Source organism: Aporhodopirellula rubra (genome assembly GCF_014192335.1).
In the GTDB taxonomy this organism is placed as follows: Bacteria; Planctomycetota; Planctomycetia; order Pirellulales; family Pirellulaceae; genus Rhodopirellula; species Rhodopirellula rubra.
In genome coordinates, this window is record NZ_JACHXU010000005.1 from 1 (window position 1) to 57671 (window position 57671).

The window sequence follows — 57671 nt, forward strand, 5'->3', positions numbered from 1 at the left end:
AGCCCTGGCGAGACCCGAATCAGAAACCAGCTGAAAATGCTTTCCCACCTCCTGGAGCTCGCCTACGGCGAGCTCCAGGAGGTGGGGCTTGTTGCTCACTCAAACCCGATCACTTACGCTTTTACTAGAGAGACCATCACGAGTTTCAACAACAAATGGGACATCCCCGCCGAGCAGCTTGACCGCGTCACGGTGCAGTGGCCCGACGGAACTGAGGCGAGCTACGCCAATGTGACTGCCGATAAGAAATGGCTGATCACACAAAATGAAACCACTGCGTTTGCCATGTCCAACTAACCGACGGTGGGTCGCCATCTCAGATCCAGCAACCGCACGCCAACGAAAGCATCATCACACGACGGTACCAGCGCGCTAAAACTGGCTTTTACGGTACCTTCCGGGCGGCATGCCCTTGGCCCGCCGAAACGCAACGCTCATGTATTCCTCCGATTCAAAACCCGTTCTCTGAGCGATCTGCGCTAGCGATAGTTTCGAGCCATTGAGCAACTGACAGATCCGGTCAATCCGTCGACGCACAATTTCTTGATAAATCGTTCGCCCTACTGTCTTTCGAAAACGCACCTCGAGCGAACGACGAGAAACGGGGATCACCCCCATAACATCCTGAACGTTGATCTGCTCGCTGTGATGGTCACGGATGAACCGCAGAGCCGCAGCGACGTCCGGGTCTTCGATCGCCAAAATATCGGTCGACTGCCGCGTCGCAACACCGATCGGACCAATGAGCCTGCAGTGCTGCTCCAACTCCTCCCCCTTCATCAAACAATCGAGTGAATGAGCAGCAGCGAATCCGATCTTCTTCGCCGCTGGTATCACGCTCGACAGCGGTGGCGTGGCCAGGTCGCAGAGGACCTCATCGTTATCGACGCCGAGCAACGCTAGATCCTCAGGCACTTTGATATCAATTTCCCAACAGATATCGAGAATCTGCCTAGCCTTGAGGTCGTAGCACGCGAGCAACGCCGTCGGACGCGGCAGCGACTTCAACCATTTCGCGATCGCTTTGCCCTCTCGGTCGAGCGACACTCGACCGCGGATCGGTGCCGGCGGCTTAAACACATGACATGCAAACCCCTCTTGGGCGGCACGCTCGACAAAGGCCCCCTGCCGCAGTTCCGACCACTTGAACCTTGCTTCACCGCAAAACGCGAGGTTTTCGAACCCACGCTCACGCAAATGATTAAAGGCAGCCTCCGCAATTCCGGCCTCGTCAATCTCCACCCACGGGACCCTGGGAAGTCGCCGCGCCGCACTGACGTCAACCACGGGGACCTTCGTGTTGCGAAGCGCATCGGCGATCTGCTCATTCTCGATTCGCGCGATAATCCCGTCGCCCTTCCAATCTTTCAACCACGGCGGCGGTGGCGCATCACGTTCCTGCTCGGGAAGGCGAATCGACCACTGTTCATTCTCGTGCATATAGGCCGCAATTCCCTGCAACATGCCACGCGAATAAGAGTTCGACGACTCAATCAGAAGAGCGACTGATTTCGCTTTTTTTGCCATTTTGTGCCCGCTAGGATGCCGAGTGCGACTTGCGATAACTCACATATTTATTGCGCATTATAGCATTCAATTAAGGATAGCTGATTCTACAATCGGTCTTAAGTTAAACCAGCCGTGCAAAGACCACGCGGGACAAATTCAGCCAATCTTTTTTTCACAGAACCAACAGTAATCGCACAAATCTTGGCGTTGTCATTTCATTGACACAACGTCACAAGCGAACACCATGCTCCCCACGCAACGGAAGCCCTAGGAAGACGAAACGCGGAGATTCAGGACAGTTCCCTGTCCGACTTCCCCACGCATTGAGTTATCCTAGATGAACTTCGGTTCATACCCTCCGCTTCCCTTGATGCTCCCATGAAATTCACGTTCCGCACCCTCCTGTTGTTCGTCACGTTCGCGTTTGTCGCATGGACATCGGTGGCGTCCGCTGTTGATTCGGTCACCGCCAAGGCCAACGGAATTCGGGTCCTGTTTCTCGGTGACTCAGGACGCAGTCATCAACCCGAATCACGCTTCCGAGAACTGCAGGAAGCACTGCAAGGACGTGTAGAGATAACGTACACGGAAAACGTATCAGATCTGGAGCCGCGGTATCTCTCTAGTTTTGACGCCGTTCTGCTCTTCGCCGACATCGACGCAATCGATCCCGTCAATGGCAACGCGTTATTGAGCTATATCCGTAAGGGCGGTGGCTTTGTGCCAGTGCACTGCGCGAGCTATTGCTTTCGCAACATGCCAGAGTTTGTCGCTCTCGTGGGCGCTCAGTTTAAGGAACACGGATCCGGATTGTTTCGAACCGAAATCGCTCGCCCCGATCATCCGCTGATGAAACGATATGGCGGTTTCGAGAGTTGGGACGAGACCTACGTGCACCAATTTCACAACGAGGCAAACCGAACCGTACTGGAGTACCGGGTTACCGAAAGCGGTCGTGAACCATGGACGTGGATTCGTCGCGAGGGGAAAGGGCGCGTGTTCTATACCGCATGGGGTCACGACGCCGCGACATGGACGAACCCGGGATTCCAAAACCTCATCGAACGAGGCATTCGCTGGGCTGCCGGTGGCGATCCGCTCGCTGCCGGTGACTACATGAACGACCTCGAGTTTCCCGTCCCCGCAATCAAGCCGCTCCCCAAGAATCTCAAGCCATTTGAATTCGTCGACGTCGACGGCAAGATCCCGATGTATGTCGCCACGGAAGAATGGCGTGTTCAGGACAAGCCCAAGAGCTTGATGCAAAAACCGCTCCTCGCGGAAGAATCCTTGAAACACATCGTGGTCCCCGAGGGATTTCACGTCGAATTGTTCGCCTCGGATCCGGACATCGATGGCAAACCGATCTCTATGGCGTGGGATGCCCGAGGGCGTCTTTGGGTCGCGGAAACGCTGGACTACCCCAACGATCTTCACCCCGATGGATACGGCAACGATCGCATACGCATCTGCGAAGACACCGATGGAGATGGACGCGCGGACCGGTTCACCGTGTTTGCCGAAGAACTCAGTATCCCCTCAACGTTGGTGTTCTCCAATGGCGGCGTGATCGTACAAAACGGAACACAAACTATTTTCCTACGTGACACAAACGGGGACGACAAAGCAGACGAAAGACAGATCCTGTTGACGAATTGGGGCTTGGAGGACACGCACGGCGGCGTTAGCAATTTCAAGTACGGGCTGGACAACTGGATTTGGGGAATGCAGGGCTACAACCAGTCGGAACCGACCGCGAACGAGAAGGTGATGATGAGTTGTCGGATGGGCTTTTTCCGATTCCCACCGGACGTCTCGCAAATGGAGTTCATTCGCTCCACCAACAACAACACATGGGGACTCGGGTTCAGCGAAGAGGGGCTCGTCTTTGGATCGACGGCAAATAGCAACCCAAGCGTCTACATGCCGATGGCTAATCGGTACTACGAGCGAGTTCGTGGCTGGACGCCGTCGCTGACGCTGTCATCCATCGCGGACAACTACCTGTTTGATCCGATCACCGAAAATTGCCGGCAAGTCGATTCGCACGGCGGTTACACCTCGGCGACCGGACACGCGTTGTACACCGCCCGCGAATATCCACGTGAATACTGGAATTCGGTTGCGTTCGTGAACGGCCCGACTGGGCATCTCGTCGGTGCGTTTGCTTTGAAGAAAAAAGGCAGCGACTTCAGTTCGAAAAGCGACTTCAATTTTTTCGCGAGCGATGACGAATGGGCCTCGCCCACGATGAGCGAAGTCGGCCCGGACGGTACCGTTTGGGTGATCGACTGGTACAACTACATCCTTCAACACAACCCAACGCCCGATGGTTTCGAAACGGGCAGCGGAGGCGCCTACGAAACCACGTTGCGTGACAAACATCGCGGTCGCATCTACCGCATCGTCCCGGATGACTTTGATCGCCCATTGACGGTCAACCTGGAGGAAGCAACTGCGACACAACTCGTCAATGGTTTGACAGATCCGTCGATGGTTAATCGCTTGCACGCACAACGCCTGCTCGTCGAGCGTGGACAAGGCGATGTCATCGACGAATTGGTGGCATTGGCAAGAAATGAAACAATCGATGAGATCGGTTTGAATGTCGGTGCGATCCATGCCTTGTGGACGCTCCATGGCCTCGGCCTGCTCGACGGAAATCAACCGGTTGCATCCCGGGCGGCATACGATGCGTTAAGGCATCCATCGGCAGGGGTGCGACGAAACGCGGCACGCGTCTTGCCGCTTACTGACGAATCAGTGGCAGCGCTTCTCGATGCCGAATTACTCACTGATGCCGATCCGCATGTTCAACTTGCCGCGATTTTGGCGTTGTCAGACCTGGCTGTAGGACCGATCGAGGAAAGCACCCAAGAAGAAGTTGCCGGTGCTCTTCTGGCAACGATGAAGATGCGGCGTCTGATGTCCGATCGCTGGATCCCCGATGCCATCACCAGTGCGGCGGCACAGTACAGCCCATATTTCTTGCGAGCACTCCAACGCGGCAACGACCTTCCAACAACCGCATTTCCGATCGTGCAACGTGTCGCAGAACATTACGCGCGTAACGATTCGGTCGGCGACGAAGCTGTCATTTTGGCGCATATCGAATCCGCTCAAACCGAAGTCCTTGACTGCGTCATCGCAGGGTTCTCAGCAGGCGGAAGTGGCGAACAATCCAAACCGATCGATCGCAATACGGACAAAAGTCTGCAACTCATTCTTGAACGAGTTTCGCCGAGTTCCAAAGGTGCGCTCGTTCGGATGGCCGCGCAGTGGAACAGCAAAGGCCTCGCCCGCTATCGTCAAGGGCTCGTCGCAGATTTGCTAAAAACGGTTCGTGACGAGGACGCGGCCGAAGCGGATCGAATTTCCGCAGCTGCTCAGGCGATCGACTTTTTGCAGAGCGATCGCGACGTCGTGGTCGACGTATTCAATGAAATTACTCCCCGAACGACTCCCACGCTCGCCGTAGGGTTGATCCAAGCGATGCAGGGAAGTCGATGGAAAGGTCTCGGCGACGAATTGATCGGGCGGCTCAACGCGTTAACCCCATCGGCCCGCCGAGCCGCATTTTCGTTGTTGCTAAAACGATCGGATTCGACGCTCGCGATCTTGAACGCTGCAAAACAAGGTAACATCTCGCTCAGCGAACTCGCCCTCGACCAACAACAGGCACTGGTCTCGCATCCGGACGAAGCTATCCGGGCACTCGCCAAACACTTGCTCGCCCAAGGCGGCGCGTTACCCAATGCGAACCGCATGAAGGTCATGTCGCACTACCAGTTGGCGACCATCAAAAAGGGTGACGTCGAACGTGGCCGCCAAATCTACATCCAAAATTGCGCCTCGTGCCATGTCCACCGCGACCTAGGACAACACGTTGGCCCCGACCTGACTGGCATGGCCGTTCATCCCAAACAGGAATTGCTAACACACATTCTCGACCCGAATCGCAGCGTCGAAGGAAACTATCGAGCGTACACCGTGCTAACGGTCGATGGAGTCATCCAAACGGGAATGCTCGCATCCGAATCGAAGACGGCAATCGAGCTGGTCGATACGAAAGGCAAGACCACGAATGTCCTCCGCGATGACATCGAAGAGTTGGTTGCCTCTACCAATTCAATCATGCCTGAAGGATTCGAGAACGCGATCAGTCGAGAAGCGATGACGGATCTGCTCGAGTATCTGGTCAGTCGCAGTCGGTACGTCCCCATTTCTCTGGACCGCTATGCCACCGCGATCAGCACTAGTGGGATGTTCCACAACGACGGCCCCGACCACTTCACCTTCGTGGACTGGAAACCCAAGTACTTTAAGGGGATTCCATTTCACCTGACCGATCCCATCGGTCAATCACGTCCCAACGTGATCATGTTGCACTGCCTCCAAGCCGCCAATCCGTCACGGATGCCAGCTTCGGTGACGCTCCCGTGCAACATGCCAGCAGGCGCTATTCATTTCCTCAGCGGTGTTGCAGGCTGGGGATACCCATGTGAAACCGACCAAATGGTCACCATGACCGTGCGGCTGAAATACAGCGACGGCCAATCCGAAGATCATTCGTGGATCAATGGTGTGCATTTCGCAGATTACATCCAACGTACCGAAGTTCCGGGCAGTGAATTCGCATTCGGATTCGAACGCGGCCAACAACTCCGTTACTTACGAATCATTCCTCGCCGGACCGTCAGCATCGAATCTATCGAATTGGTAAAGGGCCCGAGCGAATCGGCGCCCGTTGTTGTTGCAGTCACCGTAGAACCCATTCGCCCGACTCAATAGGTCCGTACGTCTCTCCGAATAGATAGACGCATGCGGTCCGCAATATGAAACCGAATTCATGTTCATTCCATCTGACGACCGCGACGCGATCACTTCCTTGCGAAGGGTTCGATTCGTTGACGGCGTCCTCTCTTTTCGGGGGACGTCTTTTTGACATCACTCACGCTCCTGTCGTGCCTGTTTTTCACATCACTCGTGGGTGTGTTGACATGGTGGATCACACGCAACGACGATCACGAAACCAGCTCAGGTTACTTCCTCGGCGGTCGTACTTTGACGTTCCCACTGATTGCGGGTTCGTTGTTGCTGACAAATCTCTCAACCGAACAGATGGTCGGGCTCAACGGCGTTGCATTCACAGATGGCCTCTGCGTGATGGCCTGGGAAGTCGTCTGTGTCATATCACTCGTTTTCATGGCGTGGTTTTTCTTGCCTCGCTTTCTCCGCAGTGGCGTTGCCACGGTCCCCGAGTACCTGGCGATACGCTACGACCATCAAACCCAAGTCATCACCAACGCAATCTTTCTAGTCGCCTACGTTGGAATCCTTCTGCCGATCATTCTTTACACCGGTGCCACCGGGATGATCGGCATTCTCAATGTTCCCGCAATGCTGGGTTCGCTTCCCGCAACGGTGGGGATCGAACCTGGAACACTCGCGTTGTGGATGATCGTGTGGTCCGTCGGAATTATCGGTTCGATCTACGCCTTGTTCGGTGGCCTTCGCACCGTCGCGGTATCCGACACCCTCAATGGTATCGGTTTGTTCGTCGGCGGCTTTATGATTACCGGCTTCGCGCTGTCACAACTAGGTGATGGTGGCGGGATCATGGCGGGTGCAGATCGCCTCATCAGTGAACAGAGGACTCGTTTCAACTCAGTCGGCGGCCCCGACGCCTCGGTTCCATTTGGGACACTGTTCTCCGGCGTGTTTCTGCTGACCCTGTTCTACTGGACAACGAATCAGCAGATCATTCAACGAACGTTCGGCGCCAGCAGCCTCGCCGAAGGGCAAAAGGGCGTGCTGCTGACCGGAGCACTCAAACTACTCGGGCCGATCTTTCTCGTTCTTCCCGGAATGATTGCCTTCAGTCTTTTCGCTGGGCAAGAAATCAAACCGGACGAAGCGTACGGACGACTCGTCAACCGCGTTCTGCCTGCACCGTTAACCGGATTCTTCGCCGCCGCGATGCTTGGGGCAATCTTGTCGAGCTTCAACTCGGCATTGAATAGCTCCTGCACCCTTTTCAGCTTAGGCGTCTATAAAAACCTGATTCGAAAAGAAGCGAACGAAACAGATGTCGTTCGCAGCGGCAAGGTATTCGGATGGATTGTCGCAATCATCGCAATGTGTGTGGCCCCGTTGCTCGCGAACACGACCAGCATCTTTGGGTATCTGCAAAAGATGAACGGGATGTACTTCATCCCAATTCTTGTCGTCGTCTTGATCGGCATGTCGACAAAACGCGTCCCGCCGATCGCTGCCAAACTAGCGTTGGCGATCGGGTTCACAGTGATCGCCACGGGCTACTTCGTGCATCCTTTTGACGAAATGGTTGCAGCTCTTCATGAACTCCATTTCCTTGGTCTCGTGTTCCTGTTCTTGGTAACGCTGATGCTCGTCATCGGAAAAACAGCTCCTCGCGATACCGATTTTGAGCAAACAAACGTGGGTGCCGTCGACATGACTCCGTGGCGTTACACGCCCTTCGCCGGCATGGCACTGATAGCCATGGTGTTTGCGATCTACATCTATTTTGCGGACTTTTCCGCTCCCTCTTTTAATTCGTCTCTTTCGGAACTTCGATGAAAACGTTTATCTCCTTCGCGGCTGCTTTCACGTTCGTGGCAAGCATCCTTTCCTTCTCCCCTTCGCATTGCTCGGGCGAGGTGTCTGACTTTGATTCGATCAAACTCTACACACTAAAAAACGATTCTGGGATGACGGCCAAGGTGACCAACTACGGTGCGATCATCACCTCCCTCATGGTTCCTGACCGCAACGGCGAACATGCCGATGTTGTACTCGGATATGACCGGCTCGAAGACTACATCAACGCGGTCGATAAACCGTATTTCGGCGCGATCGTGGGACGATATGGAAACCGAATCGCAAAAGGTGAGTTCTCGATCGACGGTGAAACCTACTCACTCGCTGTTAACAACGGTGAAAACCATTTACACGGGGGCGTGATCGGGTTTGACAAGGTGGTTTGGGACGTGGATCTGTTTGATGATCATCAGATCGTTCTCTCCTATCATGCCAAAGACATGGAGGAAGGATACCCCGGAAACCTCGCTGTATCGGTCACCTACACGCTGACGGACGACAATCGGATTGTTATTGACTATCACGCGACCACAGACAAACGAACGCCCGTCAACCTTACCCAGCACAGCTATTTCAATCTGAAAGGCGAAGGAAACGGAACGATCCTTGATCATCGTTTAACCATCAATGCAGATCGTTTCACTCCCGTGGATGCGGGTCTCATTCCGACCGGTGAACTGCGATCCGTCGCTTCAACCCCTTTCGATTTCACAACGGCAAAACCGATCGGGCGTGACATCCATATCGAAAACGAACAACTGACCTTCGGTGGCGGATTCGATCACAACTGGGTACTCAATCGCAGCGAATCGGACGGAGAGCTGGTGCTCGCGGCCCATGTCAGCGAACCCGAAACAGGTCGAACGCTAACCGTATTGACGACCGAGCCCGGCATTCAATTCTACTGCGGCAACTTCCTTGACGGTCGCCTTCGAGGCAAATCGGGCCAAGCCTATTTGCACCGTGGCGGATTCTGCTTGGAAACCCAGCACTTCCCCGACAGCCCGAACCACCCTGAATTCCCCTCGACGTTGCTTGCCCCTGGCGAAACCTATCAAACGCAGACCGTCTTTGCGTTCTCTACCGACAACGTGAGTCGCTAGACACACTCCCAATCGCTTGTTCCCCCAAAAAGCCTTCCCAAAGTATTGTTATGAAAACGCCTCGATATCATCTGCACACCGTATTTGCGTCCACACGCATTTGCGTTTGGACACTTACCCTCGCGGTTTTGTCGTTAGGACAATTACACGCCGCGGATCCCTTAACCAACACATGGAAATTCACAACGGACCGCCCCGACGTCGGTTGGCAAAAGGCTGCATTTGACGACAGCAGTTGGCAGGAAGGCGAAGGTGGATTTGGAACGCATTCAACACCTGGTTCTCGTGTAGGCACGACCTGGAAGACCGGCGACATCTGGCTTCGAAAATCCTTCAAGCTCGATCAGGTACCGCAGTCACCCGCCCTACTCCTTCATCACGATGATGAGACCGAAGTATTCATCAACGGCTCTCCCGTTGCAGAACTCACGGGATGGCAGACGTCTTACACGACCGTTCCACTCGATAAAAACCAACGTGAGTCTTTGAAACAAGGTGAAAACGTTTTGGCGGTTCACTGTCATCAGGACGCGGGGGGACAATACATCGACGTGCACGTGATCGACGCCGAAAATCCGCCAACGTTACCTCCGCTGTCACCGTTCAAATCGAAACTCATCACGCAGTGGGGAAGCGAACTGACTCCCGAAAACGCATGGACAGAATACCCACGTCCGCAGCTCGTCCGCGAAAACTGGACCAACCTCAACGGGAAGTGGGACTACACAGTCACGCCCGAGAAACAATTCAAAACCCCCGACACCTGGGACGGCGAGATCCTTGTTCCCTTTTGTCTTGAGTCGCGACTCGGTGGTGTGCAACGCATGCTGGATCCAACGGAAGCACTCTGGTATCACCGTGAATTCGACATAGCTATCGAAAAAGGCAAACGTACCCTGCTCAATTTCGAAGCCGTTGACTACCGCTGCGAAGTATTCATCAACGAAACCTCTGTCGGTGCACACCAAGGCGGCAACACCCCGTTTGCCTTTGACATCACCGACGCGGTCAAGAACGGCGTCAATACGATGGTCGTTCGCGTCGAGGACGATACCGAGGCGGCCCAACTCCGCGGAAAACAGGTGATTTCGCCCGGCGGAATCATGTACACCCAGGTCTCTGGAATCTGGCAAACCGTATGGCTCGAACAGGTTTCCCCGACCTACCTCAGTGATCTGTCGATTTCAACCAACGCCGCTGACGGAACGATATCGATCGCCTGCGAAACCGCTGGCGATGCGACCAACACGAAACTCCGTGTGGTCGTCAAAGATGAAGGATCCAAGGTTGCTGAAATCGAGTCTGCATCCAACGAGGCGAGCGTCACGATTCCAAATGCGAAACTTTGGTCGCCCGATTCACCTCACCTCTATTCGCTCGAGGTCGAACTGCTCGACGCCTCCAACAACATTGTCGATCAAGCGGAATCGTACGCCGGAATCCGATCCGTCGGAAAGGCACAAGACGCCGATGGCAACTGGCGAATGACGCTCAATGGCAAGCCGATTTTCCACTGGGGACCACTCGATCAAGGATGGTGGCCCGATGGTTTGCTCACGCCTCCATCGGATGAAGGCATGCTGTTCGATATTGAGTGGCTCAAAGCAGCAGGGTTCAACATGATTCGAAAACACATCAAGGTCGAACCACGCCGGTACTACTATCACTGCGATCGTCTCGGCATGATGGTTTGGCAGGACCAAGTAAGCGGTGGAAAAACGCCTCCTTGGACACATCTCGAACCTAATCCGACGGACGCAGACTGGAGCGACGCGAACCACGATCAATTCATGCTCGAGTTCGAATGGATGATTGACACATTAGAGAATCACCCTTCAATCGTAGTTTGGGGTCCCTTCAACGAAGCTTGGGGACAACACCGAACGATGGAAACGGGACAGTGGACCGTTGAGCGTGACCCGAGTCGGTTGGTCAACATCGCCAGTGGAGGCAATTTCTGGCCCGTTGGAGACATTGCTGACCAACACGCATATCCAAATCCGTTTTTCCCAGTTGAAGACGGCCGTTTCGACAACTTCATTCAGGTCGTCGGTGAATTCGGTGGTCATGGATATCCCGTCGAAGGTCACCTGTGGGATGCAGAGCGGGACAACTGGGGCTATGGCGGCCTGCCCAAGACGATGGCCGAGTATCGCGACCGCTACCAAACATCACTCAACATCCTCAACGAACTGCGGCACAAAGGCGTAGCCGCGGGTGTCTACACACAAACGACGGATGTCGAAGGTGAAATCAATGGCCTTATGACCTACGACCGTAAGGTAGAGAAAATTCCGCCCTCGGAATTAAAACAGATGCATCGAAAACTCTTCACTCCGATTTCACGACCGATTGGAACCGACCAGTGAAAAGTCATTGATGCCCTAAGGCGGCACACCGCCTGCAACCCAGACACGTTGTCTGGCTACGTCGCGGACGCATCCTAATCGAGCGTCCCACCCCATTTTGAAACTAGGCGTTCGACGCTTTCGCTGGCGCGCGCGCCCGCACTAACGCCGTCCTTCACACTCTCCCCCAATGGACAACAACCATGAACTGCAAACTCCTCATTACCACTGTGTTGCTATGCATCACGCAACTCGCCTTTCTACCCGACGGGTACTGCGATGACGCAACGGAAACCACGAAGCCGAACGATTTTCGCCCGCCTGCCGTGCCCCTCGTCGCCTGTGACCCGTACTTCAGCGTTTGGTCTCAAGCCGACAACCTCTGGGAAACCAAAACGACTCACTGGACAGGCAAACCACACCGATTGGCGGCAATCATCCGTATCGACGGAACTCCGTATCGCTTGATGGGCGCCGAACCGCAAACCATCGTCGCGATGGAACAGAAATCCGTTGAGGTACGCCCCACGCAAACGATCTATCAGTTTGCGTGCGAGCAGGTCGCCGTCGAACTCACATTCACGACACCTTCACTGCCCGACGACATCCTCATCCTCAGTCGCCCGACGACATACGTGGACTGCAAGGTTACGTCGATCGATCAAAAACAACACGACGCTGAATTCTATTTCGATGCAGGCGGTGAACTCACGACGAACACGCTTGAGCAGACCGTTTCCGGATCAACTCCGACAATCGCGGGCGTCTCTGCCTTGAAAATCGGTACGGACTCGCAACACGTACTCGGACGGTCCGGAGACGACTTGAGAATCGATTGGGGATACCTCTATCTCGCTGCTGACTCCCGCTTCCAAGCTCGCACGACATTCGGCAACGCAAAATCGCTTCGGCACTGTTTCGGCCAATCCGGTGTCGAGGCGCTGAACAACGTCACGCAAACCTTCCCGGTCAAAGCTGGCGAAGTCGTTGCATCACTCGCCATGTCTCTCGGTTCCGTTGCCGACCAACCCGTCGCCTGTCATGCATTGATCGCCTATGACGATCTCTATTCGATTGAATTCATGAAGAAGCGTCTTCGTCCGTATTGGCGTAAAGACGGTTGGGAAGCTGACGATCTCATCACCGCAGCCGTAAACGAGCACGATGAACTCATCAAACGCTGCGTCGAGTTCGATCGTGAACTTCTTTCGGATTTAACGATCGCGGGTGGAAAGGAGTACGCAGACATTGCGTCGCTCGCGTACCGCCAATGTTTGGCCGCGGGGAAATTTGTTGCCGACGACAATGGACAACCGTTGCAGTTTTGCAAAGAAAACCACTCCAACGGATGCATCGCAACCTCCGACGTTTTCTATCCGATGATGCCGCAGTTTCTGCTGTTCGGGCCATCGATGACCAAATCCGTTCTCGTTCCGTTTATGGAATATGCCGCTTCGGATCGCTGGAAGTTCCCATACGCGCCCCACGATTTGGGCACGTACCCCAAAGCAAACGGACAGCGATATGGTGGGGGAGAGAACAGCGAAGACGGACAAATGCCTGTCGAAGAATCCGGCAATCTTCTCGCATTGTTCGGCGCACTGGCCAAAATGGAAGGCAACGCTGACTTTGCTGAGATCTATTGGCCACAACTGAGTTCGTGGGCAAACTACCTTAAAGAAAAAGGATTCGACCCCGACAACCAACTCTGCACCGATGACTTTGCCGGCCACATGGCCCACAACGTTAACTTGAGTGCAAAGGCGATCGTCGGTTTGGGCTCGTACGCCATGCTGTGTGAAATGCGGGGATTGCACGACGAAAGCAAAGAGTACGATACAATCGCGAAACAATACGCACGGCAATGGATCGCCACCGCCCGAGACGGTGATCACTTTGTCCTGGCTTTCGACCGCAAGGGCACCTGGAGCCAAAAGTACAACCTAGTTTGGGATCGCATTTTAGGCCTCGGTCTGTTCCCGGACGAAGTGCTTGAAACCGAAATGGCGTTCTATCGCAAAACGCAAAACGAATACGGTTTGCCTCTCGACAGCCGGTCCGACTACACCAAACTCGATTGGGTATTGTGGACCGCAACGTTGACGCAAAAGCGTGAAGACTTCGATGCGTTGATGATGCCTGTACACAAGTTTCTCAGCGCGACGCCGCAACGCACCCCGATGACCGATTGGTACTTCACATCGACGGCGGTCAAAGTCGGATTCGATGCACGGCCCGTCGTGGGCGGTGTTTTCCTGAAACTGCTCTACGATTCCGCAATTTGGAACAAGCATGCTCAACGCGATAAAACCAAAGCCGAAGGCTGGGCGCCGATGCCTGTTGCTCCGGAAACCATCACGTTGGTTCCCACTAGCGAAAAAACACAAACGCTCTATCACTACGTGACGACCGAACCCAGTGGTGAATGGTACGCTGACGACTACTCAACATCCGACTGGAAACAAGCCCGTGGCGGATTGGGAACGGAATCCCCGAGCACCACAAAATGGGCAACCCCTGAAATCTGGGTTCGACGAATTGTTGATATCAACACTCCGGTTCCGGAAAAGGTTGCCTTGCGAATTTGGCACGATGAGGACGCGAGTGTTTACATTAACGGTCAACATGTCATCACACTCGGTGGCTACACGACCGGGTACGAGGTTTACGAGATTCCATCTTCCTCACTCAAACAAGGCAAGAACACGGTCGCGATTTACGTACGGCAATCCACCGGCGGTCAATTTATCGACGTCGGATTTGACGCATTGGTCGCGTCCAACTAGCAATAGAAAAAGGGGCGCAAACTCAATTCGCGTTTGCGCCCTTGTGACAACGTTTAAACTTCTTAATCACTCCAATTGAAAAACAACCTACGATGAAACTCCCGATTCGCTCTCTCTTTGGCCTGACGCTTGTTGCCCTCGCCTTTACATGTGCAAACGCGGACGATCCAAATTGGACGTCACTGTTTAATGGCACCAATCTCGACGGTTGGAAGAAAGTCGGATCCGACAACAGTCAGTGGGAAGTCGCCGATGGAGTGATTCAAGGATCTGGCGGAACGTCGATGCTAGTCACGACAACCGGCCCCTATCAGAACTTCAAATACCGCGTCGAAATCAAGATTAACGACAGAGGCAACTCAGGAGTGTATTTCCGAACGTCCGCAAATCCTGGTTTTCTCGATGGCTACGAGGCTCAGGTCGACAGCACGCATAGCGATCCGATTCGAACCGGATCGTTGTACGGTTTTTGTCATGTATACAAGCAGCACGTCAAACCCGACACCTGGTTCACGTATGAATTGGAAGTGCGAGACGACGTTTGGCGTGGTCGCGAAATGACTCGAATCAAAATTTCCATCGACGGAAATGAATTGTACGAGTACTTAGATTTTGAAAAGACCTTCAAGGAAGGTCATTTCGCCTTCCAACAACACGATCCCGGTAGTCGTGTTAGCATCCGCAAGGTAGACGTCATTCCACTTCCGTAGTTAAGCGGATTCGACATACGTACAGAAAGACGACGATGAGCAGGGCTGCTATCATTGCGTTCGCAATGAGCTTGATTGTCTGCGGCACAGGAACTTCGCTGTGCGCAAATGATTCAGGCTCACCGAATGCCACTTCAACAGGTATTTCGGCTAGTCGGACACAAATGCGATGGCCGACGGACAGAGTGCTTCCGGTCTTCGCCAGCCCCGCGAGCCAACTCGACGCGATTGAGATTCAATCGCTAACTCGAGACGAGCGGATTGCGTTTTCGGCATTGCAAGGACGCATTAATTCGACGCAGCCTCGTCTACTGTTGCTCGATGCGCGTGCCGAAGAAGGACGTGATACGTGGGTCGAAACCTCAACCAACAACCTTGGCGAGCGAAACCTCTTCGTTCGTGAAGATCGCTTCAAACTCGTCGCGAAATATGCGGACGAAATATCCGGATTGGTTTTATACGCGACCGACGTTAGCCATCATTACCGAAATCTCGCCTGCACAGTGGCCGGACTTCACAACGCATTACCTGTCACCTACGAGATTCAACAAGAACTTCTCAAGCATGGAATTGAACTTGATGTACTCGTTGACCTGACCCAACTCAGGTTTGAGTCTCCATTAGAAATCTACCAGCACCTGCACACGACCTATTGGCCTCATTGTACCAAACGCCTCATCGTCAGTGCGAATCCCAGTAGCCGTGGCGGGGATCTCCACCACACACGTGATATTGCGGCCGCAACGGGAGCCGCGGTCGTCTGGCTCGACAACCGAAACCCGGACGAACGCAAGCTCATGCAGATGTTTTTCTCTGACATGGATACCGGCAACGCGATCGTACTGGGATGGTACACCACCGAACGATCTGGAATTACGACCGCATCCGAATTCGGAATCGGAACATTACCTGCCGATCACTTTTCCAACGGCAGTGTCTATGCGGGAACGAATTTGCCAATCCAAATCCCGCCGGTGCCACCAAAGCCTGCGCTGGAAAACAAGGCCTACATCGCCCTCTTCGTCAGTGACGGAGACAACATCCAGTACGCCCAACACGCGATGCGACGCATTTGGGATGCCTACGAGTCGACGCGTGGCAGGGTTCCAATCAATTGGACGATCGCCCCAGGGCTCGCAGACGTCGCACCGGGAATCATGAACTATTACTACACGACTGCATCGGACAAAGAGTGTTTCGTTTCAGGTCCGTCTGGAATGGGTTACGCGATTCCATTCAATACGCTGGAAGAACCTGGGGCACCGGTGGGTATCGCAATGGAGGGCGGCGATGCGATGTCCGGCTATACCCAACTAACGCAAGCTTATCTCGAGCGTTCGGGATTACGTGTGATCACTATTTGGGATGACGCCACACCTGAACAACGGGATGCTTACGAACGGTTCTGCCCAAACCTTTATGGGGCAACGGTACAAAATTTCCAAGACGTCCCTTCGGTTACATCGAGCGACGTCAACGGACGCGTCCACTTCGACAAATTGGCGATTCCCTATGCAGGTTCATTTTCGCACGCGTATCGCTCAGTAATCGAAAAAATTGAACATTGGGACGGGGCATCGCCTTTGTTTCTTTCCTACCAAGCCAATATTTGGCAGGAACTCAAACCAGACCGAATCGTCCGATTGCAACACGCGATTACGGATAAATATCCTGACAAAGTCAACTTCGTTCGAGCCGATCACTACTTCAACCTCTACAACGAAGCGAACGGTCTACCGTGGAATCTGTCGATGTCAACGAAGACCCAGGTCAACGCCAATTGCAACGAGAAGGATCTCTCGCACGTCACCGACGGTTCGACGAGCACCATTTGGAACGTGACACGAGTCCAGAATGCCGCGTTGCAGTTCGATTTCGGCGAGCAATACGCGGTGTCTCGCCTTCACATTCAAACTCCTCGCCCATCAATCGAGGGTAACGATTCCGCTCATGAAGAGTTCACGATGACCATCGAGTGCAGCGTCAACGGTAGCGACTGGATCCCGCTTGAGACGTTTGACAACACGATGAACTCAGTCGTAAAGATCTCACCAGCGAGGACACTTCAGTTCCTGCGGATGTCATTGACCGATCAAGATGCGACGATCTCCGAAATTGAAGTTTTCGGTTCGCGTCTACCTTGATCGCAGATCAATACGTAAAATACTGAATTGACGAAATCCCGGACGCCGGGCTCCGGACGGCTCATTCACATGTCGATTGAATCGACCGCAACTATCTGTCCGTTTTCTTGGCCCGACCTCATCACGGCATCCATGATCGCTTGCGTCTTCAATGAAGCGATTGGCCACGCCGGATCGAGTTGGCCGCAGTTGACGATCGACGCGAACCGTCGAAAAAGTTCCGTTTCCGGAGCATCGACACCACTATCGGAAACCTCCTGCACGACACGATCCTCGCGGTTCTCAAAGAGTTTAAACTCACACCCCAAATTTTGACTTGCAGGTGTCGAGAATTGATAGCGAGACTGCTCGCCATGATACGGGAGCACGAAATCGGATAGTGACAACTGGCCTTTCGTGCCACTGACACAAGCCCATTGCTGCAACCCGGTTACGAAACTGTTGTAAAACGACGCCGAAACGCCATTCGCAAATAGCAACTCGCCACTCATCTCCATCGGTATAGGATTGGGGCTGTCGCTTCGATGACGAGTCTGCAAGAAAGTCGCCTTCACGTGGGCCGGCATCTCGTAACTCATCGCCCACAAGGCGTGCCGTATCGAATACCAACCGAGATCCCCTAACGCACCGAACGGTTCTAAATCGCTGTTCAATCGGATGTCGCTGTCCTCAAAGTCCTGCCCACCGTTGAAACTGAATTGACTGGTGATTCGCCGAATGGATCCGATTGATTCGTTCGCATCAAGAACCGAACGCATCTCCCGGTAGCGAGCAGTGTGCTCGAACATCAGTCCATCCATGAACTGCACCCCATTGGTCTCGCAGGCGTCAATCATCTCACGGAGGTCCGCCGCGTTCGAGGAACAAGGCTTCTCACAAAGAACGTGCTTGCCTTTTTCCGCGGCGCGAATCACCCACTCCTTGCGTAACGCCGTCGGCAAAGGAATGTAGACCGCGTCGATATCCGACCGACTCAAGAGATCTTCGTATCCAGCCACGGCTGCTGGTGACTCTGAGAACGGCTGAGTGGACTGACACTCGTTGATAAATGCAAGCGCCTTCTCGGGTTGACGACTCGCGACGGCGACGACCTGACCGTTACCAGAATTCTTTACCGCGAGCCAGTTTTTGCGGGCAATATTGGCGGCACTGACAAATCCCCATCGGCATATTTGGGACATAATAAATGAATCGTTTGTTAATGATGTGCGTGATAAAAGAGGGGTTGGCTATTCGCGTAGAAATCGCTGCAGCATGAACTGTGAAAGAATGAACTTCCAGTACGTGTTGAAGTCATTCACTCCCGTGACGCCCCAATTCTTAGTAGCGACACAGCAACATTGCTGCAGCGGTTGAAACGCAAATGTTGCTCGAACCGGACGGTTCATCGTTGACGTTGTTACTGACGAACCAACTTAGACGAACCGAGATGCATGGCCACAGCCCGACGGTTCTAAGCGATGATCTCGTTGATTGGACGTGTATCTTCCACTCCGACGAGTCGTTGATCGAGCCCGCCATAGAAGTATGAGAGACGATTCGGGTCGAGTCCCATTTGATTCAGAATCGTTGCATGGACCCGCCGCACGTGCAGTCGGTCTTCAACAGCCTTTGCACCGATTTCATCGGTTTTCCCGTAGCTAACGCCACCTTTGATTCCGCCTCCGGCCATCCACATCGTGAAACCGTAGGCGTTGTGATCTCGTCCGGTTCCTTCGGCGTATTCTGCAGTCGGCTGCCGCCCAAATTCACCTCCCCAAACCACGAGAGTTTCGTCGAGCATTCCACTTTGCTTGAGATCTTTCAGCAAAGCAGCAACGGGTTGATCGGTTTGACCGGCATGAAGCGTATGGTTTTGAACCAAGTCACCGTGCGCATCCCAGTTGTCATCGTTGTGAGCGCCGCCGGAGTAGATTTGCACAAATCGCACGCCGCGTTCGACCAGCCGGCGAGCCATCAAGCACTGTTTGCCAAAGTAACTCGTCTGCTTTTTATCGATGCCATACATCTTTTGCGTGGCCGCGGTTTCTTGGGAGAGGTCAACCGCCTCCGGTGCGGTACTCTGCATTTTATAGGCAAGTTCATAACTCGCAATTCGGGCAGCGAGTTGTGAATTGCCCGGATGAACCCGTGCATGGTCCTCGTTGAACGTGCGGAGCGTGTCAAGTATCTTTCGCTGGGCACCGTCGGTCATGCTCGCTGGACGTTTCAGATCCAAGATCGCCGTTCCCTCGCTGCGGATGACAACGCCTTGGTAGGTCGCCGGCATGTATCCGCTCGACCAGTTCTTCGGACCACTGATCGGGCCGCCCGAACCATCGAGCATCACGACAAATCCAGGCAAGTTTTCGTTCTCACTGCCGAGGCCATAGTTAATCCATGAACCGAGACAGGGATTGCCGCTTTGGATTTTACCGGCGTTCATTTGCAACATTGCCGAACCATGAATCGGTGAATCCGCAGTCATGCTATGCAGAAACGCGATGTCGTCCACGCAGGTTCCGACGTTCGGAAAAAGGTCAGAAACCCATTTGCCGCATTCACCGTATTGTTTGAATTTCCATCTCGGCTCGACAATACGTCCTTTACTTTTATGCCCGCCGCGGCCGAACGTTTTCACGTCGATCGACTTGTTGTCCATGCCATACATGTTCGGCTTGTAATCGAACGTATCGATATGGCTCGGCCCGCCATACATGAAGAGGAAAATCACCGATTTCGCGGCGGGTGCAAAATGCGGAATTTTTGCAGCAAGTGGATTAGTCCACTCGGACTGGCCATCGGCCGTCCGATCCTGGGCGGACAGGAACGAATTCTCGAGCAGCCCCGAAAGGGCGAGTCCGGTGAAACCGCCACCGGCCTGCCACAAAAACTCACGTCGCGTTCGGTTACAGAAATTTGGATTCATATCAGGTCCTCATTCTCAATGAGAAAGAGCAAAGTGGGGAGATTAATCGACGTAGACAAATTCATTGAGATTGAGTGCGAGCAGACAAAACGCCTCGAACGATTCTTCGGCCGTCATGGCCTCCTCCGTCAAGAGGAGTTCACACATCGAAACGGCCCGGTCAATTTCGAACTCGGTCGCAGTGCGTTGAGTCACGCGTGCAATTACTTCCGCGACTCGGCCTCGCAATTCTGGATGCTCGGACGTCACTGAACGAGCTAACGCTCGAGCCTGTCCGTTCGTGAAATCGCTGTTCATCATCCCGAGAGCCTGCGTCGGCTGTGTGGTGATGAACCGGACGGGACACGTGTTGTCAGTGTCCGCTGAATCGTTGGTCGACAAAATGGGCACCGGTAACGAGCGTTTAACATGAATGTAGATACTCCGTCGCCGTCGCTCGCTCTCCGACGAATTGCCCCACCCCTGGCCGGGCACGCTTTGTCCGGCCAACACTTCTTTGGGCTGGATTGGGAAGATGCTCGGGCCAAACATCTGCTCGAGATTCAGACTTCCGTTTACAGCGAGAATCGAGTCGCGAATCTCTTCCGCTGTCAAACGTCGAACATCAAATCGCCAAAACAGATCGTTCTCAGGGTCAGCGTCGTACGCGTCCTGGTTAAACGCGGACGACATCTGATAGGCCTGCGACAACATGATGGCCCGGTGCATCGCCTTGATACTCCATCGATGCCCCACAAACTCCGACGCCAACCAGTCCAGCAATTCGGGATGCGTGGGCGCAGCCCCCTGGAATCCGAAATCGCTCGACGTGCGAACGATCCCGCGACCGAAGTGATACTGCCAAAGGCGATTCACCATGACACGCGCGGTCAACGGGTTCTCGTCGCTAGAGAGCCACCTCGCCAACGCCAACCGTCGCCCGGTCGACGACCTATCCTCGGGAATCGTGATCTGCGGCTCAGGCGGCGAAAGAACCGACAGAAAACTCGGAGTGACTTCATCGCCGGTCACGTTGGCATTGCCCCGAATCCGCATGTAGCTGATCGGCGGATCCGCTCCCTCTTCGGTCACAGAAAGTACAGGCATCGTCCCTGGCGGCATCTCCACCAGTCGCTGCAGTTCTCTCCGGGCCTGATGAAAAATGTCAAACTGATGCTGAGTCAGTACCGAACCGATTCGTTTGCGGAGCAATCGCTCTCGATTCATTTCGTACTGGTATTCCTCATGTTCAACAGGCTCGAAATCCGGTTTGGCGATCGCTTCGATCCGTTCAATCTTCTTCCTCAAACGACGAACCTTCGCCTCGTGTTGCTCACGTTCCTCCGGTGTCGCTTCTCCGGGAATCTTTCGAATCGACGCCGCTTCGACGGACTCGCCACTGCGATCGCCGTAACGTCGAATGTTTTCAAAGAATGAAACCATGCTGTAGTAATCCGACTGAGGGATCGGATCGATTTTATGATCGTGGCATCGAGCACAATCGACTGTCAAACCGAGAACGGTTTTTGAGGTCGTGCCAACGATGTCATCCAACTCGTCAAATTTTGCCTGCAGCCGATCCGCCGGCTCATCATCCCACGCGCCGAGTCGATAATATCCGGTCGCGATCAACGCGTCGGCAGTCGGTGTCGGGAGTTCATCGCCGGCGAGTTGTTCAGTCAAAAATTGATCGTACGGTTTGTCATCATTGAGCGCACGAATGACGTAGTCTCGGTAACGCCAAACAAACGGCTTGGCCGCATCTCGTTCAAAGCTATTTGTTTCCGCATAGCGAACGAGGTCGAGCCAATGGCGCCCCCATTTTTCGCCGTAGTGTGGAGAGGCAAGCAGTTCATCGATCAAGTTGGCATATGCTTGTGGTGAATCATCCGAAACGAAAGCGGCAACCTGCTCGGGTGTCGGCGGCAATCCGACCAAGTCGTAGTACGCGCGACGAATGAGTTGCCGACGCGATGCCGGAGGAGCAGGCGTTAAGCCCGTCGACTCCAATCCACGCAGGATGAAATGATCGATCGGATTTCGCGGCCACTCCTTCATCTCGACCACAGGCGGTTGTGGACGAACGACTTTTTGAAACGACCACCATTTTTTGGTTTCGTCGTTCACCTGCGGAACCGACGAATGAGAGGGCGGCACGAACTCCATTTCTTCCGATGGCGGAAAAGGTGCTCCGATTTCGACCCAACGCGTCAGCGTTTGAATCTGTGAGTCACTGAGTTTTCCATCCGGTGGCATTTCATAAACGTCATAATTGACCGCTTGCAGAAGAACGCTCTTCGCAGGATCATCTACATCGATCGCGGCACCGGAATCGCCTCCATGAACCAGTGCCGCATGCGACGTCAGCAACAGGTTGCCGGCAATATCGTCGGGATCATCGGCGTGGCACTCATAGCAGTGTTCCGCGAGAATTGGTTTGACTTCTTCCAAATAGAACTGGTGAAGCGCCACGAGGTCCTGATCATTCGACAGAACCGTTTCGGCGAATACCTGCGATGTTTGAAAAACGGAACCAAACAATCCAGCAAGGAACAATCCGGCGCACAAGAGTTTCTGTTTCATTGAAAGATTGCGTGATCACGCTTTGGGGGGAGGCGGGATGCGTGACCCTCGTCATTGATGTCGGGTTCACTGCATTAACCAAGGTTAGCCAGCGTCCCTGCCGCGTTTAATGCGTTTGTGCGCATAAAACCAGTCTATTCGCGCAGCCAGCTTCTTCAATTGCCGGCATTGCTGCTGGCTCTTCTCCCCTAAATTTCACACGGGATCCATCTAATTCCGAGCGAAAGCCAATTCAGCTTTCTTCGCGCGGATTTCGGCGAGAGCAATTCAAATGATGATGTGCCTGGCCACGGTCGCGGGACCCACCAAACTTACCCCCGACAATGTCTAGCGTCGTCGGGAAAATCCTTTGAGACAACGCTCTAACGACAGGTAAGACAGCCCCATCTCGAAGACTGAATCAAGATACCGCTTTTGAAACCGGCGACAGTCAAGTTGAGAGCGTGCACGTTCCGCGCGATTTGCCCAACGGTGCCGAAGCACAATCAGCAACCGAACCCCGTTACGAGCACGAACGAAACAGGGCAGTCCGCATCCGGCCATTTCAGATGCGGATATTTTACCGTGGATTCAATCGGCCCAAACCGAATTGAAACTCTGCCATTCCTGTATTGAGCAACACCGAATTTTTTGGGGGGTGCGTCCGGTGTCGATAAATCATCATTCGATTTAACCGATTTCGTTTACCTTCCTTGACAATCCTTGCGACTCAAAGAAAGGGCGACACTGTCGTACGGCCAGCCTCCGTGAGGCTGACCGACATGGGTGCGATCAAGCAACGAAGCGAGTGCAACTCGCGTCTGATGCTACTCTTCTTTCGGCGGGCCTTTCCTGGCTTCCGTGGACATGTCCTTCATAGCTTGGGATTCCATCGCGGCACCTTCCGCCATGGCTTCCTTTGCTTTCTCTTGCATTTCCATGTACGCCTTGATGTCCTGCGGATCGGCATCTTCAACCAAGTTGCTGGTCCCACTCTCACCGCAACCGGCGACAACCAGCCCGGCTGCCAGCAGTATTCCTACAATCGTCTGTCGCATCGCAATTCTCTTTGGTTAGGTTTAGCAAGATGCCAGACGCATCCGCGTGACTGTACCGCAAGCCAAGCTTGCCGAAGCGGACTCTCATCTGGCAATCAGCCAACGGTTGTGTACTGAATGTCTTTTGAAAACGAAATGACACAGGAGCCACGCCCCTGTGTCGTCTTGAAAAGCGAGATCCTAGAATTCCGCTTCAATCACTTCCTTGGCGGCACGAGTCCCCAACGCACCCCATAGACCGAACGGGCTCTTGTCGCCAGGAACGTTATTCTTCCACGGTTTGCCCCACCAGTTGACACAACGATTGCTCGAGTTGCCCGCCTCGATAGAGTCGGTAACAAACTTAACGGCACCGTCGGCCAACAGAACATGGCAGCCGCCTTGGTGACGACTGGACATGGTCGCGTTCATCTGATCGTAGGGGTTATTTGACGAGCAGATCTCGCGGTTGGGCGGCAGAATGGTCATGCACTGCGAGAACATTGGACGGGAAGATGCCCACCGATAACCTCGCCCTGCACTGGAGTCGCTGTATCCGGGGCTGTCCCAAAATTGAGGTCGCTCTGCCGAAACAAACTGCTGACAATAGTCTTGCGGCGAGTCCGTGAGGTTGTGCCAGGCTTTGTCTGGTGCGATGGTTCGTTTGTCGTTGTCGCCCAAATCGGTTGCGATCTCACCCATCGCGATGGTGTTCGCTAACCCGTCGAGGATATCTCGAAAACGCATCACCTTTTGCCCGACGAAAACACCGCGAAATTGGGCACGGTTGACTTCTGCCATGCTGGGACTCCCGGCGCCCGATTCTGGTTGCCCACTCTGCTCGCGAGACCCTTGCGCGGATCCACCATCGGAATCTCCGGTGCACGCGGCGTAGTTGGTTCGACCAAGAGCTGGCAAACCAGTTCCGGGGTCGCTGGGACAGCGAAGGGTAGGAATCTTGGTTGCCCATGGCGTGTACAAAATCTCGTCGGGTGCGGGGCCCATCGGAGTGAACGGGCCGCCGTTGAGTCCTGGCAAAGAGGATGGATCGGGTGGCGAATTCCCAAGCGCATCGACGTTCATCGGATTGGAGATTTGCTCCCAAAGCGCTTGCTGCTCCACAAACGGCAGGATACCAACCAACATGCTGAGGTTTCGGTTATTGGACTGATCTCGAGCGTCCCACCATTTCGCAACACCGGGATCGATCGTTCCGGTGCCCTGTGTAGGCAACTGATTGTAAGCGCTGTGGTAGTTGTGAATGCCCAACCCGAGTTGCTTGAAATTATTGCTACAGCTCATCCGGCGAGCCGCTTCGCGTGCGGCCTGAACAGCCGGCAGCAATAGCCCAACGAGAACACCAATAATGGCGATCACCACTAACAACTCCACCAACGTGAACCCGGATTCACGTCTCGTATCAAATCTCTTCATTAGATCTCCCTCACATAATTAAAAATGTCACCTCCCCCCTTAAACAACAACGAGGGGCGTCTACACAAACAATTCACGGTCATTGGCGATCTACAAAACTTTCCGACAAAGTTTTTGAAAATTTGCAACCGCCCACTCAATAGATTTCAACCGCCAATCGATTTCACCTGTTACCCTTCGGTAATCTATGCACGTGAACGTCCGATCCACAACGAGAGAAGACAACGAGGCGTCGCCGCGCCGGCAGCTAAGCAGCATCAGTCCCTGCGAGGAACGTCCGCGAGATATCTCGTGAGATAATGTTTCGGTTCCCGAATCATGCCGACACAAGAGACAGACTTCACAATCGCTTCAAAACCGCCGATTTGTTCGTCGGTCTTTACCGCGAACCTTGCGATTCGGAAATCTCGATTTTTTTACGATTCCGGTGTGGTAAATTGACCTCGAGCGGGAAAAGACTTATTGGAGAACCTGATGTCATCGAAGTGTTTGAGCGAGGAAGAGCAACGAAACCAAAACTTTGTCAGACTGGTGTCACAAAACGACAGAGCGATCCGTCTCTACGTGCGTTCGTTGATGGCGACCAACGATGGCGTCGACGACGTCTATCAGGAGACCATGCTGGAATGCTGGAGAAAATTCTCAACCTTTCGAAGCGATCCCGAACTCAAAGGTGTCAATCAATTTCTTCGCTGGGCGTGTGCGATCGCTCGTTTCAAAGTCCTTCGTCGGAAGCGTGATTATTCTCGCGATAAACTGGTGTTCCACGACGATGTAATTGAGCGATTGGCGACAGGTGCTAACGACCAATTGGAACGTTCTCAAGAACGCTCCGATGCGATCCAGAAGTGCCTCTCAGAGCTGGACGAATCGTCACGGAGCCTGCTTTTGAGCGTGCATCGCCCGGGAGAGTCCGTCGCCGACGTTGCGAGAAAGACCGGAAAGAAAGTTAGACAGCTCTACTACAAGATCGATGGATTACGCTCCATTCTGCTGCAGTGTGTTAAACGCCGAATGCTAGAGGATTGCACTTGATGAATGACGATATTCGACGCTTGATCTATCACACCATTGACGAGACGGCCTCTCCTACCGAATTTGACCAACTTCAGGATGCCATTCGCGAAGACGACGAGGTGAGAGATGAGTACCTCAATGCAGTCGCACTGTCGCAAACGTTGACCAACGCGGCCACCATCGAGAGCATGGAGAAGTCCATTGCTCACGCCTCGGATGAATCACGTTCTGCCAGCCAAGAAACGACAATAAGAACGACGAGCACTACGAATTCGTTGGGTGGGCGTTGGCACCTCGCGGCAATATTGACTCTGGCAGCAACGATTCTCCTGGTTGCCTCGCTCCGCCACGTGACCCAACTGCAGCAAAACGGGACATTACTGGAACGTCGCGTCACGCTGCGTGAAGGATTACAGAGTCAAGTCCGAGAGGCGTCCACAAACTATGTTGCCCGGATTACGAAAATTTCCCCCGAAGTGGTTTGGGGACAGGGATCTAGCGACAGTGAATTCCTGCTTCGGACCGTCGAGGGCGACAGTATCGACGTTCGTCAGGGGTTCGTCGAATTGGAATATTACTCGGCCGCCAAGATTATTCTCCATGGGCCATGCGTTTTTGTGACCAGTGGTGTCAACTCAGGACGGCTCGAAGAAGGCCGGATCACTGGACGCGTTGACGGTGACCAATTCCACCTGACAACTCCCACGGCAACCGTCGTTGACCTGGGGACCGAACTCGGAGTGTCATTGAGTGAAACGGACGAGACGAACGTCCATGTCTTCGATGGTGAAGTGGAAGTTCGATCCGAGCATCCCGCCGATGGATCCACTTCATCGGTATCACTCACCGAAGGCATGTCGGCGCATATTGACCGTGACGGTGCGATCGAACACAGGGAACCGGACAACACTGTTTCCTATATTCGAGAATTCCCGAATGACTCGAACTCCGATCCTGACCTCATTAGTCTCGTCGATGTGTTCTGCGCGACGTCGCCGACACACATCAACCTTTCCGGTGTGGTTGCACCTGACTCTGGCGAGCCCGATCGACGACCGTGGTTAGACGAGGACGGTCCGGGCCACCGTTATTCAGCAGGCTTGCAACTAACGGCATGGCATCCCTTTGTCGACAGTGTTTTCATTCCGTGGAGCGACGGAATCGAACTCGACATTGACTCAACGGGCAACCAAATTGACCTGCCCGAATCACAAGGAAGAACGTGGGGACCGATCTGGGCCCGTCGCAAGATCAACGGTAACAAACTCAACTACCGTGTTGAGGACTTCTGGGGAACGCTCACACTTGATGTGGTGATGGCTCGACTCCGCAAGAGCGAAATCGGCATGATCGGCATGCACGCCAACGTCGGGTTTTCCGTTGACCTGCGTGAGCTAAGACAGCTTGGAGGAACTCCCACACAATTTTCAGGGATCATTGCCAACCTGGATAACTCCGCGATCAAGGATTCAGACGCGCCCGAATGGCTCAACGCCAACCGCTTTAGCGCCGATTTTCGCGTGTTTGTTGATGGCGAACTGCGTGCCAGCCGTCTGGATTTCACGCGTGCAGATGGCGAACTTGAATTGTCGGTGGATCTCGAACCGAATGACCGAATGTTGACGCTGGTATCGACCGACGCCGATTCGTTCGACGGTTTCGATCACGTGGTTCTGATTGACCCCGTTTTGCGAATTTCCCATTGAGCTCGCCTCGGCGACCCATTGTGGAACCAACGCGGTGGTCACCTCGAAACGTTTCGTTGTGCGATCAACGTCGCGCCACCTTCGGGCCCGCGTTGAGGCCCTGCGTCTAAGGTTTTTGGGACGGTCGGACCGTACATTCAACGTATTCCGATTCGCGGGCACTTCCTCTCTTCCATTCGGATGCCGTATCCCCCCGTACTCGGACAAATGCCGGCTTCGGTAAATATTGGCGAGAATTGTTGTAAAACGCCGCGCACGAGGAATCTCACAGATAGAAGAGGAAACAATCACTTGACCGAAAACGAATCGGATCTCGCTCGAAACCAGCGTTTCATCGCCCTGCTCGCCCGAACCGAGCATGTCGTTCGTAGGTTCACGCTAGGCCTTCTCCCGGGGGGAGAGGGCATTGACGATGTTCTGCAAGAAACGGCGTTGGAGGCGTGGCGGAAATTCGCGGAGTTCGAGGAGAACAAAGAGACCGAGTCGCGGGGAACGTCGAGTGATTTCGCCTGTTGGGTCTGTGTAATCGCCCGTTACAAAATACTGAGTTATCAACGAGATCGATCACGTGACCGAATGGTGTTTCGAGAAGAATTGCTCTCCGAATTGGCGGATCTCGCGATGGGCGATATTCAGTCGCGGGAAGCGGAACTGAGCGCGGTGGAGCATTGCCTCGAGCAGATGGGCGAACACTCGCGACGCTTGCTCCTAAGTGTGCATCGTTACGGCGATTCGGTCGCCAAGATTGCCGAAGAGACTCAGCGAAAACCGCGGCGACTTTATTACCAAATCAACGTACTGCGTTCCACGCTGCTAGATTGCGTTAGAACAAGAATGGCGAAGGACCAAAGTTATGGATAAAGAGATACGCGACCTCATCTATCAAACGGTCGACAAAACGATCTCCCAAAGTGACTTTGATCGGCTGCAAAACGCCATGCTCGAGGACGCCGAAGTTCAAAAGGAATACCTGAGGGCGGTCAACGTTTTCGACATCTTGGCGGATCCAACCGCCATCCGAACCGACACATCGAAAGTTGAAACTCCCAAACCGACATTCGGGCTCCATCGCGTCGTCGGAATACAGCGGACAATTGCGAAAGCGGCGATGGTTGTCGCCGCAACTCTGTTGGTCACCCTGACATTGCAGTCGTATACCGGATCGCGTGATAAAGTCGCGGTGGTGCTGCCTGCCCAATCCGTTACCAATCAAAAGGTAGAGTTCGACCACGGGCTCGCGCAAATCATCCAGCGAATCGATTGCGTCCTTGATACGGAAAAGTGGGGCGTGCGGGCTCCTGAGAAATTTCATCCCGGTGAGTCCGTCGCCATCTCAAAAGGATTGCTCGTCGTTGAATTCAACAGCGGTGTGGTCGTGACACTCGAAGGTCCGGCCGATCTCGAAATTCAAACCAGCAATAGCTGCTATCTGCATTCCGGAAGACTCTCGGCGATCGCTCCCGACGATGCGTTCGGATTTGAAATCATCACACCTTCAACACGGGTCGTCGACCACGGATCGGAGTTCGGTGTAAAAGTGGACGCCAGTGGGAACACCGAAGTTCACATGTTTGCTGGCGATGCCGAATTGATGCCCACTAGACGAACCGCAAACAGAGGGAGGATGCTCACCGCCACATCGTCGCCAGCGCCTGAGTCCGTCACACTCGGTTCGCTGTCGGCGGCTCGTGTTATGAGCAAACGCACCACTCCAAACGAATCTTGGATGGAGTGGATCACCGCAGATCACACAAGTTTTGTTCAAGTACCTAACGGTCATAACAAAGCCTTTTCACCTGCATCCGTCACAAACCTGCCCACACCCGAAAACCTCATCCTGTGGTTCGAAGCGAGCCAGGGGGTCCAGCGAGACAGTCGCTCGCGCGTCATTTCATGGGACAACTTGGCGAGCACGATCTCAGACAAACACCAAACGAATACCGCCGCGTGGCAGGTGACCCCGGACGAACGCCCGCTGTGGAAACCAAACACCTACCCAATTCTCTCCCACCCGCGTGGATGGCCATCGTTGCAATTCGAAGGTCGTAAGGGAAGAGAATTCCTGGTCACATCGCCAATCGAGTTTGGCGACGACTTCACCGTGTTCGCCGTTTGCAGCATGCGAGGAGGAAAATCAGGAGCATTGCTGTCTCTTCAGAGTCAAACCAAAATCCGCCTGACCCAATCTGGAGACTCGCCAAAAATCAACGTCTCAGCGACCACTACAAAAGATAGTGCCGAGTCTACATTCCAGCGTCACTTGATTAAGAGCGAGGCGCAATTGCCGGAAATGCTCGTTCTGTGTGCGGTGCAATACAGCTACGAGAAGGACACTTTTGAACTCTATATTGATGGCCGAATTCAAGGCACCGGAACACCGTTGGCTGGCTCGACGGAAAAACGTTCCCATGTAATCGGAACGAACGGATCGCTGAGCAAGCTTTTCTATACAGGCAACATCGCCGAAATTGCGGTCTACGACCACATGCTCGATCAAGACGCGTTCAGTAAAGCGACCGAATCGTTCATCCAAAAATACGAGTTATCACTGCGATAGCCGATCTCACCAGTTTGATAATCAATAATCAAAGGCATCCTCCCCGTACTGCATCGTCGCCGCAATAGAAGATGCAGTTAAGATGCCGAAGGTTTCCTTCCGGGTCATGTAACGCCGCGGTGCTACCAGCCATGAAATCACGTTCGTCGTGTTCCGGATTGCTCGTAGCCTTTGCTCGAACGATGCACATTGGTCTCGGCGTCGGTTATTATTAGCACCGTCATCTTGATTCCCCACCTCTCCACAAGATCCCACCATGACACTCCGACTCGCCTTACTGTTCTGCGGCTTGTTTCTGACAACAACCGCTTCCGCAGCAGAACGCCCAAACATTCTCTGGATCTTCTCGGAAGACTTGTCGCCATTCATGGGCTGTTACGACGACCCGATCAATGCGGGGCACACACCCTCGATCGATGCTCTCGCATCAGACGGTGTTTTATTCAAACGAGTATTCGTTCCCGCACCGGTTTGCTCGGCATGTCGGTCAGCGATTATCACCGGTGTGATGCAAACCACCACCGGAACGCATCAACATCGCTCGGGAAGGTACACCAACGGAGAGATCGTCCCCGAGCGTCTAAAAATCCATTTACCTAACAACATGAAGCCGATCCCCGAACTGATTCGTGAAGCCGGATACTTCACGTTCAACAGCGGGAAAGACGACTACAACTTCGATTACGACCGACGCGAACTTTATACGGTTGGAAACAGACCCGACTACCGTGCGGGCATGAACGGATGGCAGGGCAACACCGCCCATCACAACATGTCGATCACGGAAGACACTTGGAATGCTCGTCCGGATAAAAACCAACCTTGGTTTGGACAGATCGAAATCAAAGGTGGCAAAGCGAATGCAAAATACGTTCGCGCCGGCGACAAACTTGCCGACACCGATGTGCCACTGCCACCCTACTTCCCTGACACGCCCGGACACCGTGCATCCTGGACGATGCACTACAACGCCGCACGCGGCGCCGACGCGAGAGTGGAAGCGATCCTAACGCAGTTAAAAGAAGATGGTGAATTTGAAAACACGATCGTCTTCTTCTTTTCCGACCACGGCAGCAACCATTCCCTGCGTCACAAACAGTTCTGTTACGAAGGCGGTGTTCACGTTCCGCTCGTCATCCAGGGCAATCACCCCGCATTGCAAGCCGGTACCGTACGCAACGAACTCGTATCGGGCCTCGACATTTCTGCCACCACACTCGCAATGGCGGGTGTCACCTTGCCCGACTACCTCGACGGTCGTGACCTCTTTGCCTCCGATTACTCACCTCGCGAACATGTTATTTCTGCACGTGATCGATGCGACTACACGATCGATCGCATCCGCACGGTCCGAACGGACCAGTTTCGTTACATCCGGAATTTCTATCCCGAGCGTCCGATGATGCAGCCACAGTACCGCGACAAAAAAATCGAAGTGCGAGACATCAAACGCCTTCATGACGCGGGAGAACTCACCGAATACCAAGAACAACATTGGTTCGGAGTCCGACCGAACGAGGAACTTTACGATCTTGCCGCTGACCCGCACCAAATCAACAACCTCGCTAACGATCCAATGTATCAAGCGGAACTGACACGACACCGATCCATCCTGGACTCGTGGATTGAAGAAACCAACGATCAGGGGCAATACCCTGAATCGGCCGAACAATTAAGGGCGACGTTCGAGCTGTGGAAGGATAAACCCATCTTTAGGGACGCTAAGGTCAATCCTGAATACGATCAGTTTCGTGATTAGTCATGAACGTCTCGGGGATCACCTACCGCTTTCCGACACGGCTAACTCCATTAACACGACACGTTCATTTTCCCGCCACTCTTTCGCCCTTACTGACATGAAAAATTGCTGCTTACTATTTTTCACTTTCCTCGCAACACTCCTGCCGACCACTGCCGCATCGCGAGAATCTGCTGCGAATGAGAAACCGAACGTCGTGTGGATCATTTCTGACGACCTGTGCCCCGACTTGGGTTGCTACGGCTACCCAGACGTTCAGACGCCGAACATCGATCGGTTGGCGAGCGAAGGAACTCGCTACACGCGAGCATTCGCGACCGCTCCCGTCTGCTCGGCGTCACGAACCGCGTTTCAAACAGGCCAATATCAAACCACTGTCGGCGGTCATCACCACGACACGAGAGATTATCCCGTTCTGACCCAAGACACGCCGACGGTTACCGGCCTGATGCAAGATGCAGGCTATTTTGTGTGCAACGGACGCGGCAAGAAATCGGAAGCCAAACTTGCTAAGTCACACTTGAACTTCGTGTATGACCCGAAAACGTTTTTCGATGGCGTGGATTGGTCGCAACGAACTGAGGGGCAACCCTTCTTCGCGCAAGTGCAAATCAAAGAACCGCACCGCGAGTTCGTTCAAAGTACGCGATCCTATCCCAACGCACCAATTCCGCCATACTACCCCGACCACGCGGTCACTCGAGCGGATTGGGCAAACTACCTCGCGAGCATCGAGGTCCTCGATCAGAAAGTCGGCGAAATCCTCAGTCGCTTGAGCGAAGAAGGTGTTGCCGACAATACGATCGTGATCTTCTTTGGCGATCACGGTCGTCCGCACGTCCGCGGCAAGCAGTGGCTCTACGACGGTGGACTCCATGTGCCGCTGATCATTCGCTGGCCTGGTAAAGTCGAAGCGGGGGCCGTTGACGAGCGACTCGCATCGTTGCTCGATGTCATGCCAACGACGTTGACTGCAGCCAAAGTGCCTGCTCCGCAGTTACCTGGACTCAATCTTCTGGATCAAAAGTCGACCGGACACGAACGTCTGTTCGCTGCCCGAGATCGATGCGGGGATGCTGCCGATCGTATTCGAAGCGTCCGAACGAGCGACTTCAAGTACATCCGTAATTTCCATCCCGATCGCCCCTACATGCAACTGAGCAGCTACAAAAAGCTCATGTATCCGGTGGAAACGGTGATGAAAGTCCTCCACGCGCGTGGCGAATGGGACTCACCTTTCATGGCAACGGCGCGTCCCAAAGAAGAGCTGTACGACCTCAAGGCTGATCCTTTCGAGATGAACAATCTGGCCGATTCTCCCGAGTACGCCGAACGCCTCAATGAGTTACGCAATGCAGTCGATTCCTGGGTGGAAGAGACCGGCGACAAAGGTCGGATCGATGAATCCGAAACCGTGGACATGCAAGCCCTGATGGCTGAAAAACGAAAGTGGTACGCCCGCACGATGGAGAAACGCGGCCTCGATCCCGATACCTCCGACGAAGAATATTTGAAGTGGTGGGAAGAACAACTCGGCGTTCGATTGGCTGACTAATAAAGCCTAGCGACCATTCTTCGACTCGCATTCGATATCGATGTTATCGTCTGACCAAACCCGATGGTACTTGTTTACCGTGCCGCGATGGGCAGAGGCAGGGCAAGCGGGCTCGTCGTGGTCAATTGACAGCGGATGAAGTCGAAAGGATCGGCCAGTCTTTGCTTGCACGTTTGCATCACGCTCATGATTCGTGACTGGGCCAACGCTCCGACTTCGGTTCGGTTGCCGCCCCATACTTTTCGATTCACGACCGCCGGACGGATCGCCTGCTCGCCTCGCCAGTTCGTTGCGTCGGCACCGGGACGATGCAGGAACGTGAATAGATCATCGAGATGATTTTCCAAAAACTTCGCGAAGCGTTCATTGGCAGCATGCTTCTTTGGGTGACGAACCAATTTCCACATCTTCATCGTCAATCGGCCCGCCATCACCTTCATCCCATGTGCCGTCATCTCATCGGACCGAAAACGGTTGCGATACTCGAAGCCTGCGAGCAGCAAGTCTTTCACTCCACGCGGAAACGCCAACGCACCACCGGTCCCGCTTTCGATTAACGATTCACATCGCCGAAACAGGTGCGCAAAGCATTGTTGATGAGTCGCTGCGGTGAACTTGTCATAGACCGCCCAGCCGTCGTGTCCAAAGATTCCCGACCAGTCGATACCCAGCAGTCTTTCCGCCGGCCCGATGCTTCTCGTCGCATCCACTTCGTAACACGTCGCGGTCAGTCCGACGAACGCATGAAGCCAAGCCCCACGTCCATTGACTCGCCAACCCGTTTCATCTCCGACCACCTGAGGCGAACCTCGCACGGCCCTTCGGACCTGAGCGTAGGCGTCCTCCAGTCGACCGGCGGTGCGAAGCATGCTTCGGCAACTGGTGCTGCGACTGACCCGAATCTCAAAAAGCATTTCCAGCAGACGTTTAACCTTGCCGTGACTGAGCCCAAGTTCTTTGTTCAAAAGCGCCATCGCGGCGTGAACGTTCGGTCCCAACTGAACTCCAGCGGCACCGACGGCGTCCGAGGTTTGCAGTTTGTGCCGACCCTGGACATGAGATCCACAGCCACAGCAAGTTCCAGCGTCGATGTTGAATTGCCGGTTGATGACGACGCGAGGGATATCGGTTTGGAACTGCACGAGCGTTTCGGTCTTGGTCAGTTCGCCATGGCCGCAGTCGGGGCAGCACACTGGCAGGGGAACGTCGTACGTTTCATCGATCTGTTCGGGCACGGCTCGGCGATGGTGCTTGCCGTGATCTTCACCGCTTTTACGCCCTGGCTTTTTCGGATCGGCTTTGCGTTTCTTGCGAAACGGAGCCGCTTGGCGTTTGCCTTCGCGTTCAACTTTCTCAAGACGTGCCGTGAGCAACTCAACTTGCTTGACCAACATGTCGATGATCGCCTGCTGCTTCTCAAGCAGCGGCTTGCAATCCGGGCAATCGGTGGTGATCTTGGGCACATCCATGACCCGCCAATTGTGGTCGATTCAGGCCAAATTCACCAACACCAGTTTTTCGCTGGGTAAACAAGTACACCCGATGATCGATCAGTTTTTGTTTTAGGATTTGTTAATGATTCCGCCCTTCATGACTCGAATTCTAGCGTTCTTTGCACTGTCCATTTCCGTCACGAGTGTCTCCAATGCCGAGCGCATGACGAGCCCTGACGGAAAAGTGGTTGCGTCGGTTTTCTCGAACGAAGACGGTTTCCTGCACTACGCTATCGAATGGAAGGAAAGCCAAATCGTATCCGCCTCACCGCTCGGAATCACGGTGAACGGAAAGAACCTTGGTCAAGAAGTAAACATCGACCATGCAGAGAAATCGTCCGTCGACGAAACCTACGCCACTCGCGGCATCCATTCCAAGGCGCGCAACCATTACAACAGTTGGTTGATTCCGATCACACATTCGCCTGGTAACCAGAGCCTCGTACTGGAATTCCGCGTTTACGACGATGGAGTCGCGTTTCGTTACATCGTCCCTGGTGAGGGAACACAGCATGTCGACGGCGAGAGCTCTAGTTGGAAGTTGATTGACGGTGCGAAAGCATGGTACTTTGAACGCCTGACAAAGGGATGGAAACTGAAATCCTACGCGGGCGAATGGCTGGCAACGGACATCAACGACTTGGATCGTGTTTCACCGGTGGGCCCGATTCAGGGAACACCAATCGTTTTAGAATTACCAGACGAATTGGGTTACGCGGCAATCACCAAAGCGGCCACTTACAACTACAGTGGCATGCGTCTCCGCGCGACGGGCGACCGTACTCTTGTCGCCGACTTCACCGAAGGTGACCAGGGTTTTGATGTTGAGGGAACCGTCACGACGCCGTGGCGAGTCACGATGCTGGCCGATGACCTCAACGAGCTCACCAACAGTGATTTGATCAACAATCTGAATCCAGCACCCGACGCCGAACTGTTCGCCGACACCACCTACATCAAACCGGGACGCACCGTCTGGAGCTGGGAGACGCTAGGTCTGGGCGATGCCTCCACGCAAGAACGCTTTATCGATCTTGCCGCCGAGATGGGATTCGAATACTCGACAATCGATGACGGGTGGAAAGACTGGGACGAACCGTGGGAAACGGTACGGCGTCTTTGCGATCACGCGGCACAAAAAAATGTCGGCGTATGGTTGTGGGTTCATTCCAACGACATTCGCAACCCCGATAACGATTACGAACAGATGCAGAGCTACTTCGCACGTGTCGCCGATGTGGGTGCCGTGGGGCTGAAGATCGATTTCATGAATGGCGAGTCCAAACCTCTCGTTGATTTCGAAATCGCGGTCCTGCAAAACGCCGCTCGCGAGAAGCTGATGATTAATTTTCATGGGTGCCACGCCTCGACAGGAGAAGCGAGAACCTATCCCAACGAGATGACGCGTGAAGGCATTCGCGGAATCGAGGTCAATAAAATGAAAGAAGGGCCTCTTCCGGCGTCACACAACGCGGCATTGCCATTCACGCGTTTCGTTGTCGGGCACGCTGACTACACACCGGTTTTGTTTACCAATCCCGGCCCAACGACATGGGCCCATCAATTAGCCACACCGGTCCTCTTCACAAGCGGATTGCAAACGTATGCGGAACACCCCGACACGATGATGAACGCATCAATACTCGAAGACGCCTCGTCGGTACTGTGCAGCATCCCTGCCGTTTGGGACGAAACCATCGTGCTTCCCGGCAGCGATATCGGATCGCTCGCCGCGATGGCACGCCGAGAAGATCAGGTTTGGTTTGTTGGCGTACTCAACGGAGAACAAACGACCAAGGAGTACGCACTAAAACTCTCGTTCCTGGACGTAGGCGAATACGACGTTGAATTGATTCGCGATGACATCGGTGCCCGGAGGGTCAGCCTGGTGGGCCTGAACGCCAAAGCGAATTTGCATGACTTCACGACCACGTTGCCCCTACGTGCTGAGAAGAGGTCAGTGAGAGCCAACGACACTCTGTCGGTTCAAATGGCCCCAGGCGGTGGGTTCGTCGCGAAGATCACGAAGCGAACGAACTGACCAACCGCGCCGTCGAGCGCGGTCAGCATCGTTACGGCATGATCCGTCTCGGCACCGCGTGTTAATTCTCGCTAGCATTTTTTGCCGGCTGCTTTTTGCGATTCTTCTTCGGCGAGACCTTTTGCTGCAAAGGCCAGAATGGCGACGGCACATGCGACGCGTCCATGATCCTCGCCATCCGTGAGGCGACCTCCGCATTCGACGACGCGAGGTCATTCGATTCACCCGGATCGTTTGCAAGATCGTACAGTCGCACGGAACCGTGAGTTCCGTGGCGGATGCCTTTCCAGTTCCCCATTCGAACCGCTTGTTGTGACCCCGTCGAGAATTCCCAATACAAGTGGTCGTGCGGTTGCTGATACTTGCCGAGCAATGTCGGCAATACCGAAATCCCGTCGAGGTTACTCGGCATCTCGGCATTTGCCACATCGCAAAGCGTGGGGAAAACGTCTCGCATGTCCCAAACGAAATCGCTCGTCATTCCCGCAGGTACGTGACGTGGCCACCGAACCGCCATCGCCGCGCGTATTCCGCCTTCGTTGAGCTCGCGTTTGATCCCCCGAAACGGAGAGTTTGACTGAATCGCCTTTACGAATGGCTGATTGGGTCCGTTATCGGACGTGTAAAAGACAAGCGTGTCGTCATCGATTCCGAGTTCAGCAAGAAGATCGAGAATCTTCCCCACCGTTTCGTCAGCTCGAGTAATCATCGCGGCATAGTTTTTCACCGTCTGACTCCAAGGTTTATCCTTGTAGAGCTGGTAGGCAGGTTCGTCGTGGTCGATGACATACTTCCCATGCGGCAGGCAGTAGGGCAGGTACAGAAAGAACCGTTTCCCCCGATTTTCATCAATGAAGCGCAACGAGTCTTCTTCAAAAAAAGTGTGTGAATAACGTTTGCCCGTTTCCAGCTTCTCGCCATCGTTCCACAACCAATCTGTGTAGTGATCATGAGCGTGGACTTGGTCGAGATATCCCAAGAAGTGATCAAAGCCTTGCTTGTCGGGCGTGCCAGCGGACCCAGGATTGCCGAGGCCCCACTTGCCGATTCCACCCGTCACGTAGCCCGCGGCTTGCAATGACTCCGCGACCGTCAAATCTTCGTCTTTAAGGAACACCAACTTTCCTTCGTCAGCTTGATCCACCGACGCGGATGCCGCGTTGTTTCGCCGGCGACAATGTCCGGTATGAAGCCCGGTCATCAAGACACACCGAGTGGGAGCACAAACTGCCGAGCCCGAATAGTGATCGGTAAAGCGAATGCCTTCGCGACACATCCGATCGAAGTTTGGTGTGTGGACATCGTCAGACCCCATCGCACCGAAGTCGTTGTAACCCGCGTCGTCGAGCATGATGTAGATGATGTTCGTTGGCCGCTCATCCGCCCGACACTCGAAACTGAGCGGAATGAGGAAAGCGAACACGATTAGAAAACATCGGTACATTTTGGGATGGGGAGTTTGGAGGCAAAAACATAATAACGAGTGTCACGAGCACCGTTGGTCGTAACACTCGCGATGACTGGCGTCGAGGAAAGGTGAGATCGCGGTTCGTCGCAACTCATTGCCGCGAGTGGTTAGAACGCATCGCCGATCAACATGCAATCACGATTGAACGAACCGGCGTCATGATAACTCCCTGGATGGTCAGCGGTGTCAATCGGAGCAACCGTGAACGTTGGTTCCGCGGCGTCATCTCTACTCGTTCGCACAAATTGAATCGGCTGCACGTGGGTGACTGATCGCTTTTCACCACGGCAGCAAATCCGCGCGGCCAGCCTTTTCTATAGACCATTGTCTCGCTCGCCGACTCGCAATTTTCATCGATCAAGATTCAGTCTTGATGCCATGCGTTTGTTCACTGCGAAGCTCCCAACGACAGCCTCGTGCCGATCAAAGATCGCCCCAAATCGGCTTATCAAAGAAAGTTTAAATTTCTCAGCAACTTCTTACCGTAAAAGCAATGCACGCCGGAATCACTAAGTAGGGGAGCCAATTCTTGCATAGCTGTCTTCCCTCTTTTCATCATTACTTTCACCGGAGCATTTTCAAATGCAAAAGACACGCATTCAACGCACTGGCTTTACGCTCGTCGAACTCCTGGTTGTGATCGCAATCATTGGCGTGCTCGTCGGTCTGCTGTTACCCGCAGTACAGGCGGCACGTGAGGCGGCTCGACGCATGAGTTGCAGCAACAACTTCAAACAAATCGGGCTTGGCATTCACAACTACCATTCCGCGTACAAGCAACTGCCCAAACAAGGCGGCGGTACCTCCGCCCTGAACGACAACCAGCATCACAATCGAAACTGTCAATATTCGAACCGTGACTCGCTCAGTGCCTTGGTCGGCTTGCTGCCGTTCTTCGAACAACAGGCAATCTGGGAAGTCATCAGCAACCCATACGAAAATGACGGTGCGCCCGGATTGACCTACCTGATCCCCGGTCACCAATGGCAATCGGAAGTTGCCGATTATCCTCCAATGGGACCTGCTCCACGTCACGTTGAATACGATCCATGGGTGACGAACATTCCAACGCTCCGCTGCCCGAGCGATCCCGGACAGGGCCTCCCGGCACTCGGACGAACCAATTACGCCGCTTGCATGGGTGATGGCCTCTACGCCGTGAACCATGGCGTCTTTGACACACGAAACAATGACGTCGGATCCAGCGGAGGAAATTGGCAGGGATCTCGCGAGGACGCTCGCGCAGCATGTCGTGGCGTGTTCGTGATGCATGCGAAGATGAAGTTCCGCGATATCCTCGATGGCTTGTCAAACACAATCGCAATGGGTGAGATTGCCACAGACTTGGGTGACAACGACAATCGAACGGTGGCTCAGAACGGCGGTACTCCGTCGAACGCTCAAATCCGTCAAAACCCAAGCTACTGCCGCGATCAATCGGGATGGATCGACGCGACCCGCCCTCAGTTTTGGACAGGTGCTCCCTCTTCGGCAACAACCGCACGTGGTTATCGCTGGGCAGATGCCAACGACGCTATCTTCTCGGGAATGTTGACGACGCTACCTCCTAACAGCGAGATCTGCAGTGCAGGTCGAACGACAGGGAACTACCCACCATCGAGTCGCCACCAAGGCGGATGCCATGTCTTGATGGCGGACGGTGCGGTGAAATTCATCACCGATTCGATCGAAGCTGGTAACTCGCGAGCCGAGAGCGTTTGGTTGAATGGGAACGGAGACGCAGCACCAGGTAGCCAGAGTCCTTACGGATTGTGGGGAGCACTCGGAACACGCGCCGCCAAAGAAACGATTAGCCAAGAATTCTGATTGTTAATCCCGAATTCGCCTCGTTGATCGTCACCTAATCAACGGGCCCCGCTCTCTAATCACCTAGTCTTCATGACCTTGGTCTGTGACTAGTCTCATTAACCTCGCCACCTCGGCGAGGTCTTTCGCCTCACTTTAAAACTTATCGCAAGGAAAACAGAATGAAATCAACTTTAATCATCGTGTCGTTGTTCTTTGGCGCCGCTATGATGGGTTGCGGTGAGACTGCGCCGTCGGTCCCTTCGCCAACGGAACGCGACGAACTACGTGAATTGATGGCCAAGGAAGCAGCGGAACTGGAGGCCCAGGCAGCCCTCGAAGACGACTCTCCTGAATAACACAACATCGCGACTGACCAGACGCCCCGGTAGAACTTATTCATTTTTCTACAGCCACCGTCGCCAGACGGTGGCTCATGTTCTGGCGAACGTCGCGACCTTTCAAAACTCATCTCATCTGAAGAATTGCTCGAGATCTGGCGTGCGATCATCTAGCCCGAATGAATGTATCGTCTTCCGCACAAAACCAGCATGCAATACAGGGTCTACAAGACCGCTGAGAGTGCTCGTGTGCAATGGTTTCTCGATGATGATGATCGCCATCATTAGTTTTTTACTCGCGTTGACTCTGCAACATGGGTCCACGGCTTAGAACCGCCTGCATGGTGAGTAAAACAGTGCGGCAAATCCGCATCCCGATAGGAAACGACCTACAAAAGACACGAACTCCTCGCCATGTTCATCTAGACTCAAATTTTCAGCGAGGCGCTGTCGATCGCACTCGAAGTGAATCTCCCCACGACTTTGCACCATGAAGAATCTATTGATTTCCCTGCTCGTCCTTCCCCTCTCCACGGTTTGTTTCGCCGAACAACCCAATCGACAGAAACCGAACGTCATCTTCATCCTGGCGGACGATTTGGGTTATGGCGATTTGAGTTGCTACGGACAAACCCATTTCCAAACACCACACATTGACGCATTGGCTAAACGTGGAATGCGTTTCACTCAGCATTATTCTGGCAGCGCGGTCTGCGCACCGTCACGATGTTCGTTGATGACCGGACTGCATACCGGCCACACGCCTGTCAAGGGAAACGCCGAGCACGCCCCCGAAGGCCAGATGCCGATGCCAGCCGACACCTTCACGATCGGCCATTTGCTGCAATCGGCAGGATATCAAACCGGAGCGTTTGGTAAGTGGGGACTAGGATATCCCGGTTCCGAGAGCGATCCACTGAAGATGGGCTTTGACCGCTTCTACGGATACAACTGCCAACGGATCGCACATTGCTACTACCCGGCGTTTCTTTGGAATGATGACCAACGAGAATTGTTGTGGGGTAACGTCGCATCACACAAACGTGACTACGCGCCTGATCTGATCCACCGAGAAGCGATCGATTTCATACGAGAGAACAAGGACCAACCGTTCTTTTGCTACTACGCCGCGATCCAACCGCATGCTGACATGGTTGCTCCCGAAGAGTACATGAAAAGGTTTCGAGGCAAATACCTTCCCGAAGTCAGCTATCCGGAAGATTACTACGCCGCACAACCTGAAGGTCACGCCGCCTTTGCCGCCATGGTCACGGTGCTGGACGACTACGTTGGCGAGATTGTTGCCGAACTCGATGAACTCGAAATCGCCGAAGACACACTCATCATCTTCAGTTCAGACAACGGGCCGCACCAGGAAGGTGGGCACGATCCGGAGTACTTTGATTCCAATGGAGTAGTGAAAGGGGTCAAGCGAGATCTCTACGAAGGCGGTGTGCGTGTACCGATGATCGCGGTCTGGCCGGGCAAGATCGCTGCAGGAACCGAATCCGATCATGTCTGTGCGTTCTGGGATTTCTTGCCCACGATGGCTGACCTTGCATCGGTTTCGCTAGATCGCGACACGGACGGCGTGTCGATGAATCCGACTCTCTTGGGTCGTCCAAACCAGCACGAGCATGAGTATCTGTATTGGGATTTCCCCGCCCAAGGTGGACGCGAGGCGTTACGCAAAGGGAATTGGAAAGCGGTCCGATACAACATCAATCGAAAACCTGATGCGCCGCCCGAGCTCTACGACCTATCGACCGATGTTGGAGAAACGAACAACGTCGCAGACACCCATCCCGAGATCGTTGAAGAATTAGGCAGCCTGATGAGTCAGGCTCGCTCGAAGTAACGACGATTCAAAACATCTTGAACTCCTTCCGTGATAGTGACGATCAGACATGTTCCGAATAAATCAGGCCATTTTTCTGGGGCTCGGTTTGGCGGCCTCGCTTTGGGCATCGCCAATCCAATCTGCCGGTATCTCCAGCTTCGACACCGGGCACACAATCACCAAAGTCAGTGTCGCCCAACATGATGATCAGTCGATGATCATCGGCAGCAGTTACGATGGTGCGATTCTCGCGTTGAGCAGTGACGGCAAGCCTCTCTGGAAAAACGATCTCTCCGGGATCATGAATCACGACGTGTGGTGCGAAGACATCACGGGTGATCGCAATGACGAGATTCTCGCGGCGAACGCAGACGGGCACGTCTACTGCCTCAGCACGTCTGGCAAACTGCTCTGGGAATTCAAGGCGAACGACGCACCGATGTACTCGGTCTGCGTGATCCATCAGGCAGAGAAACCTTTCGTTGTCTGCGGAGGTTTTGACAACAATATTTACTACCTATCGCCTGAAGGGGCACAGGTAAAGCGACTGTCTTCGAAGACTTACTCGATCGCCAAACCTTGGGGGAACGATCCGTTCAAGCCGGCACCTCCTAAGAGGATGCACATGGCGAACTTCTTACGAAAAATAGTGCGTCCCGATGGCTCCGAAACCCTTGTCGTCCATGGTTCCATGAACGGAATGCAGGATAAGGGCGTGGTGTACTTGTTTGATCCCTTGGCCGATAAACCAACATGCACGACGGCGGTGAATGCGGGACGCGGAATCGGCGATCTCGTGGTTTCACCAAACGGAGAGGAAATCTTGCTGGGCACCTCGGCTCATGGAAACGATTCCTCCATGACGCGGATGAACGTCAATGACAACGAGCAGTCTTCGTTCAAACTGAGTTCGCTGAAGAAACAGGTTGACGGGTTCGGATACCGAGTCGTGCAGCCCGCGATATATCCCGTGAACGATACGTTTAGATACCTCTTGCTCTACGGACGGCAAATCGCATTGGTCCCACAGGATCTGAAAGCTGCCAATTGCGAGGTGCATTCGTGCCGGTTTTCGTTTAACGACATGTGGATGGACGAGGCGAATTCACGCATCATCCTTGCGAGCGTCCAAAGCGGGGGCAGCTGCATCCATATCCTCGATCTCACGAACGAGAAATGGAAGCAAGATTTCGCCGAACTCGTCCCACCGGGTAAAATTACCGCCATCTTGAAAGCCTCCGAACTGGTACGGCAACGGACACGTGCTTTCTCGCGTCCGAAATGGGAACGAGAACCGTTGCCCGTCTACATGATGTCCGAATCCGTTGATCAATCACTGCAGCCTCTCGTTGACGAGATCCAACGGACATCGAGCAGTCCAGTATTTCTCGACCATCAACATTTCGGCGTCGCGGAAGATTGGGACCGGTCGTCACTCGGCAATGAAAAATACGCGGCCAAACGAGACCGACGACGAAAGTACACACTGACTCCGCAACAAGCAGTCGATGCGTTGACGGACATCTACGACGGTGAGGACGGCGCGGCATACTGGGCCGGACACGGCAATGATCCCTACATGTTCACTCTCGACACGCTCCAAAAGGTGATCGATGCCGCCGATGGCAAGAAGACCGTCTTGATCTACCCCGAACTGGAAGACCACAGCGAAGACTTTGCGTTCGTCCTGAACAACCATTTCTACCCCTTGGCTCAATACGCCCAAGGCAAGAACACCAACATCTACGTGCGAACGAAACACTCTTTCTGGCAAGGCAACGTTTACTTGCCAATGTGGAATCGATTGCTGTCAGGAGAGTTCTCGGACGTCTTCGTTCCCGCCATGGAAGAGACCACGGACAAGGCGATGGAACTGAGTATCGCGGGCAGGTCGGGAATTTGGGCGAGTGGGGCGACCGATAGTTGGGGCAGTCGATGTGCTCGGGACAACACCAGTTTCGATCGATCCCGGCAACACTCCCATCAGATGCTTCCTAACCATTTCCTGAGAATGATGATCTATCACATCTCAGGTGGTGCGCAGTACATCGACAATTTTTCCGTCGACCAAGAGTACATGAGCTTGCTATGGGAACTGATTGCCAAAGGCGCTCTCTATGTTCCAAAACGCAACGAGATCGTCAGTTTCTCGCCGGTCCATCTCAGCATGCACGAACCGGATCACGAATACATGCTCGAGAGCAGCAACGTGAAGTGGTGCACCTTCTTCGACGCTGAGAAGGAAGCTCAACGCCCGATGGTGTTCAGTCGCCTGAACGGGAGTTGGCCAGGTGCCCCGGTAACGCAGTGGGATTTCTCGCGTTATGCCGCCGGCGTGAACGACCGCCGATTGAATTTCCTGCCGCCATATGAGAACGGATTGGTTCTGATCACGCCGCCTCAACACGGGCCTCACGCGAACCCCGACGCCCCACGAGGACGACTGCTCGACAACCTGCATCCCATTTACAAAGACATCCTGAACGAGCATCACACCGACGGGCACCGCTATCTATCGGCCGACGGCGAGCAGTCGTTTCCCGCGGACCGCTACTACGAAACGATCGAATCGGACATCAAAAAGGCCGCGAAACAATTACCGCTCACTGTTTCCGGTCAGGTCGCATGGGTTACCGCCCAAACGTCACCGACTCACCTGCGTCTGACTCTGATCGACAGCGGCTACATCAATCCGAATCCTCGCCAAGCGGTCGTTCATTTCCATACCGCTCAACCGGCGAAGATGCGAGACATCTTGTTCGGAACCGAATTCGACCTTTCAGACCCGACCGCAGTTACGGTGCCGGTGCCCTTAGGCATGTTTCGATTCATTGACATCGAACTCGACGCACCGCTCGTTGCTCAGCCATGAAACTTCTCATCTAGCCGACTACAGATTGACACTCATTTCCCACGCCCACATTTCACTCCCCCCACCGCCCGAAATCGCAACCATGCTACGCGTTCCTTGTCTCTTGCTGGCATTATTTTTTTGCTTTCCATCTGTTCCTGCCAACGGATTCTATGACGACTCGTTTGAGAACAGATCCGTCGTCAAGGACTTGAAAGCAGACCATGGGGTTCCGACAGACGGATCCACGGACATCAGCGCAGTCTTGCAAGGGGCGATTGATGAATTGAGCGAGAACGGTGGAGGCATGCTGACCATCCCAGCGGGAAGTTACACATTTTCAAACATTCAATTGCGATCCAACGTCCATATCGGAATTGACCATCAGGCAACACTGATTCCACACGTCGGCCAAACTGTCAAAAACACGACCTTGTTCGAATTAGGAAAAGCTGACGAAGAAATTGAAAATGTGAGCATCCGCGGACTCGGTGGCCGCTTTACCGTTAAGTTCTTCGAATACACGAAAGGACTTCAGGTTGTTTCCACTGGCAACGTGAAGAACTTCTACATTGCCAATTTTCATTGCATCGACGCGCAGACCGCATTGTCGTGCGTGAACTTCAACGCAACGGGAATCGAAACCGGTGGATCAGGAATGCCCAACCAAGGCACTGTCGAAAATATCAGCGTCGAAAACGCGCACTATGGATATGGTGTCGTCCAAACTCAAGCTGCCAAGAATGTTCTTTTCAAAAACCTATCCGGAACCGGCGGCGCCACGCTACGGTTCGAGACCGGACTGACCAAAATGAATGACGCGCAATTTGGCGGATTGTTCAATCTCGTCGGCGAGAACATCGAATGCACCAATGGCAACTGCGCGGTCATGATCTCACCCCACGCAATGACGAACGGCGTCGTCCGAGTTGATGGCGTGAAGTCCGTGGGATGCGGATTCGCCGTTCGGATTGAGGGCGGTTTTGTGTCGAAGAAATACGCGACCGCCGGGTTGAAGCCGGGCACGTTCGCGGAACGATCCTACGTGAAGAACATCGAAGCGACGTTTGGAGAACACGCTCAACTCAAACAAAAACACCTTCCTTACATGCCGTTGGAATTGATGAACTCGGTTCGAATCCCAGAAGAAGCCGAGTTCGCGACGCCTTTCATCGGCCCGTCGATCGCCGCGGTTCTTAATGACGCGAACTACCGCGTCGACGTCGAAATAGTGACGGCACACGGGTTTCAGTTCGCCGACGACGTGGTGACCGAACCGGTGCCGGGACATAAAAAGCGTCAAAAGTCGAACAAGTCAAATCGTCCCCAAAGCGATAGATGATCGCGCGGGCAAATGTCCACTTTACGCTACACGTGATAAACCAGCGGTTTAGCCAATTGCCGGTTACCGTATAGCAAGCCAGCCGGATTGACGTTCGCTTCTCGCTCATTACAAAACCGGGCTTAAAACACGGTGGTCAGTCAGGTTCGCACAACCGGGGCGACTCCCTCCACGACGGACGATGATTGTCGAATTTTTCGTGAACGCACAATGACGTAATCGACGGGTCGTCAATCCGGGTTTCAATCATGGTACGCTGGTTACCCTCTCTCCTCAAATCAAGGCCTCGCCACATGAATTACCCAACGTTTTGCAAGTCCGGCTTTCTGCCGGCCATTGTCTTGTTGTCGGCAGTGCTAGGTTCCACCGTCATCGCCGACGACCAGGCGTCTCCCGATCACAATGAACACGGTCAATGGATCCAACTTTTCAACGGGAAGGATTTATCGGGATGGACGCCGAAGATTCGCGGTCACAAACTCGGCGTCAACTACGCCGACACTTTTCGCGTGCGCGACGGATCGCTGGTTGTAACGTACGAAGACTATCTGCCTGAGGATTCGACCAGTCTCGACAGCGGCAAACGCAACAGCTTCGATAAGTTTGGTCACCTTTTCTACAAAGACACCTTTTCGCACTACAAGCTTCGGATCGAATACCGGTTCGTCGGCGAACAAATCGCAGGTGGTCCTGGTTGGGCTTATCGAAACAACGGGCTCATGCTACACGGGCAGGACCCAAAATTGATGACGCTGAATCAGAAGTTTCCCGTCTCGATCGAAGTCCAGTTGCTCGGCGGCAATGGCACCGACGCACGCACCAATTTGAATCTGTGTACGCCTGGGACGAACGTCGTATTGAACGGCAAACTTTTCACTCCGCATTGCACCAGCAGCAATTCCGACACCTATCATGGCGATCAATGGGTCACCGCCGAAATTGAAGTTCGTGGCAACGAGGTGGTGCGACATATCCTCGATGGAAAAACGGTCCTCGAATACACACATCCGCAATACGATCCGAAGGATCCCGAAGCCGCTCCACTGATTAGCGACGGCAACCTGATGCTCGATCGAGGCACGATCTCACTCCAGTCAGAAAGTCATCCAACGGAATTCCGCAAAATTGAACTGTTGAATCTGGAGAAGAACGCGGCACCGGCGAAAAACGATGTCGGAAATACAAACCAGACTGACAACGTCATCGACCGAGCGGTCGGCAATTGGGCGTTGAGATTGCCCAGTGGTGCCGCCGGTTGGCTCTCGCTGACTCACGACGCCGGTCAAATCAAAGGTGAACTCTGGACCGTCGGTGCACCGAAACAATTGACCGATGTGGCGATCACGGAAGACAAATTGCAGTTCTTTCATCGGCGTGCGTTTGGTGAACCTGAATATCCCGGAGGGCCGCCGCGAGGCGAAAAAGTTTCATGTCGTCACGAGGCGACGATCAACGGCGACCTCATGACGATCCTGGTAGAACACCCAACAGAGAGTGGCGGTTTCGATTCGGTGGCCTTTAATGGCACGCGCATCGATCCCGTGCCCGCGAAACCGGATTTGAATCGCGTGACGTTTGGTGAACCGATTGAACTCTTCAACGGAACCGACCTGGACGGTTGGCGGTTAACGAACCCTGCACAAGAAAACCGATGGAAGGTGGTTAATTCGGTTCTGGTCAACGAGACTCCCAAAACGACCTTCAATCCTTACGCCAGGTACGGCAACCTGAGAACGGATCGCGAATTCGACGACTTCAACTTGAACCTTGATTTCAAGGTTCCACCGGGAGGAAACAGCGGTATTTACTTGCGTGGTCGATACGAAGTGCAAGTCGTCGACTGCGACAGTCGGATGCAGGGGATCATCGGCGTCGGCTCGCTGTTCAGTCGCATCAAACCTACCGTGAATGCCGGGAAACCGGGCGGCGAGTGGCAACATTATGACATCACCTTAGTCGACCGTCATTTGACCGTCATCCTCAACGGCCAGAAGGTCATCGACAACGAACCAATCGTTGGCTGCACCAACGGTGCGCTCGATGCCGATGAATCCAAACCTGGACCGATCTATCTGCAAGGCGATCACACGTCGGTCCAGTACCGCAACATTGTCCTTCGTCCGGTCGTCAAAAACGAAAACCACACATCGCAACCTCACGGTGTTACCCGGTCGAAGACAAAGAGGTCGCGTCCCAACATTGTTTGGTTGATGGCGGAAGATATGGGACTCGATTTGGAGTGCTACGCAATGGCAGGCGTCAAAACTCCCAATCTCAATCGGTTAGCAAAAGAGGGAGCGTTATTCACCAACGCGTATTGCTCCAACCCCATTTGTTCCCCCAATCGATCCGCGATGATGGTCGGTGTCGATCAAACTCGGACCAACAGTCATCACCATCGCAGCAACCGAGACGTCCCGCTTCAACCTCCTTTCAAACCGATCACGGTTTACCTGCGTGACGCGGGCTATACCTGCTTGCTCGGACACAGCTCCGTCATGGCCAAAGGAACGAAAATCGATTGCAACTTTCGTCATGACGCAATTGGTCCCTATGACGGCGTCAATCACTTTGGACTGTTCGACAAACAAGCCGATTTCGCGACCGACGACCAACCGTTCTTCAATCAAATTCAATTGAAAGTGACGCACCGAGGTGATTGGTGGAACGAGGTGCGCGAGCAATCGACACACCCGGTCGCAGTCGAAGATGTCGAACTGCCACCTTACTTTGCCGACACGCCTGAGATCCGTTACGACTGGGCCACTTATCTCGACACGGTCGAATACATGGATAACGAAGTCGGGGTGTTGATGAAGTCGCTGAGAGATCAGGGACTCGACCAAAATACCGTCGTGATCTTTATCGCAGACAACGGCCGCTGCAATCTACGAGGCAAAGGCTATCTGCACGAGTCGGGTATACATGTTCCGATGATCGTTTGGGCGCCTGGCCGAGTCACCCCGGGAACCGTGATTGATGATCTTGTTTGCACAACCGACATTTCAGCGAGTGTCTTGCATCTCGCCGGCGTGGCCCGTCCTGACTACATGACCGCCGAACCGCTGATCGATGTCGACCAACCTCGGTATCGTCAATACGTCCGATCGGCACGAGACATTTGGGACGAGATCGACGAGTGCTCACGAAGCATCACAACGGATCGTTTCAAGTACATCAAGAACCACATGCCGGACGTTCCCTGGGACGCTCATCAAGCGTATCTCGATCTCAACAGACCTGCGGTGCATGTGATGCGACGCCTCGCTCGCGAAGGCAAACTCACTGCGAACGAAAGCGTCTTCTTTGCCGATCGAAAACCGTCGGAGGAACTCTATGACCTGTCGCGTGATCCGGACGAGATGCATAACCTTGCCGCCGATCCAGAGTATGCCGGCGTGATGGCCCAGTTGCGGGCCCTCGAATCAGAGTGGACGGACGCGAACGAAGACTTCGGGTTAAAGGACCTCGGGAATCGACACCCTGAGTTCGGACTCGCCGGTGAACTGGCTCGAGACGGAGTCCGTGACCAGGAACCGGAACTGTGGAAACGGCTCGAGAGTGGCGAGTTGATGGCCACCCAGGGTTGGATGAAACGCTACCAGAAGAAAGCCACGAAAAGCAAAAAAGCCCGTTAGAGCATCTCAAACGATGACGTGCTCGTTCGCAGCAATGAGAGTCGCCAGAATACGATTCCCCAATGTCAGGCGACATCGGCTGCATGTTTTAGAAAACCCTATCGATACCAATGGACGCAAACAAAGGCGTTCCTCAACAGCGTACTGCGGACCTCACGCGAGCACGTCTTTGACCACGTGACCGTGGACGTTCGTGAGCCTGCGTTCCAGTCCGTTGTGATAGTACGTCAACCGTTCGTGGTTGAGCCCCATCAGATGCAAGAGAGTGGCGTTAAAGTCGTAAACGGAAGTTTCGTTGACCGCCGCTTTAAATCCGAACTCATCACTTTCCCCATAACTGAAGCCCTTCTTCACGCCGGCCCCAGCAAGGAAACACGTGAACGCGTCAGGGTTGTGATCGCGACCGGTTCCGTTTGCCTGCAAGAACGGCATCCGTCCGAACTCAGTGCACCAAACGACGAGCGTGTGTTCCAACATCCCACGTTGTTTCAAATCCGCGATCAATGCCGCGGTGGGTTGGTCCATAATCTCGGCTTGCATCGCGTGTGTTTTTTCAATTTCGCTATGTGAATCCCAGTTGGTGATGCCGTTGCCACCCGCCGGGTCACTGCCATTAAATAGCTGAACAACGCGAACCCCCTTCTCGAGCAACCGTCGTGCGAGTATGCAGTTATTCGCGTATGCCTTCTTCAATTCCGTACCTGACTCCGTTCCATAGGATTTGTGAACATGGGCCGGTTCGTTCGCGATATCCATGACGTCGGGAACGGACGTCTGCATGCGTCCAGCGAGTTCATAACTCGCAATACGTGCGGCGAGATCGGCGTCGCCAGGGAACTGCTGCAGGTGTTTCGCGTTGAGGCGTTGTAACAACGACACACTCGCCCGATCGGCGTCAGAGGTGTACGCATTGGGGCGACCGAGGTTCGCGGGTGGGTTCGAGGCAGTAAAGTCAGTCCCTTGGAATGCGGCGGGTAGGAAACCACTGCCGAAATTATTTTTACCGCTACGCGCCAAACCACGGGGATCATTGATCGCGACGAATGCGGGCAGTTCGTCGGTTTCGCATCCCAACGCGTATGTTACCCACGCACCGAACGAAGGAAAACCTTCCATCGTGAACCCCGTGTTCATGAAGTTCTCGCCTTGCGGGTGAGCACTCGTTTGCGTGGTCAACGAATGCATGAAACAAAAATCGTCGACCATCCCGGCGAGATTCGGCAATAAGTCTGACACCATCTTCCCCGACTCGCCGCGCGGTTTGAAATCCCAAAACGGTTTGGCGATGTTGCCCGTGGGTCCCTCAAAGGTGACCTGCGGAATGCCAGGCGGCTTTTGACCGTCGAGCTTGTAAAGGTCCGGTTTGTAATCGAACGTGTCGACGTGACTGACCGCACCGGGGCAATAGATCACCAACACCTGTTTGGCCGGCATTTCAAAATGCGGATTGCGAGCGGCATAGGGATTCTCGTCATCGATATCCGGCCGAATCGGCCCCACACCTGATGTCGATGCGAGCAGGTTGTCTTTGGCGAGCAATTGCGACAATGCGATCGCCCCCAAAGACATCCCCGATTGTCCGAGGAAGGAACGACGATCGAGAAGAGAGCGACCAACGGGAGATAACTTTTCAGGATTCATCACGAAGATTCGATGTGTTGATGCAGTTGACTAGGATAAGGTGAACGGCAAACCCAAAGGTTTACGGCAGGAATGCAAACTCGTTGGTGTTGATCAACGTTCGACAAAGCAATTCGAGACTTTGCGTTTTCGCGACCTCGATCGATGCCTCCAATTCATCTTGTGAGGGTTGCCGACACAACAACAATTCGAAACAACGAATGACCTGTGCATCGATTGCATCTCCTCGCTCTGAACGTGCCCGTTCAGCCAGCAGTGTTGCTTGGTTAACCACGAAATCACTGTTCATCAGATTGAGAGCCTGCAGTGGCGTCGTTGAGACGGGCCGTTTGGCGCGGATCTGTCCGCAATCGGGAAAATCAAACGCGGTGAAGATGCGATCGTCGACTCGCCGCATTCGTTCCTGATAAAGCATTCGTCGCCAAGTTTCATCGCCGTGGTTGTCGACAACTTCCCATTGGGCATAGCGTTTCTTGACGTTGTGGATGCGATAGCTCGGCCCGCCAATCGTCGGATCGAGTCGGCCGGACGCCTGCAGAACGCTGTCCCGGATCACTTCGGCCTCGACGCGTCGGGGAGGGAAACGCCACAGCAATTGGGCGGTTGCGTCTTTCGCCAATCCGGCTTCATTCGGCGCATTGGATTGCTTGAACGCATCCGACAAAACGATCATTCTCACCATCGATTTCATCGACCAATTCGATTCGATGAATTGGCCCGTCAACCAATCGAGCAACTCCGGATGCGTTGGCGGTGCACCGGCGAGCCCAAAGTCACTCGGTGTGGGCACGATGCCCGAACCGAAAATATGATGCCAGATCCGATTCGCCATCACGCGAGCGGTCAACGGATTTTCAGGCGACACCAACCAATCCGCGAATGCTTGGCGGCGGAGTGCCCCGGGACTCTCGGGATCGATTCCTAAATCGCCACCGAGTCGATTAGGTGCGGCGGCATGTACACGATCTCGCGGGCTCTCGGGACTGCCTCGTGCCAACACGAACGTTTCAACGGGTTCGACGAACTGTGCCAAGAACGCGGGCTGAGGTCCCTCGACTATCAACGCACCAATCACTTCCTGGATTTTCTGTTGCAGAGCTTGACGCTGCTCAATATCGGTCGACTTCTTCCTCATCGCCGCCGTGGACGCAAAAGGTCGCCACTGACCGTCGTCGTCAAGTATTTCGATATTGAAATCGCCGTACTTGGATTTGTTCATGCCTTCCAAGTAGTCGGTTTCGAGAAAATCTTCACGATTGGAACTCAACCGAATACTGCTAACAGAAACCGTTTTGGGAAATTCGAACTGGAGCCAAGGCGTCTCTTTGTTTCCCTTCTTACTGACACCTCGCCACCCCTTGGTACCGAAAACACCGTTATTCAAATTGCTGGTCGGCTGACTCGCGACGTGAGTGGATGGATTATCAGTGATAACCGCACCTAATTCAGGTGCGAGCACATTCCGATGCTCGCCGTCCGCTTCGAGAATTTCCATCTCATCCAACATCACCCAACGGCCGTTAAAAACGATTCGCATCTCGTCGATCGTTTGAGTTGGGAAATGAACTTCCTCGTAGCCCGTCCAATCTTCAACCCACGCCCATCCGTTGGATCGCATTTCTTGACGCTGATCGTCCAGGTGGCTTCGCAACTGAGTGGATCGCAAAACGCGAGGGTGATCGTCGGCTAGTTCAGGGAATCGGCTCCCAAATTCCACATCTTGGAATGCGGCCGACATGGAATAGTAATCTTGAATTGATATCGGATCGAATTTGTGGTTATGGCATCGGGCACACCCGATCGTCACGCCCATCATCGACGCGCCGACGGTCTGCAACACTTCGTCCATCCGATCCGCACGCGCTTGACGGATCGCGGTCGGCTCTTGGCCAACGGTCGCCGCGGGAACATGAGGTCCTGCGACGAGAAAACCGGTTGCATCGCCATGACCGAGCACATCGCCGGCGAGTTGTTCCCGAATGAACTCATCGTAGGGTTTGTCTTCGTTGAACGACCTGACGACGTAATCGCGGTACATCCAGGCATTCTTGCGATAGAGATTGCTCTCGCTGCCGTTGGTTTCGGCCCATCGAATGACATCGAGCCAGTGCTGCGCCCATCGCTCACCAAAGTGCGGCGAGGCGAGCAATTCCTCAATCAAATTTTCGTAAGCTGCATTCCTCTCTTCAGCATCTCTGTCTTCGGCAAACGCCTCAATGAACTGAGTCGTTCGCTCGGGCGTCGGCGCGAGACCGGTGAGGACAATGGATGCTCGCCGGATAAGTGATCGCGCGTCCGCGGTGTCGGAAAACGACACCCCGGCGCCGGCGAGTTTTTCACGCAAAAAGTCGTCGATGCAGTCTTGGTCGAATTCGGTTTGACGCGGAAGAAACGCCCAGTGATCGATCTCTTCTTCCGCAATATCGTCCATCTGGCCCGGCCAGACCGCCCCGGCTTGGATCCAACGCGTGATGAGATCAATGTCTTCGTCCGCGATTTTATCTTCGTCCGGTGGCATCGCCATCTCTTCGTCAACGTGATTGATCACATCGATGAGGTAGCTCTTCTCGGGATGCTCGGGCACGACCGCCGCCAATCCTGAATCGCCACCACGAAGCATGTACCCACGCCGGTCCAGACGCAAGCCAGATTCTTGTTCGTCCTCTCCGTGGCAAAACAAACAGTTGTCTTCGAGGATCGGATAAACGTCATTCTCGAAGTCAATTTCGCTCGCGAGTGTGATCTCAGACGAGGTCACTAGAACCATCGCGACAAATTGAAATATCAGCCATTGGCGAATCATAAGGCAGCCTCCCATCCTGCGTGAAGTTGATCCATCAACGCGTTAACGACATCTGGGTTCTCAGTCGCAAGGTTCGTTGTTTCGCGAGGATCGGTCTCGTGATCAAACAATTCAACGAAGACAGGATCCGCCGCCAAATCACGACGGTCTTTCCAAACGACCAAACGGTAGCGATCCGTTCTCATCGCAAACCCGGTTAGGTGCTGTTCGAACAGATCGCGTTGCCAAACGTCAGGAAATTGCTGCTCGATACGCGTTTCGACTTCCGTGATGAGAGGCCCAAACCAGGTTTCGCGCATCGCCGGTGAAAGTGGATTGGCTGCCCATTCTCGCAGTGCCGGGTTGGGGTACTGGCTGAACACAGCCGTCTTCCATGGCAGGGTTGGATTTTCGAGCAACGGAACGAAGCTATGGCCTTCGACGTGATCGGGTATCGGCACGCCAGACAACTCGCAGAGCGTTGGGAAGATGTCGACTAACTCAACCAAAGCATCCGTTTTCGCCCCACGTGTTTTCATGCCAGGCGTCCAAATCATCAGCGGTACGCGAGTCGCGATCTCATAGTTGGTTGCTTTCCCCCAAACGCCCATGTCGCCGAGATGCCAACCGTGGTCTCCCCAGACAACGATGATCGTGTTGTCGCGAAGCCCCTCTTCTTCGAGAGCGGCGATCGCTTTCCCAATCTGGGCGTCAACGTAGCTGACACAGGCGAGGTAAGCGTGCTTGAGCGTTCGTGAAAGTTCTGGCCCCAGCGGTCCTGATTTAGGAATTCCCGCTCGCGTTCTCAGTTCAAACGAAGCATGCAATCCCATCGAAGCGCCCGCGGATGGTGCGTGATCTTCTTCAGCCATTGGAATTTCGGCCGGGTCATACATGTCCCAGTACCTCTTCGGCGCAACCCAATTCAGGTGAGGCTTCTTGAAGCCCAATGCCAAGAAAAACGGCTTGTCAGGTTGTTGGGCCAATTCCTTCATCGTCGCGATAGCTTGCAGCGTGTTGTAACCATCGACATACGCGTGATCAGGTACGTCGGCGCATTCATAGGCGGGCCCGCTCGCGAGTCCACGTTTGGCGGCTTCACCATATTTGGCGATCATCGCCTTACGATCTTCGGATTGGATTCGCTGATTTTCGGGGAGTGCAAATCCACCGCTGGGTTTCTTGACACCAGGCATTTTGCGAACTGGTTCACGGCTCCACGAATTTTCCTCGTCCGTGTCGCCTTGATGGAAGATCTTTCCGGTGTAGACCGTTTCGTATCCGTGCTCGATCAGATGCTGAGGCAAGGTGATGATGTCGGGCTGCAACTCTCTGAGCGAAACATAATTGTGAAACAATCCTGTCGACTCGGGCCTCGCCCCGGTCATCAAACTGGCGCGGGAAGGACGACAGATCGCCTGCTGACAGTACGCGCGGTTGAAGAGCAGCCCGTCACGCGCCAACGCGTCGAGATTCGGTGACACCGCGATAGGAGATCCATAGCACCCCAGTTCTGGACGCAGATCATCGACAGCGATGAAAAGAATATTAGGTTGATCGGCGGCGTGAACGAAGCAGGCAAAAACCAGTGTGCATGCGATACCTAACATTCGCTTTAAAGTGGGGATGCTTGAATCCATCTTGGCTCTTTTGAAGGTTGATGATGAAGGTCCGACAATTTCTTCGATTCAATCCGGGCTGAATCGACGCTCAACCGGTTTTGAACAGCGATTTCTGAGTCATGCACTCAGCTCCAAACCGCTATTCCTGCTATTGTAATATAATTAAAGAGCGTTTGTTGAGGGGTTTTCTACTTAGATGGGTGCGATATCCGAAATTAAGCGATTGTTTCGAGCGGACGGTTTGGGACGCAGTCTTGATCGCCCCGTCTGGACCGATCGCCGCCATGCAGAATGCTTGGCTGGGCCACGGACCGGTAGACTCTTGTCCACAACGCAGTCCTTTCGACTGACATGAGGCCGTGCTGAGCTGCCGAATTCAGGTGCCATCGTTTCTCTAGTATCCAACGGGTTTTCCTCGTTCGTATAAGTCGGCAATTTCCGTCGCGGTGAGTGGTTCACTGAAGATGGCAAGCTCGTCAATCGTTCCATTCAAATTTCGAACGGCGAACCACGGAGTGTTGCGAAAAGGCTGGCCCCAATTTCCGATTTCAGCCGGTCCGATTCGGAGTTGTTCGATGTAATGACGATCAACAATCGCCTCATGGCTGACCGGTTTCCCATTCACGTAATGGGTCACCTCGCGGCCGGCGGGATCGTAAACGACCGCGAAATGGAACCACTGCCCACTCCTGGAAATATCCCAAACCGGTTCTGTGAAATAAACGTGTGCGAGACCCGCGGTGTCAACAAAACGGCCATCCCGTTTACTGTATCGTTGACGGTTTTTTGTATCGTCGACCATAACCGAAAACATCAAACGCCCGCTGTTTTCGATCTGCCAGTGCAGTTCACCGGTCTCGTACCCGTCGCTCATGAATAACGCGTTGTAAACATGATCGAGGCTGTCGATACGAGCCCACGTTGCCAGCGTCAGAGATGGAAACTCACCATCAATTCGTGTCCGGACACGGGCTCCGATGCGATCGAATTCCAACCCGCGAGAATCCTCACCGAATCGGCCCATCGTCGGTTGCACCGGCCCGACCAAGGTCCCATCGTGTGCTTCGCCGG

The 57671-nt window shown here is 54.0% G+C and carries 34 protein-coding genes (1 of these 34 running past the window's edge); 21 read left to right on the plus strand and 13 right to left on the minus strand.

Annotation, left to right across the window (positions count from 1 at the left end; genetic code table 11):
* Nucleotides 1-297: hypothetical protein (locus FHS27_RS08155; RefSeq protein ID WP_221224958.1), on the plus strand; the 297-nt coding region annotated here is incomplete at its 5' end.
* A gap of 75 nt (nucleotides 298-372) precedes the next feature.
* Here the strand turns inward: FHS27_RS08155 and FHS27_RS08160 are convergent.
* Nucleotides 373-1527 carry an AraC family transcriptional regulator gene (locus FHS27_RS08160; protein ID WP_184304007.1) on the minus strand — a complete coding sequence of 385 codons (1155 nt, stop codon included), beginning with the start codon at nucleotides 1525-1527 and terminating at the stop codon, nucleotides 373-375.
* Between the two features lie 360 nt (nucleotides 1528-1887).
* Here FHS27_RS08160 and FHS27_RS08165 point away from each other — a divergent pair, with 360 nt between their 5' ends.
* From FHS27_RS08165 to FHS27_RS08195, 7 genes are all read left to right on the plus strand, one after another.
* A complete protein-coding gene (locus tag FHS27_RS08165; RefSeq protein WP_184304009.1) occupies nucleotides 1888-6300 on the plus strand; it encodes a PVC-type heme-binding CxxCH protein in 4413 nt (1470 codons plus the stop codon).
* Between the two features lie 150 nt (nucleotides 6301-6450).
* Nucleotides 6451-8109 (plus strand): solute:sodium symporter family transporter, encoded by a 1659-nt coding sequence (locus FHS27_RS08170; RefSeq protein ID WP_184304011.1) that lies wholly within the window; start codon nucleotides 6451-6453, stop codon nucleotides 8107-8109.
* Nucleotides 8106-9233 (plus strand): aldose epimerase family protein, encoded by a 1128-nt coding sequence (locus FHS27_RS08175; protein ID WP_184304013.1) that lies wholly within the window; start codon nucleotides 8106-8108, stop codon nucleotides 9231-9233. Before FHS27_RS08170 ends, FHS27_RS08175 begins: the two co-directional genes overlap by 4 nt.
* Before the next feature lie 50 nt (nucleotides 9234-9283).
* Nucleotides 9284-11602: a glycoside hydrolase family 2 protein gene (locus tag FHS27_RS08180; protein WP_184304015.1), complete on the plus strand. Its 2319-nt coding sequence runs from the start codon at nucleotides 9284-9286 to the stop codon at nucleotides 11600-11602.
* A 182-nt stretch (nucleotides 11603-11784) separates the two neighbouring features.
* A complete protein-coding gene (locus tag FHS27_RS08185; protein ID WP_184304017.1) occupies nucleotides 11785-14367 on the plus strand; it encodes a glutaminase family protein in 2583 nt (860 codons plus the stop codon).
* Nucleotides 14368-14459: 92 nt separating this feature from the next.
* The gene (locus tag FHS27_RS08190) at nucleotides 14460-15077 is read left to right on the plus strand and encodes a 3-keto-disaccharide hydrolase (protein WP_184304019.1); all 618 of its coding nucleotides are present in this window, start codon (nucleotides 14460-14462) and stop codon (nucleotides 15075-15077) included.
* Nucleotides 15078-15241: 164 nt separating this feature from the next.
* Complete coding sequence (locus FHS27_RS08195; RefSeq protein WP_246419283.1) at nucleotides 15242-17221, plus strand: discoidin domain-containing protein; 1980 nt, start codon at nucleotides 15242-15244, stop codon at nucleotides 17219-17221.
* 65 nt (nucleotides 17222-17286) lie between these two features.
* Here the strand turns inward: FHS27_RS08195 and FHS27_RS08200 are convergent, their stop codons facing one another.
* From FHS27_RS08200 to FHS27_RS08225, 6 genes are all read right to left on the minus strand, one after another.
* Entirely contained in the window at nucleotides 17287-18402 is a 1116-nt protein-coding gene (locus tag FHS27_RS08200) for a Gfo/Idh/MocA family protein (protein ID WP_221224959.1), read from the minus strand.
* Between the two features lie 48 nt (nucleotides 18403-18450).
* On the minus strand, nucleotides 18451-18609 hold the full coding sequence (locus FHS27_RS08205; protein WP_184304022.1) for a hypothetical protein: 159 nt from the start codon (nucleotides 18607-18609) through the stop codon (nucleotides 18451-18453).
* A 65-nt stretch (nucleotides 18610-18674) separates the two neighbouring features.
* Nucleotides 18675-20129 (minus strand): DUF1501 domain-containing protein, encoded by a 1455-nt coding sequence (locus tag FHS27_RS08210; protein WP_184304024.1) that lies wholly within the window; start codon nucleotides 20127-20129, stop codon nucleotides 18675-18677.
* A 42-nt stretch (nucleotides 20130-20171) separates the two neighbouring features.
* Nucleotides 20172-22691: a PSD1 and planctomycete cytochrome C domain-containing protein gene (locus FHS27_RS08215; RefSeq protein ID WP_184304026.1), complete on the minus strand. Its 2520-nt coding sequence runs from the start codon at nucleotides 22689-22691 to the stop codon at nucleotides 20172-20174.
* An 806-nt stretch (nucleotides 22692-23497) separates the two neighbouring features.
* The gene (locus FHS27_RS08220; RefSeq protein ID WP_184304028.1) at nucleotides 23498-23728 is read right to left on the minus strand and encodes a hypothetical protein; all 231 of its coding nucleotides are present in this window, start codon (nucleotides 23726-23728) and stop codon (nucleotides 23498-23500) included.
* Between the two features lie 180 nt (nucleotides 23729-23908).
* Complete coding sequence (locus tag FHS27_RS08225) at nucleotides 23909-25141, minus strand: DUF1559 domain-containing protein (RefSeq protein WP_184304030.1); 1233 nt, start codon at nucleotides 25139-25141, stop codon at nucleotides 23909-23911.
* A 474-nt stretch (nucleotides 25142-25615) separates the two neighbouring features.
* Here FHS27_RS08225 and FHS27_RS08230 point away from each other — a divergent pair, with 474 nt between their 5' ends.
* From FHS27_RS08230 to FHS27_RS08255, 6 genes are all read left to right on the plus strand, one after another.
* Complete coding sequence (locus tag FHS27_RS08230; RefSeq protein ID WP_246419285.1) at nucleotides 25616-26176, plus strand: sigma-70 family RNA polymerase sigma factor; 561 nt, start codon at nucleotides 25616-25618, stop codon at nucleotides 26174-26176.
* Nucleotides 26176-27864 (plus strand): hypothetical protein, encoded by a 1689-nt coding sequence (locus FHS27_RS08235; RefSeq protein WP_184304034.1) that lies wholly within the window; start codon nucleotides 26176-26178, stop codon nucleotides 27862-27864. Before FHS27_RS08230 ends, FHS27_RS08235 begins: the two co-directional genes overlap by 1 nt.
* Nucleotides 27865-28155: 291 nt before the next feature.
* Complete coding sequence (locus FHS27_RS08240) at nucleotides 28156-28725, plus strand: sigma factor (protein WP_184304036.1); 570 nt, start codon at nucleotides 28156-28158, stop codon at nucleotides 28723-28725.
* Nucleotides 28718-30421 (plus strand): iron dicitrate transport regulator FecR, encoded by a 1704-nt coding sequence (locus tag FHS27_RS08245; protein ID WP_184304038.1) that lies wholly within the window; start codon nucleotides 28718-28720, stop codon nucleotides 30419-30421. Before FHS27_RS08240 ends, FHS27_RS08245 begins: the two co-directional genes overlap by 8 nt.
* Before the next feature lie 256 nt (nucleotides 30422-30677).
* Complete coding sequence (locus tag FHS27_RS08250; protein WP_184304040.1) at nucleotides 30678-32180, plus strand: sulfatase family protein; 1503 nt, start codon at nucleotides 30678-30680, stop codon at nucleotides 32178-32180.
* 97 nt (nucleotides 32181-32277) lie between these two features.
* Entirely contained in the window at nucleotides 32278-33735 is a 1458-nt protein-coding gene (locus FHS27_RS08255; RefSeq protein WP_184304042.1) for a sulfatase family protein, read from the plus strand.
* A gap of 74 nt (nucleotides 33736-33809) precedes the next feature.
* On the opposite strand, the gene tnpC is transcribed toward FHS27_RS08255, so the two are convergent.
* A complete protein-coding gene (gene tnpC / locus FHS27_RS08260; protein ID WP_184304044.1) occupies nucleotides 33810-35204 on the minus strand; it encodes an IS66 family transposase in 1395 nt (464 codons plus the stop codon).
* 121 nt (nucleotides 35205-35325) lie between these two features.
* Here tnpC and FHS27_RS08265 point away from each other — a divergent pair, with 121 nt between their 5' ends.
* Nucleotides 35326-37269: a glycoside hydrolase family 97 protein gene (locus FHS27_RS08265; RefSeq protein WP_184304057.1), complete on the plus strand. Its 1944-nt coding sequence runs from the start codon at nucleotides 35326-35328 to the stop codon at nucleotides 37267-37269.
* A 61-nt stretch (nucleotides 37270-37330) separates the two neighbouring features.
* Here FHS27_RS08265 and FHS27_RS08270 read toward each other — a convergent pair whose 3' ends face one another.
* Nucleotides 37331-38692 carry an arylsulfatase gene (locus FHS27_RS08270; protein ID WP_315854496.1) on the minus strand — a complete coding sequence of 454 codons (1362 nt, stop codon included), beginning with the start codon at nucleotides 38690-38692 and terminating at the stop codon, nucleotides 37331-37333.
* Nucleotides 38693-39319: 627 nt separating this feature from the next.
* On the opposite strand from FHS27_RS08270, the gene FHS27_RS08275 reads away from it, so the two are divergent.
* From FHS27_RS08275 to FHS27_RS08300, 6 genes are all read left to right on the plus strand, one after another.
* Complete coding sequence (locus tag FHS27_RS08275; RefSeq protein ID WP_184304061.1) at nucleotides 39320-40564, plus strand: DUF1559 domain-containing protein; 1245 nt, start codon at nucleotides 39320-39322, stop codon at nucleotides 40562-40564.
* 161 nt (nucleotides 40565-40725) lie between these two features.
* Nucleotides 40726-40902 (plus strand): hypothetical protein, encoded by a 177-nt coding sequence (locus tag FHS27_RS08280; RefSeq protein ID WP_184304063.1) that lies wholly within the window; start codon nucleotides 40726-40728, stop codon nucleotides 40900-40902.
* Between the two features lie 472 nt (nucleotides 40903-41374).
* The gene (locus FHS27_RS08285) at nucleotides 41375-42742 is read left to right on the plus strand and encodes an arylsulfatase (protein WP_184304065.1); all 1368 of its coding nucleotides are present in this window, start codon (nucleotides 41375-41377) and stop codon (nucleotides 42740-42742) included.
* A 49-nt stretch (nucleotides 42743-42791) separates the two neighbouring features.
* Entirely contained in the window at nucleotides 42792-45596 is a 2805-nt protein-coding gene (locus tag FHS27_RS08290; RefSeq protein ID WP_184304067.1) for a hypothetical protein, read from the plus strand.
* 82 nt (nucleotides 45597-45678) lie between these two features.
* Nucleotides 45679-46917 carry an Iota-carrageenase A2 gene (locus FHS27_RS08295; protein WP_246419287.1) on the plus strand — a complete coding sequence of 413 codons (1239 nt, stop codon included), beginning with the start codon at nucleotides 45679-45681 and terminating at the stop codon, nucleotides 46915-46917.
* A 293-nt stretch (nucleotides 46918-47210) separates the two neighbouring features.
* Complete coding sequence (locus FHS27_RS08300; RefSeq protein WP_184304069.1) at nucleotides 47211-50555, plus strand: family 16 glycoside hydrolase; 3345 nt, start codon at nucleotides 47211-47213, stop codon at nucleotides 50553-50555.
* Between the two features lie 153 nt (nucleotides 50556-50708).
* Here FHS27_RS08300 and FHS27_RS08305 read toward each other — a convergent pair whose 3' ends face one another.
* From FHS27_RS08305 to FHS27_RS08320, 4 genes are all read right to left on the minus strand, one after another.
* On the minus strand, nucleotides 50709-52196 hold the full coding sequence (locus FHS27_RS08305; RefSeq protein WP_184304071.1) for a DUF1501 domain-containing protein: 1488 nt from the start codon (nucleotides 52194-52196) through the stop codon (nucleotides 50709-50711).
* Nucleotides 52197-52257: 61 nt separating this feature from the next.
* The gene (locus FHS27_RS08310) at nucleotides 52258-54999 is read right to left on the minus strand and encodes a PSD1 and planctomycete cytochrome C domain-containing protein (protein ID WP_184304073.1); all 2742 of its coding nucleotides are present in this window, start codon (nucleotides 54997-54999) and stop codon (nucleotides 52258-52260) included.
* On the minus strand, nucleotides 54996-56588 hold the full coding sequence (locus FHS27_RS08315; RefSeq protein ID WP_184304515.1) for a sulfatase: 1593 nt from the start codon (nucleotides 56586-56588) through the stop codon (nucleotides 54996-54998). The genes FHS27_RS08310 and FHS27_RS08315 overlap by 4 nt, the downstream gene beginning before the upstream one ends.
* 406 nt (nucleotides 56589-56994) lie before the next feature.
* Nucleotides 56995-57671: the 3' end of a LamG-like jellyroll fold domain-containing protein gene (locus FHS27_RS08320; protein ID WP_184304075.1), read on the minus strand. The gene runs 1027 nt beyond the window's last position; the window shows 677 of its 1704 coding nt (coding positions 1028-1704); its start codon lies off the right edge, out of view; the stop codon is at nucleotides 56995-56997.

What these genes read in the sequence shown, in the direction of transcription:
- FHS27_RS08160 (WP_184304007.1), bottom strand. Translation starts at nt 1,527, where the DNA reads ATGGCAAAAAAAGCGAAATCAGTCGCTCTTCTGATTGAGTCGTCGAAC.
- FHS27_RS08165 (WP_184304009.1), top strand. Translation starts at nt 1,888, where the DNA reads ATGAAATTCACGTTCCGCACCCTCCTGTTGTTCGTCACGTTCGCGTTT.
- FHS27_RS08175 (WP_184304013.1), top strand. Translation starts at nt 8,106, where the DNA reads ATGAAAACGTTTATCTCCTTCGCGGCTGCTTTCACGTTCGTGGCAAGC.
- FHS27_RS08180 (WP_184304015.1), top strand. Translation starts at nt 9,284, where the DNA reads ATGAAAACGCCTCGATATCATCTGCACACCGTATTTGCGTCCACACGC.
- FHS27_RS08185 (WP_184304017.1), top strand. Translation starts at nt 11,785, where the DNA reads ATGAACTGCAAACTCCTCATTACCACTGTGTTGCTATGCATCACGCAA.
- FHS27_RS08190 (WP_184304019.1), top strand. Translation starts at nt 14,460, where the DNA reads ATGAAACTCCCGATTCGCTCTCTCTTTGGCCTGACGCTTGTTGCCCTC.
- FHS27_RS08195 (WP_246419283.1), top strand. Translation starts at nt 15,242, where the DNA reads ATGCGATGGCCGACGGACAGAGTGCTTCCGGTCTTCGCCAGCCCCGCG.
- FHS27_RS08200 (WP_221224959.1), bottom strand. Translation starts at nt 18,402, where the DNA reads ATGTCCCAAATATGCCGATGGGGATTTGTCAGTGCCGCCAATATTGCC.
- FHS27_RS08205 (WP_184304022.1), bottom strand. Translation starts at nt 18,609, where the DNA reads ATGAACCGTCCGGTTCGAGCAACATTTGCGTTTCAACCGCTGCAGCAA.
- FHS27_RS08210 (WP_184304024.1), bottom strand. Translation starts at nt 20,129, where the DNA reads ATGAATCCAAATTTCTGTAACCGAACGCGACGTGAGTTTTTGTGGCAG.
- FHS27_RS08215 (WP_184304026.1), bottom strand. Translation starts at nt 22,691, where the DNA reads ATGAAACAGAAACTCTTGTGCGCCGGATTGTTCCTTGCTGGATTGTTT.
- FHS27_RS08220 (WP_184304028.1), bottom strand. Translation starts at nt 23,728, where the DNA reads ATGCGACAGACGATTGTAGGAATACTGCTGGCAGCCGGGCTGGTTGTC.
- FHS27_RS08225 (WP_184304030.1), bottom strand. Translation starts at nt 25,141, where the DNA reads ATGAAGAGATTTGATACGAGACGTGAATCCGGGTTCACGTTGGTGGAG.
- FHS27_RS08230 (WP_246419285.1), top strand. Translation starts at nt 25,616, where the DNA reads ATGTCATCGAAGTGTTTGAGCGAGGAAGAGCAACGAAACCAAAACTTT.
- FHS27_RS08235 (WP_184304034.1), top strand. Translation starts at nt 26,176, where the DNA reads ATGAATGACGATATTCGACGCTTGATCTATCACACCATTGACGAGACG.
- FHS27_RS08245 (WP_184304038.1), top strand. Translation starts at nt 28,718, where the DNA reads ATGGATAAAGAGATACGCGACCTCATCTATCAAACGGTCGACAAAACG.
- FHS27_RS08250 (WP_184304040.1), top strand. Translation starts at nt 30,678, where the DNA reads ATGACACTCCGACTCGCCTTACTGTTCTGCGGCTTGTTTCTGACAACA.
- FHS27_RS08255 (WP_184304042.1), top strand. Translation starts at nt 32,278, where the DNA reads ATGAAAAATTGCTGCTTACTATTTTTCACTTTCCTCGCAACACTCCTG.
- tnpC (WP_184304044.1), bottom strand. Translation starts at nt 35,204, where the DNA reads ATGGATGTGCCCAAGATCACCACCGATTGCCCGGATTGCAAGCCGCTG.
- FHS27_RS08265 (WP_184304057.1), top strand. Translation starts at nt 35,326, where the DNA reads ATGACTCGAATTCTAGCGTTCTTTGCACTGTCCATTTCCGTCACGAGT.
- FHS27_RS08275 (WP_184304061.1), top strand. Translation starts at nt 39,320, where the DNA reads ATGCAAAAGACACGCATTCAACGCACTGGCTTTACGCTCGTCGAACTC.
- FHS27_RS08280 (WP_184304063.1), top strand. Translation starts at nt 40,726, where the DNA reads ATGAAATCAACTTTAATCATCGTGTCGTTGTTCTTTGGCGCCGCTATG.
- FHS27_RS08285 (WP_184304065.1), top strand. Translation starts at nt 41,375, where the DNA reads ATGAAGAATCTATTGATTTCCCTGCTCGTCCTTCCCCTCTCCACGGTT.
- FHS27_RS08290 (WP_184304067.1), top strand. Translation starts at nt 42,792, where the DNA reads ATGTTCCGAATAAATCAGGCCATTTTTCTGGGGCTCGGTTTGGCGGCC.
- FHS27_RS08295 (WP_246419287.1), top strand. Translation starts at nt 45,679, where the DNA reads ATGCTACGCGTTCCTTGTCTCTTGCTGGCATTATTTTTTTGCTTTCCA.
- FHS27_RS08300 (WP_184304069.1), top strand. Translation starts at nt 47,211, where the DNA reads ATGAATTACCCAACGTTTTGCAAGTCCGGCTTTCTGCCGGCCATTGTC.
- FHS27_RS08305 (WP_184304071.1), bottom strand. Translation starts at nt 52,196, where the DNA reads ATGAATCCTGAAAAGTTATCTCCCGTTGGTCGCTCTCTTCTCGATCGT.
- FHS27_RS08310 (WP_184304073.1), bottom strand. Translation starts at nt 54,999, where the DNA reads ATGATTCGCCAATGGCTGATATTTCAATTTGTCGCGATGGTTCTAGTG.
- FHS27_RS08315 (WP_184304515.1), bottom strand. Translation starts at nt 56,588, where the DNA reads ATGTTAGGTATCGCATGCACACTGGTTTTTGCCTGCTTCGTTCACGCC.